A 57671-nucleotide genomic window follows, 5' to 3' on the forward strand; every position below is an offset into this window, starting at 1 on the left:
TGAAAATCAAGCAGTGAGTTTATTAATGTCATAAGCTGTTGTGCATTTTTATACATAACACTTATTTTTTTTCTCATACTTTCACTCGTTGCATCATTCAATAAAATCTGCAAAGGAGTAATAATGAGCGTTAGTGGTGTACGCAAATCATGACTAATATTGGTAAAAAACCTTAACTTGATCTCATTAATATGCATTTCTTTCTCATGATCCATCTGTATACGATGCTGCTCCAGTTTTATTTGGTGTTTTTCTTTTGTTTTACGAACAAAAAATATTAGTGCACCAATAATCAAAATAGCATATATAATAAAAGCCCAAATTGAAAAATAGAAAGGAGGCATTACATTAATAGATAATTCTGTCGGGACATTGCTCCAGACACCATCACTATTACGTGCTTTTATTAAAAGTTTGTAATTGCCTGTTGGAAGTGAAGATATTACTATTTTATTTTTTTGGGTTGGTATCCATTGTGTATTAAAACCTTTTATCTGATAAACATATTTCACCTTATCGGCATTCAGTAAATTTCCTGTAGTAAACTGTAAGGAAATAAGTTTATCATCATGCCTGAAATTTAACTCCGAAGTTAATTGCATTGAATGGTCGAGCAGCTTGCGACCATCGTAATAAGAGTCGACCTGAATAGTATTGTTGCCTACGGTCAATTCAGTAAAAATGACTTTTGATGTAGATTGATCTTTTTCATACATCTTATTTGGGTTCAAAACCGTATATCCTTCTACATTACCAAGGACAATATCATTATTTTGTAATTTGCAAAAAGCGCGGTCATTAAAATAATTATTGGCAAGGCCATCTTTGACGGAATAATTTTTACTTGAAAAAGTAAAATCTCCATTTGAGGTTGGCCTCACGGTAAGTATTGAAAGTCCGTTGCTTGTTGGTACCCAAATATTATTGAAATTATCTTCTGTTATGCCTTTAATTAAGTTGTCGCACAAACCACTCTCTTTGTTAAAAAAATAAAGGGTATCCTTTTTTTGATTCCAAATAGTCAGTCCATCGTTATTACCTAACCATAACAAACCGCGTTTATCTTTATAGACATTTGAAATTTGAACCTGAGGGAAATCTTGATTTCCTCTCTTATTGCCATGATATGAAATCTTTTTGTAATTGGTAATATCAATTACTAATAATCCACTTACAGTTCCAAAATACATTTTGTCACCACCATCATAAAACATATCCAGCGCATAGACAATATCATCAAATGGATTAATCACAGAATTAAAACTATCCGAGTCTTGTGGTAATACCTGGATTTTTCCACCCAGTGGTCCTATCCATATATTTCCGTAGCGGTCTTCTTTTAAATTCCAAATACTATTATAGGTTAATTTGCTGTTCTTTGTTGTATACTGGGTCATTTTGCCATTTTCATAACAAAAAAGTCCTTTTTGATAGGTACCAATCCAAACACGATTCTTCCTGTCTTCCAAAATTGATATTATGGCAATGTCCGGAACCGGGAGTTTTCTGACCGCTTCTGATTTTTTATCTTTTATATATAATCCGTTTCCATCTGTTCCTAACCATATATTCCCCTGATGATCTTCCATTATAGACATTATATCGGAACATTGGTGATGTCTGAAATTGATAAAATTCCGAAAACTTTCATGACAATAGGATAATCCCTTTTTAGTATATCCAACCCAAATAGTCTCGTTGTTGTCTTTGTAAAGACACTTTACAGTATTCGATGACAGACCTGTCTCGACCCATGGATCAGATACGAGATTTTCAAACCGATCTTTTCCTTTGTCATAAATAAACAATCCTTTGTGGTCTGTTCCTACCCAGATCTGTCCCGGTTGGTTTTCGATAATACTGGTGATATGATTGGCCTGAGTTCTTAATCCCGAAGCCAATTCAAATCGCTTCCAGGGTTCAGCTGCATTCTTTTTGTAAAAGACCTGTTCGCTTTTATCCGAACAAATCCACAAACCTTTATTGCTGTCTGTATAAATTATATTGAGAGCGCTAATAGCATTTTGTTTAATATTGTCCGGTAATTCTATAAATGTCACAACCCCTGATTTTTTGTTCACCTTAAAACAAACCCCTGAATCATACCGAATTGCGTACAGGAATTCACCGCTATCTGCAATAGAAAGTTCACCTTCTAAAGTTGTTTTTAATTGGAATACATCCGTTTTCTTTTTCCTGAAATCGTGAAAAAATATTTTCTTTTTGTTTATCACCCATAGATTACGGTTTTTATCGACAAAAACTTTAGGATTAAAATCTGTCTCTATACCCAGATTAAGCAACAATAATTTTGGGTCTGAAAAGGAATCTTTATCTCTTTTATAAACCATATAAGAATATCCAAAGTCTATCCAGATATTACCGAGACCATCTTCCTGTAATTCAAGTATATCGTTTGATGACAATGCATTAGATACACCTGAATGCATTTTGTAAACCTTAAATTCATATCCGTCATATCTGTTTAATCCAGACTCAGTACCAATCCAAAGAAAACCGTAACTATCTCTTAAAAAAGATTTTACATTATTATTAGAAAGACCTTGCGTTGTTTCTAAATGATGAAAAACATAGGACTGCTGCCCTATAATATTTTGGAAAGAAACGATCCAAAATAGTACGAGTAGAGGTATGCAGATTTGTCTTATATTTTTTTTCATATTAAAATGGTCAAAGAGGAAATACAGTAAACGGCTAATTTTTAGGTTAATTAGTGTACATTTATTAAATCAATAAAACTCCTTTTAAAATAAAAAATATTTTATAAGGAGTGCTTTATCTAGATTTATTTAATGGAATTCGATTCATAAGAAAGCTCTTCTTTTATAATTTTATCAAAGGTAAACTCCCATATTTCTTTTTGTTTAGATTTCTTTTGACTAGTCGCTAACATTCAAATATAGCAAAAGTTTTATTCAATCTATCTCAAGCTTATTCCCAGAGGTAACAGGTAGTCTCTTTTACTTGCTGGCTGGTTTATTTTCCTTCCAGAACCACAACAGAAAAAGGCGGAATTGTTACTTCTAATTTATCTGCTTTTATTGAAAATTTATTAAAAATAACCGGAACTATTTTGTTTGGATCCTCAAAAGTATTGTAGTCCTGAACCTTTGATGAAGACAATACGTATCCTTTAATATCTTTGATCCCCAGTTCTTTTAAATCTATTCTAATTTTATTTTCATTTTTTAAATCAATATTCACAATTGAAATATGAGTTAAATTGGCTTTATCTTTTGAGGCTGAAATAGAAACAGCCGGTAATTCTTTTTTATCAAAAATGTATTTTGGCGACTCTATTTTTAAAGGAATTAGTTGAGCATCCTGATGTACATTATACATTTTCATTACGTGATAAGTGGGAGTAAGCAGCATTTTTTCTTTATTAGTCAGGATAACAGCCTGTAAAACATTGACTATTTGAGCCAAATTTGCTCCTCTTACCCTATCAGCATGATTATTAAATGTATTCAATGTTACGCCTGCAATCATCGCATCCCGCATTGTATTTTGCTGATATAAAATACCTCCGTCGTTCCCTCCGTCGCTATCAAACCATCCTCCCCACTCGTCTACTATCAAAGCAATTTTCTTTTCCGGATCGTATTTGTCCATGATAGCGGAATGCTTTTGAACCAGTTCTTCCATTTTAAGAGCTGAATGCATTGTTTCAAAATACTGACTTTCATCAAATTTGATCGATGATCCTTTCTTTTCCCAATTTATAACCGAATACCAGTGTAAAGCAACCGCTTCTATTAATCCCTTTGGAATATCGCGCATTAAAACTTCTGTCCAGTGATAATCCTCTCCATTAGCACCAGAGGCTATCCTGAATGGCTTGGCGGCACCATTTGCATCGGGCATAAAAGTGGCAAATTGTCGATATAAATTAGAATAATATTCTGCTGTCATGTTTCCGCCACATCCCCACATTTCATTACCTACTCCCCAAAAAGTAACTTTCCACGGTTTTTCTCTGTTGTTTTTCTTTCTTAAATCAGACATCGGAGTACCTGATTCGTAATTTACATACTGAATCCATTCTTCTAATTCACGAGGAGAACCGCTCCCCACGTTTCCGGCCAAATAAGGCTCTGCCCCAAGAACTTCGCACATATCCAAAAAATCATGGGTACCAAAACTATTGTCTTCAACAGTTCCTCCCCACCAACGATTTACAATACTTGGTCGGTCTTTTTTGGGTCCAATTCCGTCTTTCCAGTGATAGGTATCGGCAAAACATCCACCAGGCCAGCGAAGATTAGGTACTTTTAGCTCTTTTAATGCCTTAATTATATCATTACGAACTCCTTTTGTATTTGAGATATTACTGTTTTCTCCAACAAAAAGACCACCATATACACATCTTCCCAGATGCTCTGCAAAATGACCGTAAATATGTTTATTAATAATGGTTTTATTTTCTGTTTTCTCAATTGTAATTTCCGTAACCTTGTTTTGCGAATTAACATTTTGAAAAATTACAGCAATACAGGTTAGTAAAAAGAGTTTCTTCATTTTTTAGGTTGTTTTTTAATAGGATAGAATTATTATTTTAAAATGCAGATTTAATCTCTATCTCGGGTATGCTTACTTATTTTGAACTGCGCTTAAACAGTATTATAAAAGAAGTAGATTTACAGAAAAGCGTTATTTAGTAATCTTGATAAACTAATATTAAAATGAAAGTCGATCATTTTTTAATAGATTATTTTATTTCAAAGATTAAAAAAACATCCCTCTATCTGTTTACCGTGTATAAAAATTGTATTTGCAAACCTCATTAAAAATTTCATTACTTCATGGTATTCTTTTGTATCAAAGAACTATCTCTTTTGTTGCAATTACCTATTTAAAAGAGTTGTATTAGATATCAGCTGCAAAAATCAGGGCTATTTATTGGAATATTTCCTACTCTTCAAATGTTCTTTTTTTAAAGATAAAATCTTCAATAAAAAAATATGAAGAAACTAATTAAAAAAGCCTCTAAAAATGCAAAAACATTTTTAGAGGCTTTGAACTTTTCTGCTTGACTTCACCGATATGCAGATTAAATATTAAAGGCGAAAATCGAAAAACAATTTATTTTATATAATTTGGAGAAACACATTTATGCCAATAATCTACAATATTTTTTATCAGGTTTTTCATTTCTGTAAAATCGGAAGGCTTTATAAAAAAACCCTGTACAGATTTTGAATAAGCTTCAACAACATGCTGCTGTTCGGCACCAGTACTAAAAAATAAATATGGAATCGATTTCATTCTCAAATCTTCGTTTTCGTGAACTTTTGAACGTAGCTCTATTCCGTTTAATTTTGGCATATTAATGTCTGAGAAAATAATAAAGGGCTCAACCGCCGTTGCAGTTAAATAATCAAGTGCCAATTCTCCATCACCAAAAAAAATGATTTCGTTCTTATAATTAAGTTCCTTAAATACCAACCCCAGAATTTCCTGGTCATCCTGGTCATCTTCTATAATAATTATTGGTCCGCCTTTATTCATAAATTCATTTATATTTATTTGTGAGAAAGGTACTTAATTTAACTATACATTCATCTTGGAATAAAAAGAATAACTATTTAATTAAAATAGCCGTTAAGGTGCATCGTTTATTACATTTTATTTTACGGTACTTACTTTATCCTATAAATAATGGAAATAAGTAAGTGTTAAATCACTTAATTTCGCTATATTCGTTTATAATCCTAAAATTATTTTAGGTATCTGTTCTAATAATTACTAAAATATAGGTGCTTTTCCAGCAAATTATTGCCATTATTTTTCTAAATATAACTTCGCTTTATATGAATATCCAAGAAAAAAATGACAAAAAGGAAACAGTCCTTTTCTCAGATCAAATAGCTTTTCATGAAAAAGAAAACGATCAAAACACTTCCTTTGAAAATAACAAAAATCTAACAGTAGAAATCCAAAATCTTAAGGAACTGCTAAAAGCAAAAGAACAGCAGCTAAACAATCATGTTAATGCTATTGATACATCAAATGCATCAATAGAGTTTGATCTTGACGGTAAGATTCTTAGTGTAAATAAAAAATTTCTGGAAATTATGGGTTACAATGAAGTCGACCTGTTAGGAAAACATCATCGTCTTTTAGTTGATCCTGCATATTCACAATCCAATGCCTATCAATTGTTCTGGAGCAACCTAAAAAAAGGGATTTATCAAAAAGATGAATTCATCAGGGTGGCCAAAGACGGAAAGTTAATATGGCTTTTAGGAAGTTACAATCCCATCCTGGATATTTTGGGTAAGCCTTATAAAATTTTAAAATTAGCTACAGACATTACTCTTTCGAAAAACCAATTTTTACAGCTGGCGGTACAGGCACAGGAAAAGGAAAAACGCGCCTCTGAATTGGCTGTCGCTAATAAAGAACTTGCTTTTCAGAATGAAGAAAAAGAAAAACGTGCCGCTGAACTGGTAATTGCCAATAAAGAATTAAAATTTCAAAACGAACAAAAAGAACAAAGAGCAAAGGAATTAATTGTAGCCAATAAAGAACTTGCCGTACAAAGCAAAGAAAAAGAAAAACGTGCCGCTGAATTGATCATTGCAAATAAAAAACTGGCTGCAGAAAATATTCTGAAGGAAAAAAGAAAGGTTGAAAAGCAACAGCGTGCAGCCGAATTGATTGTAAAAAACAGAGAACTTGCTTATCAGGAAAAACGAAGCAAAGAACTAACCCTTGCATACGATGAGCTTAAAAAAGCCCAGGAAGAACTGGAATCCTTCTCTTATTCTGTTTCTCATGATCTTCGGGCTCCTATACGTGCCATTAATGGTTATACCCAAATTTTAATAGAAGACCATATTGATTTAATTGATGAAGATGGGAAAAACATGTTTAATGCCATAATTAAAAACTCCAATAAAATGGGAGTACTAATAGATGACTTACTGGCATTTAGTAAATTAGGACGTAAACAGGTATCTTCTACCAATATAAATATGACAGCATTAGTAAACGGAGTTATTAGCGACATAGCGATAGAAAAAGACGAAAACAATCCAATATTTGAACTTGATGAACTTGCTCCTTCAAATGGTGATCCCTCACTTATTAAACAGGTATGGGTAAACTTAATTTCAAATGCAATAAAATATTCAAAACATAAACCTGAAACCCGTATTAAAATAACTTCAACATCAAAAAACAATAAAATTATCTATAGCATACAGGATTGGGGCGCTGGCTTTGATATGGAATATTACGATAAATTGTTTGGTGTTTTTCAACGCCTTCATTCACAGGAAGAATTTTCCGGAACGGGAATTGGCCTGGCAATTGTACAAAAAATAGTAAACCGTCACCACGGAACTGTTTGGGCCGAATCAAAACTAGACGCAGGCGCTAAATTTTATTTTAGCCTGCCTGATATTAAAAATTAAAAAATATAAAAATGAATTACGACGATATTGAAATTTTATTTGCTGAAGACAGCATGGAAGATGCTTTGTTAACAATACGCGCATTAAATAAAAGTGGTTTTACAAACAAACTACTGCATGTGAAGGATGGAGCTGAAGCGCTCGATTTTTTATACTGCAGAAATATTTATTCGGAAAGGAATCCAAAAGCATATCCAAAACTTCTTCTTTTAGACTTAAAAATGCCAAAAATGTCAGGAATGCAGGTATTGGAAAAAGTAAAAAGTGATGATAATCTTAAATCAATTCCGGTGGTTATACTAACCTCATCACAGGAAGATCCTGATATAGCAAAATGCTACAGCCTTGGTGCCAACAGTTATATAGTAAAGCCTGTTGACAGCAATAATTTTTTTAATGCCATAAAAGAAATGGGAATGTACTGGATGATTCTTAGCCAGCCTGCAACATAAATTTAAAGCAAACGATTTAATCTAAAATTATGATTCCATATCACATAAAAGAAGATATTAAAATATTGATATTAGAGGATAATACCGCTGATGCGGATTTACTTGTACGTCATTTAACAAAATCAGGATTATCGTTTGTTTCAAAAATCGTTGAATCAAGAATATCATTTGAAGATTCCCTTGAAAACTTTTTACCCGATATTATATTATCAGACTATTCTCTTCCGTCATTTGATGCTGTTTCTGCCTTTAAAATTATAAAAGACAAAAACCTCAATATTCCTTTTATAATAATTTCCGGCACCATTGGAGAAGAAAATGCTGTAATGCTGATAAAAGAAGGTGTAACAGATTATGTCTCTAAAAATAATTTTTCATCCTTACTGCAAAAGATAAGCCGTGCGCTTAAAGAAGCTGAGGAATTAATTGAAAAAGAAGACCTGCTGCAGAAACTAAAAATTCAGACTGCTGCATTACTATTGGTCAATCAGGAATTGGAATTTCAAAATGCTGAGAAAGAAAAAAGGGCTATTGAACTGCTCAATGCAAATAAGGAACTGCTTGCTTTCAATTTTATTTCAAGTCATGACCTTCAGGAACCGCTTCGAAAAATTCAGATTTTCATTTCAATATTGATGGAAAAAGAAATGAATAACATTACAGACGACGGAAAAAACAATTTGAAACGCATGCATGTCGCGGCAACCAGAATGAGACAGCTTATTGAGGATTTGATGGACTTTTCAAGAGTCAGCACTACCGATCATCATTATGAAATGAGCGATTTACAGGATATTATTGAAGATGTAAAATCAGAGCTTACGGATATAATTCAGCAAAAAAAGGCGGTTTTTAATATAAACGGATTAATGCCGGTAAACGTAATAACTTTTCAATTTCGCCAGCTTATTTATAATTTAATGAGCAACTCGCTAAAATTCTCAATACCAGATATTCCACCTCAAATTACCATACAATCCAGTATTCTGAAAAATGAAGATTTCAGACTTCTTAATCTGCCGCACAGCCCGCAGATATGCGATTACTGGCACCTGAATTTTCGGGATAATGGAATTGGTTTTGAAGCCGAATACAACGAAAATATTTTTGTTATATTTCAAAGGCTTCATCATAGCGAGGATTATTTAGGAACAGGAATTGGTTTGGCTATCGTCAAAAAAATTGTAGAGAATCATAACGGAATTATATTTGCTGATGGAAATTTAAACAAAGGGGTTAGTTTTAATATCTATATCCCGGTCGCTGAAAGTTTTGATCAAAGTTCTGGAGCATTAAAACACACTCAAAAAGAATTGCATTACACTTTATGATATATTAAATATAATAGAACATTTAAGGATTATTTTTTCAAGGCTTTATTTATCACATATTTAAATCTTAAATAAAGCAAAACAGAGGATGTTAACAAGCCTAAACTTAAACCATACCAAATTCCCTGAATTCCAATATTGAAATAAATACCCAGAATGTAACACGACGGTAAACCAATTATCCAATAAGCAATAAAAGTGATAAAAGTTGGAATATTGACATCGCCCATTCCTCTCAAAGTTCCTAATCCTACGACCTGAGTACCATCAAACAGCTGAAATATTCCGGCAATTAACAATAATTGTGCAGCTATTGCTACCACATTTACATCACTTGTGATTAAAAAAGGCAAATATTGATTGAAAAGCGTAAAAATAACGGCAAAGAAAAGCATGAATATAATCACCAAATGATAAGAAGCATGCGCAAATTTCTGAAGCCTCATATAGTTTTGATTTCCGAAACTATTTCCAATTTTAATGGTTGCTGCAGAGGCAATTCCTCCCGCCATCATGTAAGTCATTGCTGCAAGTGTTATAGCAGTTTGATGAGCAGCCTGCTCTGTTGCGCCTAATTGACCTGCAATTAAAGCTGCAGCTGCAAACGCTCCTATTTCAAATACATATTGCATGGCAACCGGCAATCCAATTTTTACTACCGCAAGGATTTTGGAAAAATTGATATACTTTGCAGAAAAATGCAGCATGTACTCTTTAAAATTATGTGATTTGAATACGTACCACGCCATTACCACCATCATTAAAACCCTATCGACTAAAGTTGCAACTCCTACTCCTTTAACTCCCATTGGTTCAATACCCAACATTCCTTTTACCAGAATAACTGCGATAACAACGTTAATCAAATTTCCCCAAATAGTAATGTTCATGGCTTGTTTCGTAAAACCAAGTCCTTCTGCAAATTGCTTAAATGTCTGAAAAATCATTAAAGGAAAAATCGATAAACTTAAAATAAGTAAATAAGGTTTTGCTGTTTCTACAACATTCGGATCCTGATTGGCATGCTGCATGGCAAACATGGAGCCAAAATAGACAACGATAAAAAGCAAGATTGCAGCAATTATATTAAGCCACAAACTGTTGGAAAGAAGTTTAGCACATTCCTTAAAGTTCGATTTCCCGTTTTCCTGTGCAATTAAAGGCGTTAACCCATAGGCAATTCCTAAGCCAATAACTAAAATCACCATAAAAACAGAATGCACCAACGAAACTGCTGCCAGCGATATGGTTCCTGCATAATGGCCTATAATAATGGTATCTACGGTTTGTACCAAAGTATGCCCCAATTGTGAAATAACAACAGGTCCTGCCAACGCAATGGTACTTTGATAATATATTTTATTTGATTTGTATTTTTTCAACATAATAATTCACTATTCCAGGCAAAAGCAAAATTTCATTTTATTAATTATTACTGCAAATCTACAACTCAATTAGGTCATTTAAACTCCTGCGAATGTTAATTTCATTTATTGAAATTCTAAATAAAAAAATGAGCAGTAATTTGCTACAGCTCATTTAATAATGTGATTTGTATTTTATTCTAGTCAATATCATATTCAAATAGCATCAATCTTCTGATGATCAGATTCATGGAAGGCGAATTTTGGGAAAAATCATAAAATTAAAAGCACAACTTAAATTTAAGAGGCTGTTTCAAAGTAGGGAAACAGTCTCTTTTCTTGTTTTATATAAAATTCAAAACATAATAAACGGAAATGCCGAACACCGTTTTACAAAGTAGGCAGATTTTAATTTAAAATAAAGAAATGGAGAATCAACTTAAATCAATAGTAATGCTATGCGCAGCTGTGCTTTTGGTTTCTTGCAACAACGCAACAAAAACGAAAGAATCAAATTTAATTTCTAATCCGGCAGAAGATATAAAACCTGTAATTTCTCATGTAATGACCAAAGAAGAGCAAACCAGACTTACGCCTGATGCTATTTTACAGGAATTTATAGAAGGAAATAAACGTTTTCAAAGTGGTACAACAACTGTGCGTGATCACAGTAAACAAGCAAGAAAATCGGCACCAGGTCAGTACCCAAAAGCAGTTATTTTAAGTTGTGTAGACAGTCGTGTTCCTGTTGAAGATGTTTTTGACCAAGGGTTAGGAGATATTTTTGTTGGACGTGTAGCAGGAAATTTCGTAAACGAAGATTTATTAGGCAGCATGGAATTTGCCTGTAAAGTTTCGGGTGCAAAATTGGTTTTAGTAATGGGACACCAGCATTGTGGAGCCATAAAAGGCGCAATTGATGATGTAAAATTGGGTAACATTACAGCTATGCTTTCAAAAATAAAACCGGCTGTAGCAATAAGTCAGGATTTTAATGGTGAAAAAACGTCTAAAAATGATAAATTTGTAAAACACGTTTCAGAAAACAATGTGATTTATACTATCGATCAAATTCGTAAAAAGAGTCCTATTCTTAAAGAAATGGAAGATAAAGGTGAAATTAAAATTGTTGGCGTGTTTTATAATTTAACAGACGGAACACTTGAATTTTTAAAATAATGAACATTAAGAATTATTTATGGACCATCCTTTTCGTTGGTGGTTTACAATCGGCAATTGGCCAAAACAATCGCATACATACCGATAACAATATTGGATGGTATAATTTTTTCGGAACATTTAAAATATCCGAAAAATTTGGAATACATACCGAATACCAATGGCGTAGAAATGAATTTATTACAGAATGGCAGCAAAGTTTATTGCGCGTTGGAATAAATTATAACTTAAACTCAAGAGTATTATTTCGAGTTGGGTATGGCTGGATAGAAACTTATCCGTATGGCGAAATCCCGATAAATGGAATGGGCAGGGATTTTACCGAACACCGAATTTTTGAGATGATACAGCTTGGTCATAAAGAAGGAATTGTTGATTTTTCGCATCGATTTATGCTGGAACAAAGATTCGTAGGCCGTTACAGTTCATTAGCAGAAACAACCGAAGACGAATTTCCGTTATTAAACAGAATCAGATATATGATAAGAGTTCAGGTTCCTTTAAAAGGGAAAGAAATAAAGGACAAAACACCTTATTTGGCTTTCTACGATGAAATTTTTATTGGTTTTGGAAAAAATGTAAATGTCAATGTGTTTGACCAAAACAGAATCGGAATTTTATTAGGTTACCGATTTAATAAAAATGTACGAATTGAGGGAGGTTATCTTAATCAAACCGTACAATTGGGTAGACAAATAAACGGACAAAACGTTTTTCAAAACAACAATGGATTTATATTGAATACCAATTTAAATTTTGACCTGACCAAAACAAATAAAACTGTTGAGTAGAACTTATTAAAAATCCCATAAAAAAGCTGAAAAGTATTCCTTTTCAGCTTTTTTATTTTCTATATCTTTAAGAATTACTTCTGAATCGAAATATTCATCTGTTTTTTTCATAATTATCGAAAAAACACTATCAAATAACGATATATCATAAACATATTTAACTAACTTCACATAAAAGTACTAAAAATCAATACTTTAAAAATACGGCAGACTTTTTGGCAATAAAACTTAAGTTTATGAACCAAAAAAGTAATTGATCAATAGCTGTATATCTACACGTTCAATTGTATCACACCATTTTAAATTAAATACTGTTAATTATGCAAAACGACATTTATCAAATTAAAAGGCTGTTAACTTCTAAAAACAAGACTTTTTCTTATTACAGTCTTGCCGAAATGGAAAACCAGGGATTTAATATTAAAAAAATGCCATTTTCTATTCGGATTCTTTTAGAAAATGTACTACGAAATTATGATGATTTTGCCATCACAAAAGAAAACATCGAAACCCTGCTGAACTGGAAACCAGAAGCTTCTGATAAAGATATTCCCTTTAAACCTGCGCGTGTACTTATGCAGGATTTTACGGGAGTTCCGGCTGTTGTAGATATTGCCTCTCTAAGGGCTGAAGCACAGCGCAGAGGGAAAAATCCCGATATGATAAATCCATTGATTCCTGTAGACCTGGTTATCGATCATTCTGTACAGGTTGATTATTTTGGAACGGAATATTCCTATTTAAGTAATATGGAAGAAGAATACAAGCGTAATTCTGAACGTTATGAATTCTTAAAATGGGCCCAGCAGTCCTTTAGTAATTTTAGTGTTGTTCCTCCGGGTATGGGAATCTGCCATCAGGTTAATTTAGAATATTTATCTAAAGGTGTGATTGAAAGAAACGGAGAAATTTTTCCGGATACATTGGTTGGAACCGACAGTCATACGCCCATGGTAAACGGAATAGGTGTAATCGCATGGGGTGTTGGAGGTATCGAAGCCGAGGCCGCTATTTTAGGACAGCCTATTTATTTTATTATGCCGGAGGTGATCGGACTTAAGCTTACGGGGAAAATTCCGCTTGGTTCAACAGCCACAGATATGGTACTTACTATTGCAGAGCTACTTCGAAAATATGGTGTTGTCGGTAAATTTGTAGAAGTATTTGGTCCAGGACTTGACAGTTTAAGTGTTCCTGATCGCGCTACTATTGGTAACATGTCTCCTGAATTTGGCTGTACTGTTACCTACTTTCCTATTGATGAAAAAACATTGGAATATATGCGCCTAAGCAACCGTTCTGAAGATCAGATTGATTTGGTCGAAGAATATTGTAAAGCTAATTTATTGTGGAGAACAGGCGATGAATCTATAACCTACACCGACATTCTTGAACTTGATTTATCTACTATAGAACCCACTATTGCGGGACCAAAAAGACCTCAGGATAAAATTTTGCTTAAGAATTTACAGCCTTCTCTTGTAGATATGCTCGACAAAAGCTTTGGAAGAAAAAGTCTTCCCCAAAAACAAGTTGTTCGTTGGTCGGGCGAAGGAGGTTCGCAGCCAATACAGGGAGATGCCGTAATTTCCGAGAATGCAAAAATTGAAGAAAAAGTGGAAGATGGTATAAAAAGCGTTGCCGTAACTTTAGGCAATGAACAATTTATGCTCTCTGATGGCGCAGTTGCTATTGCTGCTATTACATCATGTACCAACACTTCCAATCCTTATGTAATGATTGGTGCGGGACTTGTTGCCAAAAAAGCCAGAGAAAGAGGGCTTAGCGTAAAGCCGTGGGTAAAAACTTCACTTGCACCGGGCTCAAAAGTAGTAACCGACTATCTCGCCAAAGCAGATTTATTGGGAGATCTTGAAGCTTTAAAATTTCACGTTGTGGGCTACGGATGTACTTCCTGCATTGGTAATTCCGGTCCTTTGCCTGCTCATATTGCCAAAGCTATTGAAGATCATGACCTTGTTTTGGCATCTGTTTTATCTGGTAATCGAAATTTTGAGGCGAGAATTCATCCTCAGATTAAAATGAATTTTTTAATGTCGCCCATGCTTGTGGTCGTTTTTGCACTTGCCGGTAAAGTAGATATTGACTTAATGAATGAACCTGTAAGTTTTGATCCAAATCAGCTGCCTGTTTACCTCAAAGATATCTGGCCAACAGATGATGAAATCAATCAGGTTTTAAGCGATGTTTTATCTCCTAAACAATTTGCTAAAAGTTATGAAACTATTTTTGACGGAAACGAAACATGGCAAAAATTAAAAATACCGGAACAAAAAATATATGCCTGGGATGATCAGTCTACTTACATTAAGGAAGCTCCATTTTTTAAAAATCTTACTGAATTCCCAAAAGAATTACAAGATATTGAAAATGCCCGTACTTTACTGGTTCTTGGAGACAGTATTACCACAGACCACATTTCTCCTGCAGGTTCTTTTAATGAAAATTCTGCCGCCGGGAAATATTTATTAGGCAGAAATGTTGAAAAAGCTGATTTCAATTCATATGGTTCACGTCGTGGCCATGATGAAGTTATGGTTAGAGGAACCTTTGCCAATGTGCGTATTAAAAATGCTTTGGCAGATAAAGAAGGCGGGTATACTAAATATCTTCCAACAGGTGAAGAAATGAGTGTTTATGATGCCTCGATACAATATAAAGCCGCTAATACTCCGTTAATTATCCTTGCAGGAAAAGAATACGGCAGCGGATCATCAAGAGACTGGGCCGCAAAAGGAACTTTTTTATTGGGGGTAAAAGCTGTACTTGCTGAAAGCTACGAACGTATTCACCGAAGTAATTTGGTTGGTATGGGTGTATTGCCTTTACAATATAAAGATGGAGAAAATGCTTCAAGTCTTGGACTTACCGGAACTGAAACTTTTTCTATATCCGGAATCGCACAGGATATAAAACCTTTAAAAGAGCTACAAGTAGCTGCTGTGAAGGAAAATGGGGAAGTTATCCATTTTAATGTTATTGCCAGACTGGATTCAAAAATTGAAATTGAATATTACAGAAACGATGGAATATTACAATATGTCTTAAGACAATTTCTTCAAACAGCAGAATAGATTTATATTTTCGAATTGAAATTAGTATAAGTAATTAAAAATAAAAGGCTGCAATAAATTGCAGCCTTTGTTATATAAACAACTAATGTAGTTTGTCCTTAAATTCTAAAATATATAATCTGTACTTAAAAAATTAGAATCATGATCTCTTATAATAGAATTAAATAATTTTTTATTTGCATCTGTAGATTTAGTCGCCACTAGGGAACGTATTGAAAAAGATCGCAAAGCATCAGAAATGGATAAAGTTCCTTCGGCACTGTCTTTTCTTCCTGTAAAAGGAAATACATCTGGTCCACGTTGTGAAAGACAATTAATATTAACGCGGCTTACCAAATTAACAAACGGATCAATAAGGCTTGAAACTTCTTTTGGGTCTTCGCTAAAAATACTAACCTGCATACCATGCGAAGCATTAATCTGATAGTCTATTGGTTCGTCTATAGAATCAAAAGGTACAACCGGAATTATAGGTCCAAATTGCTCTTCATGATACAATTTCATTTTATCATTTACAGGATATACAACAGCAGGAAAAACTAATGAATGATTAGAATAACCGCCATTCTCATTTATGATTTTTGCTCCGTTTGCCAGAGCATCGTCTAAACAAGTTTTAAGATAAGCCGGTTTGTCAAATTCAGGAAGTGGTGTTATTTTAACGTCTTTTTCCCACGGAAGTCCCGGTTTAAGAGCTGCTACAGCATCGCTTAATTTTTTAACAAACTCATCTGCTATTTCTTTTTGTACAAAAATTAGTTTTAATGCCGTACAACGTTGTCCGTTAAATGATAACGATCCTAAAAGGCATTCACTTACTGCCACGTCAATATCGGCGTGTTTGGTTACAATTGCTGCATTTTTGGCGTCAAGACTTAAAATAGATCTTAGTCTGTTTGCTTTTGGATGCAATTTCTTTAAACCATTTGCAACATTACTCGAACCAATAAAAGCCAATACATTGACTTTACCACTCTCCATTAACGGAGAAATGATTTCAGCTCCTCTTCCGTAAAGCGTATTTACCGTTCCCGGAGGAAATGCTTCTTTAAAAGCATTAAGCAAAGGATAATGTGCTAAAACTCCATGTTTAGGTAATTTAAACAAAATAGTATTTCCCATTATAAGAGCGGGAATCAAAGTGGTGAAAATTTCATTAAGAGGATAATTAAATGGTCCCATACTTAGAACAACTCCCAATGAAGATCTGCGAATTTGAGCCAGAACGCCTTCCGCTTCTTCAAATCTTGATGATTGTCTGTCCAGATCTTTTAGTGCATCGATAGTAGCATTTATATATTCTACTGTTCTGTCAAATTCCTTTGTTGAATCCGGAAGGCTTTTTCCGATTTCCCACATCAATAATTTAATAACTAACTCACGTTGTTGGATCATTAGGTATACAAATTTCTGCATACATTTAATTCTGTCTTCAACACTCATAGTTGGCCAGACTCCTTGTCCGTTATCATAAGCCGCAACTGCTGCATCCAGAGAAACTAAAGCTTCTTTGGCAGAAGTATGCGGAATTGTTCCTACCAACTTGCGCTTAAGTCCATCGGGACCAGGAATAAAAACCGGTGAAAAAACTTCGGTAACTTCACCATTCCAAGGAACTAATTTCCCGTCTAATAAATATTCACGCTGATGAATTTCAGAAATCTGATATTCCTGAGGAATTAAGTTTTCCTCCACAAACAGACTGTCAATAGCAGTCTGGGACGCTTTTAAATTTTCCATATTCAATAAATTATTTTGTAATCAGGCTTTTCAATAAAAATGTACTACTAATTTAAGATATTTAATTCTTTAACAATCATAAGATCAGGATTATTAAACAAGCATTCTAACTTTATTTATTCGACAATTTTGATTCGAGTTCTTTTATCTTATTTTCTAGGTTTTTAATGTATTCTCTTTGTGGCAGTAAAGCTTCTTCTATCTCTTCTGTTGTATAACGAGGTGTTATATGCTGTGGACAATTCCAGTCGTATGCCTGAATTTCAAAAATCATCATTCTTTCTGGTTTAAATTTGTAATCTGCTGGTTTCAAAAGATTATATAATTCTTCATTTTCTTTTAAATCAACAATTTTTGCGTGTGCATAAATCTTTAGCCTTGCTCTTTGTGGATATGATAGCAGTATTAAAGCTACATTTTCATTTTTAGAAATATTACCTGTCGAAATATATTGTCTGTTTCCTACAAAATCTACAATGCCAATGGTTTTATTATCTATCACCTTAATAAATCCTGCCGGCCCGCCACGGTGTTGGATGTATGGATATTCATTTTCACCAAAACTAGCCATATAAAAACTATCCCTATCACCAATAAAATTAATTTCGTTATCTGTAAGTCCATCAACAACCGACATTTTTTCCATACGGTCATAAGTACTTCTGCTTCCAACTTCTTCCTGTATTTTTTTTATGGCATCTGTAAATGCTAATTGTGAGTAGTTCATGTTTTGATGATTTTAGTTTTTCTAACTATTGTAAAAAGTATAATTTTAAGGATCATCAACGCTATTATTTTGAATGTAAAAATGTCCTTTAAATTACTATATAAATTTAATTGATTTCTTTATATAACTTTTCTTTTACGATCAGTAATATCTATGATCCAATGAATATCTTCCTGCCTCCATAAAAAAACGAACCCTAGCGAGGAAGAAAAATACCCAAAATAGCTTCCTTTCTATTTCTGGCAATGGGCAAACTGATTTCATTCAGATATAAAGTATTACCATCTATATGGGTAATATATTTTGTATTGACGATATAGGATTTATGAATTTGTAAAAAATCCTCCTGAGGCAACTGGTCCAAAATACTCTTTAAAGTATGGTGTACAATTATTCGTTTGTGGTTTTCAAGATGTATTTCGACATAATTCTGCATACTCTTGACATATAAAATTTGGGTGGGTACTACTTTTAAAAAAACACCATTTTCTTTGAAGAACAAAGGCTTAACTGTGTTTTCCTGATGAAACATTAAATCATACATCTTTTTTGCCTTAAAAACAGAGGCTTTAAAATCTTCAAAAAAGATAGGTTTGAGTAAATAATCTACTGCATTTACCTTGTATCCTTTCAAAGCATATTCGGAGTAAGCAGTTGTAAAAACAATCATCGAGGGCTTATCTGTTATCATTTTTGCAAATTCTAGTCCGTTTAAAAACGGCATTTGTATATCCAGAAAGATCAGGTCAATAGTTTCACTTTTTAATTTTTCCATTGCCTGATGTGCGTTTGAAAACGAACCTCTGTTTTCCAAAAAATCAAATTCTTTGATGAATTCACTTAATCCTTCGCGGGCAATTCGCTCGTCATCTATTACTATACATGTCATTACGTATTCAGATTTATTTGGAGTTCTGCTCTGTATTTATTTTCTTCCCTCTTAATTACCAGACTATAATTACCCGGATAAGAAAGATCCAGTCTCTTCTTGACATATTTTAGTCCGACACCTTTTGTTTTTTTGTTGTCTGATGCCGAATTGGCCGTGTTTTCTATTTTCAAAAACAGGTTATTTTCATTTTCCAAGTAGATGTGTAAGTGTATGTAATTGGTTTTATCAGCAAAATCGGAAACATGTTTAAAGGCATTTTCAATGAAAGTCGATAAGAGAAAAGGGATGATCATTAAATGATTTTCTGCAATATTACATTGAAAGGAAATCTCCAAATCTTCGCCGGACCTGTCTTTTTCTAATTCGAAATAATGCTTCAAAAAAGAAATTTCATCATCTAGCTTTATCCATTTGTTTTGTGATTCGTAAACATAATACTGCAGTATTTTACTGTATCTGGAAAGCAGTTCGAGAGCTTCCTCTTTATCTTTTCTAATTAAAAATTGCAGATTGTTTAAGATATTAAAGGTAAAATGCGGGCTTAATTGCGTCCGTAAGTTATCAATTTCGTTTTCTAAAACACTATTTTTCAACTCCTGATGGCGTTTTTCAGATTCGACGTTCTGCTTGAATAACTCTATTGAATAGCTTCCACCGGAGATCAGAATACTTACCATCAACATTCCGAAAAATAAAGACAGCATGTCATTGGGCATTACCAGCCTCTCAGAGGGAATTGCTCCGACAATTAAACAGCCTTCAAATGTCAAAATTACAGCTGTTATTACACTGGCAAAAAAAGCATATAGAATGAATTTTATGGAACTTTCACTATTCAAATACCTTTTTGCCAGCCTGTTTATCACACACAGCACATGTATTCTCAAGGTTAATGTGATGGATAGTGAAAACAAAACACCGCCCAAAAATGACAAGTCATCGGACAATTGCAATAAAGTCATCAGGAACATAAAAATCCAAAAAACGTAATCTGCTTTTTTTACAGTAAACATGGCTTGTTTTATTTTTTTACAAAAATACCTTTTTCTAATCGGCAATAGAAAACCGTTGGTCAACAAAAAACAACCACTTGTCAAAAGCAAAAAAGAGCATTGAAGTAAAAATATAGTTTTGTCCCGAAATTTTTAGAAACAAATCCATATCATGAAAACAACATTAATTTTAGCGGCATTACTTTTTTTACTTATGAATGTAAAATCAAGGGCACAAGTATCTTTTAAAACCGAATATTTTGGTACATCCAACTATAAAAATAACGATGGTGAAAAAGTTGGCAATAGTAAAGGCTCGGCTATGGTTTATAGCGGAATTGCCAATATTCCTCTTGCTGTAAAAATAAATAAAGACAGCCTTGCATCAACATGGGTTGTTAATTTATCCGGCGATCATGCTTCGCTTGACAACAAAAATTTTACTCAGGATTTGGTTTTATCCCATATTACCAACCTTCAGTTGTCAGTTGTTAACATTCGCCAATTGAGTCCAAAATGGTCTGTTATTGCTTTTGCCGGTGCGGGAATCTATACCAGCGAAACCCAAATTTCTAAAGTGAATGCCAATAGTATACTGGGTAATGGCGGTGCTATTTTTGTAAAAAAAATTAACCCTAAACTGGATCTTGGTGCAGGACTTGCCCTGACAAACACTCTTGGATACCCAATGCTTTTTCCTGCTCTATATGTAAATTACAATTCAGAAGGAAAATATACTTTTAAGTTTTCAATGCTAAATGGAATTCAGGCATCAGCCGGATACAATTTTAATAAAACATTTGATTTACATCTCATTGCCGAAATGAATGGTCAGATGGCTTTGCTTAAAAAAGACGGCAAAAATGTGATTTTTACACACCAATATGCTGTTGCAGGATTAAGGCCTGAAATCAAAATAAATAAGAATATCTCCTTCCCTATTACACTTGGTGTCAATGCTGTACGATTTGCCTATTTTCAGGATCGAAACCTCAAAAGCTTTTTTAAAGATAAAGAAAGTTCCTATTTTGATTTTTCACCGTATGCAGCAGCTCAAATTAATTATAAATTTTAAAAATATAAAGGATATCAATAAACAGAAAAAGCTCCTGCCTCACAGCAAGAGCTTTACTTGGATACAGATTATTAATTCATTAGTTATTAAAGTGTGGTGAGCACACCGCCATCTACTCGGGTAATTGCCCCGTTGGTTGCAGAAGCTAAAGGACTACAGAGATATACTGCCATGTTTGCGATTTCAGAAGGAGCAATAAAACGCTGTAGAAGCGAGGTTGGATTAGTATTTTGTATAATAAGGTCTTTCATTTGCTCCTCTGACAATTGCTGTGCCTGGGCAATCTGCGACACTGCCTCTGCAACACCATCGGAATAAGTTGGTCCTCCTAAAATTGAATTAACAGTAACCTGAGTATTTTTGGTTAGTTTAGAAAGGCCGTTGCTAATGGAAAGCAAAGCGGTTTTGGTCATTCCGTAATGGATCATGTTTTCCGGAATATTAACTCCGGATTCACTACTGATAAACAGGACTCTGCCCCAGCCTCTTTCCAGCATTTTGGGAAATAAAGCTCTTGAGAGCCTAATGCTGCTCATGACATTAATTTCGAAAATAGATAACCACTGCTCATCTGTAATTTCCGTAAAAGCTTTTAGTTCAAAAACTCCAACATTGTTAATCAGGATATCTACCTGTGGCAAAGCACTTATTAAAGCATTGACCTGCTCTACATTTGAAAAATCAGCTGCTATACCCGACACTTCTGCCTGAGGTATTTCCTGTCTGAGTTTTTGAAGGGCGTCCTCTATTTTAGCCTGATTTCGACCGTTTATAATAACGGTGGCTCCTTCAGTAAGAAGCTGGCGGGCAATGGCATAACCGATACCTTGAGTTGAACCGCTGATAAAAGCAGTCTTTGACTGTAATTGTAAATTCATTTTATATTTATTATTGTATTGATTACTACAAAAATGTATAAAAAAAACAGCTTAGCTCAATATACTAAGCTGCATTTCTATTTGTACTTTAAGAATTGCATTGTCGGGATACATGCGTCTTGTTACATTAAACCCGTTCCAGAAGGTAATTAAGTAACGTCCCAGAATCTCAGCGCTGGTTTTGTTTTTCATGGTTCCGTCCCTTTGGGCATTTTCAATAACATCAATATACATCTGTTCCACTTCTTTTAAAACCCTAACCGCTTCTTCCTCGAGCGACTGATCAACAAAAGTCATTTCCGTAACAGTATTTGCAATCAGGCAGCCCTGCAAATGAGTCTGTTTGTCTGCATGTGCCAGTGAGCGGTAAAAATCTTTGATCACTTCAAGTGGTGTTGTGCTTGTATCAACTATGGCCTTAAATTCGGCAAAAGCTTCTCTGCGTTGTTGAATAGCCCTGGAAAACAATTCCTTTTTGCCTCCTTTGAAAGTGTTATAAAAACTACCGCTTCCGATCTGCATGGCTTTTAACAAATCTTCAAGTGAAGTGGCTGTGTACCCTTTCTCCCAAAAAATGTGCTGTGCCTTTTCCAGCAACTCTTTCTCCTTAAAAATCGTAGGTCTTCCTCTCATTTTATTATTTTGTATTGATCAATACAAAAATAAAATCTTTCTTTTAAAAAAGAAGTTTTTCAGTATTATTTTTTCATAAACTTCCAAAATACTGTCTAACCGGTAAGGAAAGAATTATAATAAAAAAAGGCTGTCTTTAAAAGACAGCCTTTCGTTGCAAAATATTTAATTTATTAGCATATAAATATTATTGAGCATCCCAAGACGCACTGCCATAATAAATAGAGCTTGTTACAGGGGCTTTCCAATATTCCTGACTGCCGCCACGGAAGGTATGAAGACTTACTGCATTAACATTTCGCTTAGAATCGTTAGTTACCCAACGAATTGTTTGATTCAATATTTCTGTACCATTTACATAATATTTGACATATCCATTTGTATTTGATCCAGTATTTAACTTAACAGATATCTGACAGTTATACGTCACTCCTTCTTGTATGTAGTACTTTTTTCCAAAATCATTCCCATATTGTCCGGGCTGATCTTTATAGTAAACATAAGGCTGGAGATAAGCTCCGCTTCCTTTCGAAGTATTTGATCCATTCGGACAATACCACATAAATCTGGCACTACCGCCATTGCCATCCCATCCTGGGTCGCCTCCGGTATTCTGGTCACCAATTAGTATTCCATATCCGCATTTACCGCCTCTGCTCCAATAAAATCCGGAATTAAATTTCATAGTAAACCAAACGGTGTAAACGCCTTCTGACCAGACGCCATACGAGGTACACAAACCACCTGGACATGTTAGTGTATTTGTTTTCAATGTGATTGTTCTGGCTCCGGCACTGCCTAACGCAGCAACAAGTGAGGTGGCATCTTTGTTGGTACTTTCCGGTGTGTCTTTGTTTTTACTTTGTATCACATCTTTGTTAACGCTTTGTGGTACATCTAAATTTTCTTCCTTTTCACAGGAATTAAATACTAATGCTGTAATAAATAGCATACTTGTCAATTTTAAGATTTTTTTCATTTTTTTTAAAGGTTAAAGGGTTAGTAAATAAATAGGTAGTAATTATATCGTTCCTGAAATTGTGCTGAACTTGCTATTGCATTTATATTTTTTCTGATTATTCTAAATCACATACAGGTATGTGATGCTATTAATAATAACATCACAAAGTTGATAAATAATAGCTATCACAAGGAGTAGTAAAGTACGTTTTTACGTACACAAAAATCCAGCTTAAGAATTTTGTGTATATTTTTTTAGATAAAAAAACACTTTATTTGAGTGCTTATTTATATCCACGACTTTAATTTTATAAGATCAGCATTAAAAGATATAACATTAAAAAGCAGTGGTATTTTGATATTTGTAAGTAAATACAGAAATCTAATACTACAATTATGAATATCAAATTTAAAAAAGGACAGGAAGTTAAACAGGAATTTGGAGGTCCTGTAATGAAGGTAATAGGCTTTGAGCCAGAGCTAATTGAAAATATTATTACACAATGGGAAGACGAGGAAGGAACTATCATAACAGCAAAATTTATGGATTCTGTTCTGGTACCTGCCAATGAAAACACAAATTGAATTGCTCATTAGGATTTCAATTAGAATAAAACCACAGCATAAAAGTGTTGATTTAAAACACATTATATAAAGACGTGACAACAACTCCTCAAATGACATTGTTGTCTCAATTAAAATTTCCCTAAGCAGAATCTCCAGAACATTCTGCATTTCCACCACCGTTTTTTCGAAGTACCCTTTTTTGATTGTAGCTTTTTGAATATACAAATGAGCTAGAAGTAACTACATATTTTTCTTAAATAGAAATTATGAAACTTTTGAGGAAAATTATATAAGAAAAAAAATGTCCGAAAATATTTATTTGCAAGTAGTAAAACTTGTACAAAAATAAACTACATAATTTACAACGTTCTTATCAGATGTTATTACACTGTATTAATGATCCCAAATAAATTAATCTACCATCATAATAATTAGTCTCTTATGAAAAGATATACGCTCTTTATAATGTTAATTTCCTCTATATGCCTTGCTCAGAATACCCCTCCACCACCGGGATTGCCAGATCCACCGGCAGTCTCCATAAATAGCATAGATATTATTTTATTAGTCACAGCAATTTATCTTGGCTTCTATTTCATTTTTAGAGACAAAATAAAAAGATGAATTAAAATAAAAATGTATCATCCCATGGAAAACACCATTAATTAATCTATAAAAATTGTGGCCAATGAAAAGAAAAATATACTTACTATCAATTGTGATTTCGGTTCAGAGTTTTGCTCAAATATATGTAGGTGCAAGCACACCTGTTTATGTAAAAAACCAAGTGCTTTATGTTGGTCAAAATATAAATTTGGCAGCTAACTCCAATCTTTATTTGAGAAATAATTCTCAATTCGTACAAGGATCCTCAGGATTATCTACCAATACCGGAACTGGAATTTTATCGGTTTATCAGGAGGGAACTTCTGATAATTTTGACTACAATTACTGGTGTTCACCCGTTGGAAATAATATTGCGTCTTCTGTTAATAATAATTTCGGAATCACTTTATTATATCGACCTTCTACATCGATCGCTTCTACAAATGCTGCGATACTGCCCATTGGGAGTTATAATGGAACAGCCAATCCGTTAGCAATAGCCTCACATTGGATTTATAAATTAACAAATGCCAATAACTACTCGCAATGGGTTCAGGTGGGAAGTGCTACAACAATTGCGCCAGGCGAAGGATTTACGATGAAAGGAACCAGCGGTTCAGATAATACAGATCCTGAAGGAACCGGTATTGTAAACAATCCTGGTACAGGCGCGCAAAGATATGATTTTAGAGGAAAACCTAATGATGGAAATATCGCCGTTACAGTTGGTACCAACAATGCAACCCTGACCGGAAATCCTTATCCATCAGCTTTACATCTAAATGCTTTTCTGTTAGACCCAACAAATAATGCTTCAACTGGTATTGCGTATTTTTGGCAACAGGACAAAAATGTAAATTCTCATTTTCTCTCTGCATATCGAGGAGGATATGCCGCATATTCGCCGGTTAGTTTAGGTTCGAATGGAATTTATACTGCAGCAACATTTAGATCCTATAATAGTGACGGGACATTAAACAATAATCCACCAAGCGGCACAAGTCCTGTTGTACAAAGAAAATATCTCCCAATTGGTCAGGGTTTTTTAATAAATGGAGCTAGTAATGGGACAGTAACTTTTAGAAATTCGCATCGTATTTTTTATAAAGAAGGAAGCGGTTTATCACAATTTGAAAAAATTCCAAAAAAAACAACTTCTAAAACACAAGACGAATCTGAAAAAGAAGAAGCTGTACCTCTTTCTTATTTTAAGATTAACACAGTTATAAATAATGAGTTCACCAGACAACTTGCTTTAGCATTCACACCTCAAGCTACAGATGGAATTGACAGGGGAATCGATGCTAAAAATTTAGACGAAAGCCTTCCTAACGATGTTTCTTTTTGGATAGAAAACAGCAATTATGTAATACAGGGAACTAGTTTTGATGCATCAAAAAAAATTCCGCTCTCTGTGAAAGCAACTACAAAAACAACCTTTAAATTTTATATTCCTGAAATTGTTGATTTTGATAACTCACAGCAAATTTATATTTATGACTCGCTTGATATGTCTTATCATGATATTAAAAACGGGACATACGAAGTTACTGTAGATCCCGGAACTTATGCGGAACGTTTTAAAATAAGTTTTACCAACCAGACACTTGGCACAAATCAAGAAAGTAAGACTAATTTTTATATCACTCAGGACAACAAAAATCAAGTTTTAAAAGCACTGAATCCAAATAATATAGCAATACAATCCTTTGTTCTATATGATGTGCTGGGCAAAGCGGTACTTTCAAAATACCATATCGGAATTGAGCAGAGCTACACTTTTTCAACTTCCGGGCTTAGTTCTGGTATTTATATTGCAACATTCCTTACTACTGATAATATAAAAATTACCCAAAAAGTTATTATCTCCTATTCCGGAAAATAGTAATCGACTTAACTATAATCTAACAGCCTGCTCAACATTTAAAATCTTTCATTAATTAATATTAGAAATTTATGGTAACTACACGTACTTCACAAAATACTAAAATTATATTATTGCTGTTTTTCTACTTCTTAACTTTTATTGGGAATGCACAAGTTGGTATTGGTACTACCAATCCAAATACCAGTTCCGTTTTAGATATATCTTCTACTACACATGGTATGCTGGCTCCAAGGATGACTACTGCACAAAGAAACGCTATCGTAACACCTGCAGATGCATTATTGGTTTATGATACTGATGTAAAATCGTTTTATTATTATAATGCAACTACGGCAGCGTGGACAATTCTTAGCGGCGGTACACCTTCGAGAGCAAATTTCAAACGTATTAAAGCCGGAGACAACCTGGCTGTTGTTCTCGCACCTGAACTCGCGGCAGGTGGAGGTGCTAAATATGTTTTAACCGCAAACACTTTGTATGAAATTAATGGTCAGGTTGTATTTAATTTGCCTATAGACTTAAATAACGCTTATCTGGATGGTCTGGATGCAAATGAAGATATAATTGTAAAAACATCAGGTGTTCTTTTTGACGGCACAACAGGCGGCAGTATTCGAAACCTAACCATAACAACACCAGGCGCTACAGTTTTTAATTTGAATGCGGCAGCATCAACTTCTACCTTTTTACTTAGGGATACGGTTATTGCCAATTCAAATAATATTGGTCTCATTTCTGGTTATGGACTCGTTTTTTTAAGCATCGTTAATTTTTCAGGAAATACAAATGGTATTACTTACAATAATATTGGTCAATTACTATTGAGCAATCAGGCTTGGTTTAGTAATAATGGAGGTACCTATGAAAAATTTACCGGCACATTTAATCTGATAGAAAAACAGGGAGGTTTCTCCAATGTAGCTAGTGGAGCTTTCGGTTTAGATGTTTCTACGCCGGGTCTTACAATCAGCGGGGATGCTGTTTTAGAGTCTGTTGTTTTTACAGGTCCTACTCCGGCAAATTATGTCAGACCATATCCGGCATCTTCAACAACATACACAGGCTATAACTTTAATAACAGCTGGACGGTTAGGGCTGCGGGAATTCCCACCGAGGCAGATGCCAATGCGGTAGGTGATTTTGCAATAGATTATGCGGTTAATAATGTGGGTATCAATGTGCCTTTGAACAACTCTACACCGAGTAATATTGTAAAAGTAGGAATAAGTTCAGGCACCGCTCCTACTACAATATATTCAAATTTGTTTAGATTTACGACTGATGCAACTTCTGCCGGTTACAACAGATTAGTTTACGCCGGAAAAAAGAAAAGAATTTTTCAAATTACTGGTACTATTTCCATTCAGGTACCCGGAGCCGGGATTTTTTTAGCATACGTTACTAAAAATGGCACTCCTTTAACACAATACAAAAATTATGGAAGAAGCACTATTAGTGGTGATATTATAAACCTTTCCTTGCAGGCCACGGCAGAATTAAATACTGGTGATTATATAGAAGTGGCTGTACAGCGTAATTCCGGAGCGACAGGTACAGTCTCTGTGCCAACTTTAGCAATAACGGTAAAATAAGTAAATCATCTCACATATTATATTTTTTTTTATTGGGAAGTTCTGGTTATTCTTTGCAGGAACTTCCCAATAAAATTAAATCAGATACTTTCATCCAGATTCATGTATTCCTAATTAATTCAATAGCAGTATTCCGCCGTTATTGTGGATTTTTATCTCGACTTCACTGTTCTTTCTAAGTTTAATTGTTTCTACTTTTCCATTTAGGCTTTCATCATCAGAATAATATTTTAATGCTGTTCCAGAAGCAATCATTGGCAGTTTTAGTTTAAGCTTTATTGTTTCTTTTTGAGCATTTACGCCTGCTACGTACCATTTGTTTCCTTTTCGGCGTGCAAAAACGACGTATTTACCCGGATATCCGTCTAGAAAACGAACTTCATCCCAGGTTGTTGGAACTTCTTTCATAAAATTAATTGCCCAATCCGGAGCATCATTTAAATTATTAGGCGCCAAGGCAAAATGCTGAACACCACTCTGAAAAAGAACTGCTGTAGCTAAAGCAAACACATCAGAAGTAATTCGTTTTGAACCTTTATTGGGAATATTATCACTATTATAAAATTTATTCAGAGCACTTCCGCCAAAATCCATACTGCCAACTGTATTTCTAATAAAAGTATGTGTTGCGGCATTCTTAGCTTCATTGTCACAGCTTGCTTGTCCAAAATGCAGATTTTCACTCGCTAAAACAGCCTCACTTGCCGCATAATTTGGATACATTCTCTCCCAGCCTCTTGGTAATGTACATCCGTGAAAAATAACCATTAAGCCAAAATCATTCGCATCTGTCAGGATATCTTCATACAGTTTCATGGTGACTTGCTTGTCTCCGCCAAAAAAGTCAACTTTAATTCCTTTAACACCAATACTTTTCATCCATGCCATTTCCTGACGGCGAATAGTTGCATTGTCCATTTTTCCTCTTGGTCCCTGAGGCGCATCATTCCAATACCCATTTGAGTTGTACCATAAATACAAACCCACGTTTTTTGTACGTGCGTATTCCGCTAATTCGGCAATTTTATCTTTTCCAATTTGTGTATCCCAAAGTGCATCAACCAAAATGGTTTCATAGCCTAAAGCAGCACTAAAATCGATGTATTGTTTTTGAACCGGAAAAGTGGTGTTGTTATCCATTTTCATAATCCAGCTCCACGTACCTTTTGTATATTGATATTCTTTTGAGGCTTTATATTTTGGCTTCACCAAATCAAACGGAATCGTGGTTTCTACTAATGGATTCAGCGTTTCGCCAATGGTAATCGTTCTCCAAGGCGTTTCGCCCGGAAGCGGTATTCCCGGAGCAGTTGTCCCGTTACCGTTATTTTCTCCTTCCATAGGAAAACCAATCGTGTACAATCCTTTTTCGCGGCCAATTAATCTGCTGCCGCAATAATTTCCGTCAACGCCTGTCTCAGATATTAAAACCCAGCCGTTATTATTTACTTTAAAAAGACACGGAAATGTATAACCTTCGCCCATACCATTTTTTCCCATTACATCATCCAAACTATAAGTTGTTTCATAACTTGGTGCACTTCTGGCATACCCTGTCATGGGTTTACTTTGCGGACAAAGAAATGTTGTCGTTCCCTGAGGCAGCAGAAAACCAGAAGCTTCTTCCTCGACTACACAAGAGATAATATCTTTTTGTGGATGTATTTTATATTTGAAAGCGACATTGTTATTGCTAACCCTGAAAATTATATCAATCGCAAGTTTATTTTCTTTTGTGAAAGAGAATACGGCTTCGTTTGCTTCATAATGTACCTCACGCTGCTTAATATTAGGAAGTTCGTATTTTTCATCTATTTTATTTTGATTGGGTTCCGATTTTAAACTTAATCCTGTTGTAAAATCACCAACATTTGTTTTTAAGCCAAGTGGAGAATTTTCTAAGAATATTTTATCATTATAAGTGATACTATACAACGGCATTCCGTTTGAGATCAACACAGAAACTTTAAGTTTTCCGTCGGGACTTTTTACAACTGATTGTGCACTTAATTTTAAAAAACTAAACAGACATAAACATAAAAAATACTTAAAATTCATAACGCACTTTTAATTAATTACTTTATTTTTATTGATAACAGAATAAGTAGTTTATTGAATTGACACTTTATTCATTTTTAAATCTTTAGCGTCTGAACTCGTTCCGTAAAACACTTCATATTCTCCAGCAGTAACCTTCATTCCAATGCTTTTTGCATCATAAAATTCAAATGACGAAGCCGGTAAATCGATCGTTGCATTTTGACTTTCGCCGGCTTTTAATGTAATTCGTTTAAAAGCTTTTAGTGTTTTCAAAGGCCCATCTGTATCGTTAACTTTTCGAACATAAACCTGAACAATTTCTGTTCCTTCACGTTTGCTAGTATTTTTTATCGAAAAATTTAATTGTGTATTTTCGGTAGGTTTTATATTTGTTTTACTAAGATTTGCTTTTCCAATTTGGAATTTAGAATAGCTTAAGCCAAAACCAAACGGAAACAAAACATCTGTCGTATATCTGTAAGTGCGTCCTTTCATCGAATAATCTTCAAAATCGCCTAAGATTTCTGAATTTTTATAAAAGGAAACCGGTAGTTTTCCAGCCGGATTATAATCTCCAAAAAGAACATCGGCCACAGCCTGACCACCGGATTCTCCCGGATACCAAGCTTGTAAAATAGCGTCACAACTTGCTGTTTCAGGCGTTAAAGCAATTGCAGAACCCGAGCAGTTTACAAAAACTACTTTTTTGCCCGCCGCTTTCAATTCCTGCAAACATTTTCTCTGCACGGCAGGAAGTTCAATATTAGTTCTGTCACCGCCTTTAAAACCGGGATAAGAAACCGGCATTTCTTCGCCTTCCAATAAAGTCGAAAGTCCGCCTACAAAAATTACGGTATCTATGCCTTTTAATTTTTGAATTAAAGCCGCAAAATTGATATCATGTTCTTTTCCAAAATCAAATTCAAGGTTCGCCTGCCAATTGTTGGATTGCGCATACAAAATTTCAATTTTGTATTTTTTTCCTGCTTCGACTGCAAATTTAATTTTGCCCGGAAGCGTTCTCCAATTCGTATATTTTGCCAAAGATTTATCATTCACCAATAATTCAAAAGCTCCTGTTGCTCCGGTTTTAAAAACAAGACTGTCATTTTCTTTAGCTGTAAATTCGGTTTCATATTTTGCAGAGAATCCTTCTAATTTAACGCCCGATGCAAATTCATGCTGACCCGCAGTTGTCATTTTGATCGGATTTACAATTTGCTGTGCTATAACGCTGTTGCCTTCTCTGTTTGGATTGTTCCAATAGGTGGCTTTCATTCCTTTTTTTCCTTCAAACGAAAGCTGGTCAAAATAACTTTGGTTTACTTTGTCTTCGACTAAATCGCAGGCTTTGTCATAAACCATTTTATTTTCGGCAATTTTTGATTGTATACCGCTTTTAATTGTGATCGTTTTTACCGGAGTTCCATTGTAATTTCCCCATAACATCGGTTCGTTATCCGCATTCGGACCAATAACGGCTACTTTGTTTATAGTTTTATTTAAAGGGAGAATATTGTTTTTATTCTGCAAAAGCGTCATTGATTTTTGTGCCATTTCGAGCGCTAATTGCTGGTGTTCTTTGCTATTCAGTACAGAAGCCGGAATTTGAGCCCACGGCACGATGGCGTCATCATCCATTTCGCCCAAATCAAAACGTCCCGTCAAAACACGAAGCAGACTTTTATCAATATCGGCTTCTTTTATTAAGTCTTTCTCAACCGCTTCCGGCAGGTTTTTAAACGGATATTTCTGCCAGACACATTCTACATCTGTACCTGCGAGAACTGCTTTTGACGCCGCATGCGTTGCATCTGACGATACTTTATGTGTGGTGTAAAAATCTGTAACGGCTCCGCAATCTGAAACTACAAGGTATTTAAAACCCCATTCATCGCGCAAAATACGCTGCAGTAAACGAGTGTTGCTGCAACACGGTTCATCATCCAATCGCTGATACGCGCACATAACCTGACGCACATCGGCATCCTGTACCAATGCTTTAAAGGCTGGCAAATAGGTTTCGTATAATTCGCGTGGATCTATATTATTGAGATTCAGTTCGTGTCGGCTCCATTCCGGTCCTGAATGCACGGCAAAATGTTTGGCGCAGGCCAAAAGTTTTCGGTATTTAGCATCTGCCGGACCTTGTAATCCTTTCACCACTGAAATTCCCATTCTTGAGGTTAAATACGGATCTTCACCATACGTTTCCTGCCCACGTCCCCAACGCGGATCCCTGAAAATATTGACGTTTGGTGTCCAAACCGAAAGACTTAAAAATCGTTTGTTTTCATTGCCGCCCTGAATCCATTGGTTGTATTTTGCACGGGCTTCATCAGAAACTGCATTAAAAACATTATACACCAACTGATCGTCAAATGAAGCCGCCATACCAATAGGCTCAGGAAAAACAGTAACATTATCGTTATTTGCGTAACCGTGCAGTGCTTCACTCCACCAATTGAATTTTTTAATCCCGAGTCTCGGTATCGGATCACTTTGATCGCACATTAACGCCGCTTTTTCTTCAAGGGTTAATCTTGAAATTAAATCTTTTGCACGTTCTGTTGAGCTCAAAGACGCATCCTTAAAACGATATTGCTGAGCGTTTGCGCTAAAAATTGAAACTAAACTTATGATAAACAGATAACTAATTTTCATGATTTTCTGAATTATGTGATGAATATTTTACGACGCTAAATCGACTAATTATTCTTTGAAATTTGATCTTCAATATGGAAATAATCAAAATCAACAAAGCCTCCCACATTTTTTGTTGCATAATTGAACAACCCAAATCGATACCCCATAAAATGCGGAAGTGTGTAAGGAAGTTTTATTTTTTTTCCAATACTGATCCATTTTTTACCGTCTAAACTGTAATAGAATTGACCTTCATCTGCCTTATCTTTAAAATTGCATTCAGCCTTGAAATAAACTTTATTTTGGGTTAAAGGAATACTTTCTATTTCTGTTGAAATATCTTTCAGCGTTTCAATCATTACGATTTCCTTAGCATCTTTTTCGGCTTTTACACCAATCAATCCGTACTCTTTTTGTAATAAAGAAAGCCCTGCAAAGTCGCCTTCTTTCATTTTAGAAACCTCAACCAGAATTGTTCCTGAACTTTGAGGACCAAAAGTTCTTTGCGTTAAAGTGTTTTTTGCCTGAACGAAACTGCTGTCGATTCTTGCGGTTTTCAGTCTTAAAAAACCTTTTCTTTCTTTTACCGACCAAAGCGAATGATCCGGATTATGATTCCATTGCCAGACCAAAGGCAAATCGGGATCATTTTTTTTTCGGTTAAAATCATCGGAGTTTACAATTCCTGGAATCAAACCTTTGCTTGTTGGTAAATCGAGATTTTCTGGCACTTTATTATTTTCGCCTAAAATTGGCCAGTCCTTTTCCCATTGAACAGGAACCAAATAAGGAATTCTCCCCACACCACCAAAATCCCTGAACAGATAAGAGAACCATTTTCCATCTGGTGTATCGATAAGTCCGCCTTGCGCAACACCTAAATCCTGTAATCCCACTTTTCCTTCCCACGGACCCGAAATTTTATCTGCTCTGTGTATAATTACCGTTCTCATTCCGTCTTTTGGCCAGACGATATTAAACAGATAATATTTTCCTTTGATTTTAAAAAGCTGTGAACCTTCAGATTGCAGCATAATATTGTTTCCCGCAGGTGCACTGGCATTTTCTATCAGGACTTTTTTTGTTTCTTCTTTTACAGCTGATAAATCTGAATTTAACTCGACAATCTGCAGTTTTCCTGCTCCCCAAACCATATAAACCTTTCCATCATCATCAAAAAAAATAGAATGATCGTGATAGGAATTATTTAAAACGGTTCGTTTCCACGGTCCTTTTTCTATATCTTTTGTCGAAAAAATATAGGTTTTACCCGTCGTTCCAGAAAAAGTGCTGACATAATAAATACCATTATGATAATTGAGACTGCTCGCCCACGAACCTCTTCCGTAATCATTTTTTCCATTATCAAGATTTAGTTTATCGTTATCATCTTCTAATGTTTGATAGGCGTAATTGATTATTTTCCAATTGACTAAATCAGTAGATTTCATAATGGGAACACCGGGATTCATGTGCATTGTCGTACTGCTCATGTAATAAATATCGTTTACACGAATGATGGACATATCAGGAACATCGGCAAAAATGATCGGATTCTGCGCTTTATTTTGTCCATAATTACACAGACTAAAAAGCAGAACAAGACTAAAAAAAGCATTTCTAATTTTCATCCTGGTTTATTTTTTTAATCCTTTAAAATTCTGAATTGATGAAACTTGGGACTATTGTTTCCATCATTAGATTTTATTTTGATGTTTACAATTTCAATCTTTTCAATATTTAATCGAATTGTCTTATTTGCTGAAGAAATAATGCGCGCGGGTTTTTCGTTGATAAGAATCGTGATTTTATCTGTTTTAGAATCGTCTGTACAACTTATATCCAGATATTTTCCGGACTTATTTTTATTTAATAACTGATAGGAAATATACGATCGCGTATTTCTCCAGGCCTTTGTATCATCATAACCCGAATCACTTTTTTCGCCTTTATATCCATGATCCACTTCTGACTGCTGTTCACCGCAATTAATTTTATCAATAGTTTTAGTTTCCAAAGCCAAAGCTTCAATTTCCTGTTGTTTCAAAAGAGCATGCTTTTCTTTATACTGTTCTTTGGTATAATTTTGAAAATACATTTGATAACGCGCGTCATGAATTTCGAAAAAAGGCTGTAATTCTAACGAATCTAAACGAAAATGCAGGTTTCCTAATTCCTTCAGTTTTGCGATATAAGCTGATTTTTCACCTATCATTTCATACGCCTGATCTAACGGATAATATTTACCTGAAGCTACATGTCCCATTCTGCTGTCGTCTGCAAATAACCCGTCTAAATCTTTGTTTGATGTTTTGGCAGCCAATACAATAGGTCCGTTTACAAAAGCACTCCAATTTGAGCCGTCCGGCAAATTTTCTAAATGTGTCGAAGTTTTGAATGTAACGGAAATTTGATCTCCAGATTTCCATTTTCTGTTGAGAACTACATAATTAGAAGGCTTTGCTTCTATTTTTTGAATTTTTCCATTAATTGAAATTTCAAAATTTTCTGCCCATTCCGGACAACGGATATTCATAGAAAATGTCTCACTTTTCTTTAGTTTTAAAACAAGATCTGTGCTATTCTGATAGGGGAATTTTGTGCTTTGTTCGATGTAAATATTCTTTTCTTTCCAGTCTAAAACAGACGGAATAAAAAGATTTACAAAAACATCATTTTCTGTATGGCTGTAAATTAATTCCCCATATTTAGAATGATTTTCAAGTCCCGAACCTACACAACACCACATGCTTGTTTCCGGTTGAGAATATACGCGATAATGATTGGGTCTGATGGGAGTAAAATAAACAAAACCCCCTTTTTCAGGATGCTGGCTCGAAAGAATATGATTGTAAAGCGTGCGCTCATAAAAATCAAGGTAACTTACCTTGTTTTTGTCCAAAAATAAGGCTTTGCTCAAACGCTCCATGTTATAAGAATTACACGTTTCAGGCCCCTGATTTGATTTTAACATACCGCTAAAATCTTCGGTTGGATTAAAATGTTCGGCAAAACTGTTTCCGCCAAAAGCTACGCTGCGTTTTTGAGTAACATTTTCCCAGAAAAATTGCGCGGCATCTGTCCATTCTTCATTTTCGGAAAGTACACCGATTTTCTCAAAACCAATCACTTTTGGTATTTGCGTATTGGCATGCAATCCTGTTAATTTATCTTGTTTTTTTTCTAATGGATTTAGTATTGCTAAGTGCGAAACTTTTTCGGCAGTTTCCAGATATTTTTTGTCCTTTGTAATGATATACAAATCGGCAAAAGATTCGTTTATTCCGCCGTGTTCGGTCTTTAATATATTTTGAATCTGCTCATCAGAAAGCGGACGAATTAATTCGATAAACCAATCGCCCAGTTTTATTAAAACCTCTTTTGCTTTTTCATTTCCGGTGTAACGATACGTATCGGTTAAACCGGCAAAAAGCTTGTGAATATTGTACAGCGGCACCCAAGTATTGTTTAACCCGAAATTGCTTCCGTCAATGTCTCCGTTATGAATTCGGTCCCAAAAAACTTTCCCCTGTGGAATTCCTCCCACATAGCCATTGCCGTTTTTTTGCTGACATTTCTCCAATTCTGAAATCATATAATCCAATCGGTTTTTAACTTCAGTATTTCCGGTCGAAGCATACATCATCGCCAAGGCAGAAAGATAATGTCCGGCAATGTGCCCGTCAAGTCCTATGCTTTCCCAATTGCCATATCGTTCTGCTTTTACGGGTATTCCCGAAGCAATAAGATAAGGTGCCAAAAGCCGATCAGGATTGAGTTCTAAAATATACTTAAGATCTACATCCTGAGCATTTTTAAAAGGCCCATCTTTTAGCCTTACCTCTTTTAAATCAAACAATTGCATTTGAGCTTCTGCCACATGGGACAGTAACAGTGTACAAAAACAAAATATAAAGCTGTATTTCATTCTAATTTTTTTTTAATCTTTTAGATATTTTTCCTTTTTCTTAATCAGATTGACCCTATTTATTTTTTAAAACAAGAAGTAAGACTAAAGAATACTATTCTTAAAACTAGAAAATGAACTAGTTCTATCGGTTGTTTACTAAAAGTGTAAAAATAACACTTTTTAAAACGTGAAAAATAATTCTTCAATAAAAAAGCTATATTTTTATCATTTATGTTTTTAAATCAAATATTTTTAAGAAAACAACTCGAAATCAAAAGAAATCATTTACATATTACATTTTAATTCAAATACCAGGCAAATAAATTTTGCTTCCTGCGCAGATATTGAAAATTCGAAAACCTACGATAATTTAATATCGCAGGGTAAATATTCTTGAAGTCCAGCTTTAAAGTCACCATTGTTTTAGGAGACTTTGCAACTCTTTTCTTATCCTGTTATCCTGAATTCTAATCTTATTTTTTTACAAATTTTCTGCTTATTTTAGATTTATCGCTTGTTCCATTAATAAAATAAACTCCTGCAGGCAGTGATTCTATTTTTATTCTGGTATTGCCGTTTTTCAAAGTTCCTGAATTCACTAAAGTGCCCTGAACATTAAAAATTTTATAATCAAAATCAGAAGTCATCTTATCAACAAAAATTTCCTCCAACGCAGGATTTGGATATAATGTGAAACTAACTTCATTTAATTCATTTTGAACCGTGCCTAATGTGGCAAACTCCAGCGGAAGTACGGTTGCATTATATCCGCTTTTTTCACTTAAGTAAAAATTAAATGATGAAATTAAAGGTTCGCTCCCTGCCGTTACAGGATAAAATGCAGTAACATTATTTACTGTCTTCAATGTATAACTTCCTGCCGGAGCTTTCACACCAATGTAAACCGGATTCATTTGATCAACAGTTAAGGCCTTTGGTGTTGAAACATTTCCGGTACCACTGAAAACAAATGTACCTGAACCACTCAGTAAAACAGGGGTATTTGCCGGAATTACACCTTCAATTTTATTACAAATTATTTTAGCAGATGAAGGCTCTAGCGTGTAAGCTATTACACCTTGAGGTATATTGGCTTCATACGGAAGAACCAAAACATCATTACCTGCAATAGTTTTGGTAAAAGATGCTGCTAAAGCTGAAAAACCGAAAGGAACATTAAAATCTCCTCCCTGATCCATAAGATTTAGATTGTTACACGTTGTTCCTGATATTACATTGTTAGTAGTGTTATTACCAGCTACATAAAAAATACTGTTTTTATTTACTGATTTTGCATGCCAATCCTGAGTGGAACTGATACCGGTGGCGTTTCTAAAATCTAATGATACATAGTTTGGACTTTGCAGTGCGTCCATCAAAAGGCTGTCATCATCTGAATATATTCCTGCAAATTCGGCTGTTTTTTCATCAGCAATATTAAAATATACATCACCCAAATTTAAAGTAAGTACTGAACTGTAATTTGAATTTCGCAAACCAATAATTCCTGTACATCCATCTGTAAGAACGGATTTAGAAATATCAAATGTCAAATCAAATTCGACCCCGGTAGGGAAATTAAATTTTCCATAATTTTTAGATTTTACTTCGCCATTGTCATTGATATAATACAAAGTCGTATTATCTGTATTGGCTTGATTTGCAGTGGTAAAACTTTTAACATGTAGTATAAATTTATTGTAACGGTTGTCTAATTTCAAATATCCATTTGAACCGTCCATATTTGTACTTATCAGAGGATTTGCGTTTGCAAATGTCACCGTTTTGCCGCTCATCTGATAAGTTGTTCCGAATGCTGCATTTGTAACAGACTGATTTTCAACTTTAGCGTAATGAACTTCTTTACTGGTCATTTGTGAAGGCACTCTTTCCTTACTCTTTTCAAATGTCAAAGTAATAAAACTAGAAGGATCAATACTTATTACCGGACGAAATGTTTCAGCAAAACTTATCGCAGTATTTTGTATATCAATACTTTGACTGGTAATTGTTTTAGTCCCTTTTACAGAGTAAAATGGCAAATCTACAGTAAGATTATAGGTGTTTTGTGATGGATTAATTATAGTAAGAACAATTTTATCACCTGCATCATTTATGTATGAAGAACCTTTCAACTGTGCAGTGGCGTCACTCCACGTTGACTCTACACGTGTTGTACCTGTAGTGAATTTTGCATATTGCGAAAGTATATGCCCTCTTTTAGTAATTTCTCCTGATACTGTTCCGTTTGTTCCATCACCCATAAGTGCGTAATATCGCTTAGCGGAATAATGAATCCAGGCATTGACATTTCCTAGCAAGGCATCATTCACACTGTTTGCAAAACTAAAAGCATCAATTCCCCAATTAAAATCACGAACTGTACCTCCGGAATTCCAGTTAATGAGATATTCTGTCATCCATATCTCTTTGTTAAAATTCTGAAATTGTTTGTATTTGGACTGAATACCACCATACTGATGAACTCCGTAGACTTCAAAGTTATTCATGACATCAGCATCGAGAAAAGCATTTGAAAAAGCATCTGAATAACCAACACTTTCCGGTGCAATAACTTTACAATTAATAAGATGTCCGTAATTTTTAACAAATGCAGCTATTTGTACAGGTGTCCATATACAGCCCTGGTAAGTCGCTCTTTCATCAGGCTCGTTTTGAATTGAAATATAATCGAGTTCTACTCCATTATCACGAAGATAGGTTACATAACGATTAAGATACAAAGCATAATCTTCATAATGTTCTTCTTTCAGGTAGCCAACTTGCTGAACTCCATTTTCGTCTGTGTAAACCGCAACTTCACTGTTGTTTGTTTTCCATTCTGCCGGCATTGTCCAGGGACTTGCAAAAATCTTTAATCCCAAATCATTTTTGGCTAATTTGGCAGTTGCAAGCGTTGAGGCCCAGTTACTCTCTCCCGGAATGTAAAGACGCATAATGTTAAAACCGGCCTCACTGTTTGTTCCCCACATTTTTTTGATTTCGTCAACAGACATGTAATTATAACCAAACTGGGGACTGCATACAAAACCTCCAAAACCAGTAACTTTTTGGTACGTCTTATTTTTATCAATTTGTACTTTCGCATTTTGTGCACTTAACTGAGCAGATGACAAAAATAAAACTGCAAAAAATATTGAACTTAATTTGTATAATTTTTTCATATTCTACTAAAATTTAATCAGTTAAAAATTTAGAATTTAATATTACTTTCAGGAGGACCGAGATAAGACGGCTTTAATCCTCCGGTATTGATGACAATTTTCTGCAGCACAATTCCGGGATCTAAAACACGGAAGCGTAAAATATGTTTTCCGGGTTTCGAAATGGTATGTTTCGTGTTCGAATGAATCAGGTGTTCGGCTTGCCATTTTCCTAATTCGCCACGGTAATGTCCGTTAAAATTTATTGTTTGTGGTTTTGCTTCATCAAAAGAAACTTCATAACGAAGCCCTTTGTTGCTGTTAAAGTTGAGTGTTGGAGACAAAAGCAATTCTACATTAAATTCTCCTGTTGAAGCAAAATCAATTTCATACTCTACAAAAATATTGTCGTTCTGAGTTGGATATTTATTTTGTGGAAATGTCGTAATCCCACTTTTTGTTTTTCCAAAATCAGGAATTACTTCCCAATGAATCGTGTTCGAATTATTTACTTTAGAAAAATGTTCTGCTTCGATCGAAACATATCCATCCTTTTCTTCAAATACATTTGAAACTATCTGCTCTTTTTCTGAAACATAGCTAATTTCAGGCAAAATGTTTTTAGGAGTATCATGCCAGGCCTTATATCCAATTCGCATCTGATCCATAATATGCGTCCATTTTCCTCCTGAAATTTCATTGTTGTATTTATTTTGAAGTACAGAATCTCTTTCAAAATTCCTTTTTACCTGATCTGCAAAAGCATTGGCTAAACTATTTTTTTCCGAAGCCAGTTTTCTGTTATTCGCCTGTGCAAAATACATTTCATAAAGATTGCTGCAGGCATCTATTGGGTATAAAACCAATTGAAAATAAGCATCCTGATATTCTTTTGGAATCTCATTGTAAATTCGATACGCATCAAGCGCCAGATTTTTATACTCATTTACAACCGTTTCAAATTCATTGTAATTTTCCAGACTGTAGGTTTTGCTGTCGAGCATTTCGGGCGTTACTCTTCTGTTGAATTTTGGATAGGTATTTAATAATCTTGCGATTTCTTTGGCATGTTTTGTTCCGAATTGATCGGCAGCCCATTTCTCTGTAAATTCAAAAAGATTCTGTGAATTGAACTTTTTAGGATTCCACGCCATATCTAAAAAGAAACTGATCGGAAATTCCATTGGTTTTAAATCTCCAACATTGACAATCCAGACTTTATCAACGCCATGTTCGTAGCTAAGGTTCATCTGTTCCCAAACTCTTTGTATCGGACTTATATTAATCCATTTCGAATTTCTCGGACCTCCCACATAATCAAAATGATAATATATTCCGTAACCGCCTTTGTGCAAAGGTTTTGTCAGGTCTGGAAGCTTGCGCACATTTCCCCAATTGTCATCGCAGAAAAGTAAAATTACATCATCGGGAACACGCATTCCCTGATCATAATAATCCTGAACTTCCTTATACAAAGCCCAAACCTGAGGTGTTTTTTCAGGCTTTTTTTGGGTTACGTCAGCAATAATTTTGCGTTGTTCTTTTACGATATTTTCCAACAAAGTTATATTGGTTCCTTCGCTCATGGCCTCGTCGCCGTCTCCGCGCATTCCAACGGTTACCAATTTTTCCCAGTTTTTACTGCGCTCTATTCCGCTTTTCCAGAATTCATCGAGAACCGTTTTGTTTTTAGCATAATCCCAAACATTTGGCTGGTTATTTTTTTTAATATATCGATGCCAGTCGGTTTGTGCCAAAGCCATTGGTTCGTGGTGCGATGTCCCGATGACTATTCCCATTTCGTTGGCTAGTGGTCCGCTGGCAGGATCATCATCGTAAAATGCATTTCCCCACATGGCAGGCCAGATGTAATTGGCTTTTAACCGAAGTAATAATTCAAAAACTTTCTCATAAAACTTACTGTTAAATCCGCCAAATGTAGCTTTCGACCAACCGCTTAGCGCAGGTGCTTCGTCATTGATAAAAATTCCTCTGTATTTTACGGCAGGTTCTCCATCGGTATAAGTTCCTTTTACAAAATACAGATTGTCTTTTTTCTCAACAGGAACATCAGCCCAGTAATACCAAGGCGAAACGCCAATTTGTTTGGATAATTCGTAAATGCCGTAAATCGTTCCGCGTTTGTCACTTCCGGCAATTACGATGGCTTCTTCTACTCCGCTAAAAGGATTTTTAATGTTTTGAATACTAAATTTTTCATTTTTGCCTTTGAGCTGTTTTCCGTCGATTTTATTTGCTTTCACTAAATCATCAATAACAGAATTGGTTCCGATTGTTCCGATAATAATCAACGGCGATGCTATATTTGGTTTCTGATTTAAAATTGATGGTTTTTCTCCCGTAACTTTTTCAAAATCAGTTTGTAAATTAGTGATTGCACGCAAAATACCTGCATCTGTTCCGTTACTAACTAGAAAGGACAAGGTTGAAGATTTCTCTTTCAGGACAATAACATTGTCCCCTTTTTGAGTTGTAATAAACGATTGCGCTTTTAAAAAAGTACAACTAAAAACGATAAGAAATGTGAGGATATATTTTGAAAATGTATTCATGAACTTTATTTATTATGCAATTCAATTACTATTTTAAAATCTTTATTTCTGCTGAAACAATAATGGCGTAAACATAAATAAATCATGTCTCCAGACCGGCCATGTATGTCCGCCCGGATATTCGCTGTATTTATATTTGATTCCGAGCTGGTCGAACTTTTTCATCATTATTTTGCAATTTTCATAAGCGATATCTTCTTTGCCGCCCATAGAAATCCAAAATTCTTTGATGTTCACATTAATTGTCCCAACATTATTTTTCATAAACTCGTATTGCGGATCAGCTAAAGTGGTATTATTCGCCCACCACCCTGAACTAAAAATGCCTATATAAGAAAACAAGTCAGAATTTTTAATGCCGGCGTAAAGTGTTTGCAAACCTCCCATTGATAATCCTGCCAAAGCTCTGTTTTTAGCGTCTTTCGCTACTTTAAAATTATTTTCTACAAAAGGAATTGCTCCGGTTTTCAATTCATTTTCAAAAGCTTTTAGTGCATTTTCATTAAAACCTGCTACGCCGCCTGTATTTCCCATATTGCCGTCGAGCATTGCGATAATCATTGGTTTTGCTTTATTTTCGGCAATTAAATTGTCTAAAATTAAGTTTGCTTTCCCTTGCGTTGCCCAGCCTGTTTGATCCTCGCCTCCACCATGAAGGAGATATAAAACCGGATATTTTTCTGTCGAATTCTCGTAACCCGGCGGTGTATACACATACATTTCGCGCCATGAATTGGTTGCTTTTGAAAAATATTTTTTGATTCTGATATCGCCATGCGGAACGTCTTTTAAAGCGTAAAAATCTCCTTCTTTATTTGGAATTTCGATACCGCTTGCCATTCGCCCCATTCCGTAAAATGTCTGACTTGACGGATCTGCAATGGCGACGCTATCAATAAGCAGTGAATAATAATTAAATCCTTTGTTGATCACATCAGTAGTTACTGTCCAAAATCCGTCTGAATCTCTTGTCAGATAGTATTTTTTGCCCAAATCGATTTGTACTTTTGAAGCTTCGGGAGCGTTGACTTTAAAAAGCACTTTGTTATCCGGTAATATTTGAGGATATTTTGCATTGCGAATATTGGTTTGCGCAGGATTTCCTAAGATGGTGTAAGCTGCAAAATTGGACTGATCGACAGGCTTAAATAAAAACTGTGAAAACATATACAAACCATTTTTCCAGACTTTAAAATCATGAACTCCGGGCTCGATATAATAAATGTGCGGCACATCATTTTTATACAAATAATCATGCGTTCGCTTACTATTTTCGATAAGCCAGTCGTTATCTCCGCAGGAAATCCAGAGTAGTTTTAATTTCTTTTTTGCCTCTTCTGGATTGGGAAGTAATTCTTGGGGTGCTTTAGTATTTGGAGCTGCAGAAAATGCGCCAACCCAGGCAAATTTATCTAAATTACCCAATCCGAAATTTAAAGATTGTCCGCCTCCCATTGATAATCCGGCGATGGCGCGGTGATCTCTGTCTTTCAGAACCGGGTATTTTTTTTCGATAAACGGAATCAGGTCGTTTAATAAATCTTTTTCAAACGTAGCAAAAGCCTGTACTTTGTCGGGCGCCATTATATTTCCGGTCGCACTGTCGTCTTTCATTGCCCTGCCGTTTGGCATGACCACAATCATGGGTTCAATTTTTCCTTCTGCAAAAAGATTGTCTAATATAATTTGCGGATTTCCTCCGTTGAGCCATTCTTTTTCATCGCCGCCTATTCCGTGTAAAAGATACAAAACCGGATATTTATTCTTTTTATTAAATCCCGGAGGTGTGTAAACTGTTGCTTTTCTTGTAGAACCAACCGTTTTAGATTCATAAGAGATCGTTTCTATTTTTCCCGCCGGAATATTGGTATTTAACTGATCAAAACCAAGGGGAGCCTGCACTATAAAAGGCGATTTTCCATCAGCCAATTTATATCCCAATAATGAAAGCATTTCATCAGCATAACGTCTTCCTAAGTCTCTGTAACCTACAGCATTAAAATGTAAAAAGTCAGGTTCTGCCGTACATCCTTTAGATGAAATAACATACGAATTGGGAATCGTTTTTGGTAATGTCGCAATAATTTTATTCATGCTTCCACATTTACCGTTCTGGTCTTCGTTTACGGTTTCCCCCGAAAGCAAAGGCACTTTTTTCGGATCCAGATTCAGGTCTTTTATCAAATTATCGTAGACGATTTTTACTTTTTTCGGCCAAAGTGTATCGCCGGTATTAGATTCTCCCTGATGTAATAAAACACCTTTAATAACTCCTTTTTTCTGTGCTATTTTTGCCAGTTCGACCAATCTTGCGTACGGATTTTCGTCGTATTCTTTTAGAATACCTTTCATCCAGTCTGGCGCTGTTGCTACATATTCTGCTGTTTTATCTTTGTCAAAAAGTTCAATTTTGCATCCTCCAACGGCTACATTGATTACGCCCACTTTTATATTTTTAGGCAGATTGGCTACCAGATTTCTTCCAAAATAATCAACTGGCGTGAGTCCGGTACTGCAACGGCACAATGGCGGTATGGCGGTGTACCAATTTCCTTTTTCACGTTTCAGTTCAGGACAATTGACTGCCTGTAAAACCTGAAATCGATCGTCGACACCCAATTTGTCCTGCGGTTCTATTTTGGCATATCCTTCCATATTTGACTGGCCAAAACTCAGATAAATATGAAAGTTAGAATCTTGAGAATACCCTTTTTGTGCTATTGAAAAAAGAACTATAAATGCGAAAAACCTAAGTATTGATTTCATTGTTGATTTGTTTTTATTATCAAAAAATCATTTTAATCGAATTCAAAATATGCAAACTGTTATTTAAATAAATTGAGATCTACTGTTTCTCCCATCTTAACATAACCCGCTTCGTTTGGATGTAAAAAATCACCGTCGTGCAGGTTGGATAAAATCGTTTTTGAACCTTCTTCTGAAACCATTGCTTTATCAAAATCAATTACGTCATCAAAGGCTTTACTGTTTCGTATCCAAGCATTTACAATATCACGGGCTTCTTGTTTGTGAGGAGCATCATAAAATGATTTGGCAAATGGCAGAATGGTACAGCCGTAGACTTTAATTCCTTTTGCATGCGCTTTGTTAATCATCACTTTATAAGCTTCAATAAGTTCCTGTGCTTTTATTGGTGCATCTTCCGGATTTTTAATTCCTCCAATATCGTTGATGCCTTCCAGGATTACGAGCCATTTTGTGCCTTTTTGAGATAATACATCTCTGTCAAAACGATTTAAAGCCGTTGGGCCTAATCCGCCTTTAACGACACAATTTCCTCCAATTCCTAAATTCAAAACGCCTATTTTTTCTGTTTTTTTATTGGCAGATAATCGTGCCGATAAAATATCTGTCCATCGATTTTGTTTGTTGGTTCCTGAGCCTCGGCCGTCTGTAATGGAATTTCCCAAACAAACGATATTCGCAGTACTTTTATCAGCCACAACATCCAATCCCATAATCGTGTACCAGTGATCTGTTTTTATAGCGCCATCAAAAGCTGCATTTTGAATTTGATCTCCTTCCAGAATATAAGAAGTGGTTCGCGAACCGGGATGTCCTGATGTTTTTTGCGATGTATTCCCGTAATGAATCGTAATTGCTAAAAGTTGTCCGGGCTGTAATTCAAAATCAAAAGCATCTGAAAAAACTTCTTGTTCAGGGTTTATCGTGATGTCTGGTTTCCCGTTAAAACGAAGCTCTTTTTGGGTTTTAGCATCAACAATCGGTGCATCGATAACATTGGCCACACTAACCGATTTTAAAACCGTTTGTTGATCGCTAAAAATATTAGAGAAACGCAATCTCATACGTTTTCCTCCAATAGAAACCCTTATAATTTGTCGAAGTGTATTTTCTGAAAGTCCCGGAGCTGGCGGCATATTGTTGGGTTCAACCAGCATTTGCGCGCAGGCCCAGGTTCCGACCCAATTCTCCGTTTTTGATTTGCCCTGAGCCATTACAGATGACTGATTGGGCTGACAACTCAAAATCAAAAAGAAGAACTGCAAAAACAACAATCCTTTAAAATGTTCCTTTTTCATATTTCATTTTTATTGTGGCTGAGCATCATTTGCAACCGTTGCGTACAATCCTACCAACGCTCCTGTAAAACCTCCGGCCACATTGGTTGAAAGAATATCGCCTGAAACGCTTTCACCTAAATTTTTAAAATCAGTCCCGTTTAGCGCATAACTAAATTCGTAACTGTCTCCGGTTGCTTTTACCTGAAGACGTATGTTCTTTTTGATTTCGATTTTGGCGCTTGCCATTATTTTAGATTGTCCTTTTTCTGTTCTTTCTAATAAAATATAGGTGTCTTTTCCTTTTTTTGTGATGCCGAAAACATAATTAAAACGCTCGTTTTGAAGGCATGTAATTCCGGCAAGATCTTTTTCAGATTCCGGTTTATAATCGATTGTCGTGGCAAACGAGAACGTGTTGTGCATTTGTCTGTAAAAAAGTGTCGACGTAGGTTTCAATTCTTTAATATTTACTTCGAAAGGATTAATCTGAAGTCCTTTTTTGGTTACGGAAATAAAATTTTCACGCGGACCTCGAAGTCCGATCCAGCGGTAATCTAATTTATCAGAAGTAAAATTTTCGGTAAACGTAAAATTACCATTCGGGAAAAATCCGTCTTTGCCGGTTTTGTTTTCGGTAACGCCTTTTGGCATTTTAATTTTTGGTTCTAAAGGCACTAATCCGTTTTCAAAAACCGGAAAAGTTCCTGACCAGTCAACCGGAAGCATAAAAGTTTCACGCCCTGTATTTACTCTGTCTTTATCATTCGGGCGAACGCCTAAAAATACACCATAATATTTATTATCTGGTCCGAGTACTAAATCGGCATGTCCTGCCCAGTCTACTTTGTCTTTTCTGTCCTGAGGAAAATATCTTTGGGTAAGAATCGGGTTGTTTGATGCGGGTTTAAAAGGTCCTTTCGGGCTGTCACTGATAAAAATAACTTCGCTATGATTTCCGCCTGTACCGCCTTCGGCACACATTAAATAATAATGACCGTCTTTTTTATACAAATGTGGCGCTTCTATCCAGATTGGTTTTTTCGAAAGATCTACTCCGCCATCTACAATAATTTTATCCGTTCCCTTGATAACCTGATCTTTTTCGAGATCATATTCCCAAACTTTAATAACACGATGACCTTCATATAATTGCTTTCCTTTATCGGGAGCGTCATTATGAACGATGTAACCTTTTCCGTTATCATCAAAAAAGATACAAGGATCAATTCCGTCAAAACCTAATTTTATCGGGCTTCCCCAACCTTTCATAGGATCTTTTGTTTTTACTATAATATTGCCCAAACCTCCCGAAAATGCTGTTACAATCATATAAAAAGTGTCATTATGAGGATTATATGTTATTCCCGGTGCATATACGCCCTGGCTTATACCTGTGTCATGGGGATTAAATTCGGAGACTTTATTTAGTACGCCTCCAAGGTCTGTCCAATTTACTAAATCTTTAGAATGAAAAATTGGTACTCCTGGAAACATAGCAAATGAAGAACACACCATAAAATAATCATCGCCTTTTCTGGTAATTGCCGGATCCGGATAACATCCCTGTAAAACGGGAGAATAAAACTCATCTGGCTTTAATGGATTATTTTTATAAATATTATCATTTCCCTGATACACAACATTCGAAAAAACAGGCGGTTTAACAGTCTGTTTTCCGGTAATTGTATCTTTAACTGCAACTCCTTTAAAAGAAAAGAGAAATGATAATGCTAGTGAGAGAATTAATAGTTGTTGTTTCATTTTTGTTTTTTCTTATTTTTTTAATGTGGATAAAGTGGGTTTATTGGAACGCGGATGACGCGGATTTAAACAGATTGTCGCTGATTTTTTTATTGAAAATCTGATAAATCTGCTTAATAAAACAAAGAAATCCGTTTAAATCCGCGTCATCCGCGTTCCATTTTTATTTCATTTTTATTTCATTTTCAAATCAATATCCCTTATATCCTTGCTGCGTTTTACAAGGTAAAAGCCGAGGAAATTATCCCTCGGCTAAACTTAACTAACTTATAAATTTATTTACTTCAAAATATTTATTAATTGTATCCCGGATTCTGGTACGTTTTTTTATCTGCATCAGACATTTCCATACCGTCTATTTGTCCTTGTGGAATAGGACGCAAATAATGATGCGGCTCTATTGTTCTGGTAATAACCTCTGGTGTATGCTGACCGTAATTTGATCCGCCAATTGAATATTTACCCGCAATTTCATTCCATTTTTGAGTTCTTACTAAATCGTACCAACGGTATCCTTCGCCATAATATTCGCGGGAACGCTCTGCCAAAATGTAATTAATATCAATTACGGCAGGAGTTGTGCTTGTTAATAAGGCGCTATTGTCGGCCGTTTTTGCTACTTTACCATTATTGTCCCAGCGCCATTTTCCTGCACGGGCTCTGATTACATTGATAAGATCTCTGGCAGACATGCCGCCAGCTGCTCCTTTTACTGCTGCTTCTGCCGCTACAAAATAGAGTTCTGAAAATTTAGCAACCGGATAAGGTCTTGTACTTCCGGCATTTGGCTGTCCTAATCCTCCTGCATTATCTGTACGGTATGGACCTAATTTCCATAATCCCGGATATACGATTCTGCTTATTCCCATTGGAGAAATTACATAATCAGATCTGCCCGGCAAAACTCCTGCACCAACACCATTATCTCCCGCTCCTGTAGGATATGTAATTGCCGTTGCAGGTTCATCATTTAAGAAAGTTACAATAGGATCGCCTGGTTTTACCGGTAATCCGTTAGCATTATATAATGTTGCTACATCGGTTAATCCGGTTCCAAGTAAGTTCCAGTTTCCACGATATACGGCTGCAAATGTTCCGTCGTATCTTGAATCGTTTGTTTTATCTGCAAAAGTTTTGGTAAAGACTTCTATAGGCGGTACCATTCTCACCCACGGACGTCCTAAAAACTGATCTGCAGCTCTTTGTACAGTCGAAACTGCAGCTCCTGATGCATTTTTACTTCTTATCGAAGTGTAATTAAATGTTCCCATCCAGCCTGCAAAATTATCCGGCGCGCCACCGCTTCCGTATGTAAGACTTGCTCCATTGTAATATTCGCTTTCTTCTGTATGATCTGCATAAAGCATTATTTCTTTGTTGCGATCATTAGAACCTAAGTTTACATCATAATAATAAGGCAATAATCCATAAGTTCCCGGGTTATTAATTCCGTCTAATGCGATGTTGTAAGCTTCCTGAAAATACCATTGTGCATTATGACCATCAGGATCCGTTCTTGGTGTATCTGGATAGGTTGGAATATTGTTTGGATTTTCCAGCCACCATGCATATGTCAGATATGCTTTTGCCAACATTAAACGAGCCAGCGTTTTAGTTGCTGTACCGGTTAACCTTGGCGCATCAGGTAATTCATTTACAGCTGCTACTAAGTCCGGAAAAATAGCTTTGGTATAAACCTCACTTACTGTATTTCGTTTTGAAGATCTTGATGGCTTACTATTAAATTTCAGTTCGCCAGCTCCTAAATCTAAAGGCACGCCTCCAAAATTTTGTACTAATAAAAAATAATCAAAAGCTCTAAAGAATTTAGATTCTGCAATTAAGCTATTTGCAATACCTACTGCAGCAGCATTTTCAATAATACCACTTGCTGTATTAATATCATTGTAAGAGTTATTCCATACCACATCGGCTCTGCTTGAAGCAGGATTTATAACCCCAACTCCGGATAAATCATGATCTTTGAAATTTCCGTCGGCTTGCTGTCCATATGTATTTTCATCTGTTCCTGTTTGCACAGAATTATAATAATAAGCCTGCCCGTATATCCATCGTAAATGGGCATAATGTGAAGTCAATCCCTGTACAACTCCCTGTTCCGTTTTAAAGTAGCCAGGCTCATAAAAATCATGTGGTTTTTCTTCTAAAATATCAGAGCAGCCCGCAAAGGAGAACAAAGCTACTGATCCTATAAGTAATCTTTTAAAAATATATCGTTTCATAGTTGTTCTTGATTAAAATGTGAAATTAAGTCCGAATAAAAAGTTTCTGGTTGAAGGTGTATTGGTTCCAATAACCGTAAATCTACGTTGGTAAGTACCTGTTACGGCCTGATTTTCATCTCCAAAAGAATTTGTTTCAGGATCCATTCCTGATTTTCTATTGTAAGGAGAGAAAAGTACAAACGGATTTTGCGCTGTAAAATAAAGTCTCAGCTTCTGAATACCTAAACTTCTCATAAATTCCTGATCTAGAGTATATCCAAGAGTTAATGCTCTGATTTTTACGTAAGATGCATCAAAATATCCCATCGTAGAAATGTATTTTGGGTTATCACCACTTCTAATCCCTCTTGGATTTGGATATTCAGCATCTCTGTTATCCGGTGTCCAGTAATCTACATCAACATTACTTCTTCTTCCGTTAAGCAGATTAAGGTAACTGTTTCCTCCGTAAAGTGTACTGATTAAAACACCACCGCTTTTAAAAGCTCCTACGGCAGAAAAATCAAAACCTTTATACGTTAAGTTCGTATTAAAACCTCCCTGAAAGTCCGGGTCTGTTTCTATAATTTGTCTGTCGCTTGTGTTAATGGCGCGCGTTGGTGAACCATCCGGATTAAAATCTCCTGTATATTTTACTTTGATAGATCCTACTACTGTTCCTTGTTGGTTTATACCCGTTGGTCCCGGCTCTAATATCGACATGTATGGGTCACCTTCCTGCCAGATTCCTACTTTTTCATAATCGTAAATAGAGTTGATATTATAACCTACAAACCAGGAATTTGCCTCATCTCTTTGCGCTCCCGACGCAAGTTTAACCAACTTGTTTTCGTTGGCATAGAAATTAACACCAACAGTCCAGCTCAATCCTTTTGGATTATCAAGAATAACTCCGTTTAAGGCAATTTCATATCCTTTATTTTCAGTTTCACCTACGTTTGCCACATAACTGCTCACACCAGATGTTGCCGGAAGATTTACGCGTTGCAGCAAATCTTTTGTATTTGTTTTATAATATTCGATGGTACCTGATAAACGATTATTGAGGAAAGCGAAATCCAGTCCGTAATTCCATGTTGTCGAATATTCCCATCCTAAATCCGGATTAGGTAGTGTTGTAACATATACACCTGTAGAATTTGTATTTCCAAAATTATAAGGTCTTGTACTTAAAGCCCCCAAAGTTTGATATGGATCTACTGCCTGATTAGAAGTTTCACCGTATCCTACACGTAATTTTACCAGATTAACCCATGAAAGATTTTTCATAAAAGATTCATTAGAAGCTGTCCATCCTGCAGAAACCGCCGGATACGTAACCCATTTATTTCCTTTTGATAAACGTGACGAACCGTCTGAACGAATTGTTCCCGAAATAAAATATTTATTGTCATAAGAATACATCGCCCTTGCCATGTACGAACTTAAACCCCATTGTGTATAATCCTGATCTGCAGGGTTTATAACCGCTTCTTCTTCACTCTGACCCAAGTTGTAAAACTGAAATGCATCAGAAGTAATTCCGTTTCTGGCGATTCTTGAAGTATTTCCTGTAAATTGCTCGTTTGAATATAATCCCACAAAATTTACGGTATGCTTTTCAGCAAAAGTTTTGTCGTAAGAAATCAAATTTTCAATAAGCCATTGTGTTGATAAAGTGTTGCTTATCCATGCATTTGAAATCGTGGTTGGATTTACATCAAAAACACCTTGTCCTTCATAGTAACCGCCATTTGATAAGCGTAAATTCAATCCTGTATTCATACGGTATTTTAAACCCTCAACTCCCGGTATTTTTACTTCAGCAAAAATATTATTGTACGAACTAAATGCTCTTGTCTGGTTCACATAAGAATCGCCAAGATTATTAATGGATTCTCTGGTATAAACCCAGTTTTCATCGCCACCCATTCTCACCGTTCTTTTTAAAGATCCGTCCGGATTATATGGATTTGCTAAAGGAGAGGTTCCTAAAACAGTACCTGTACCAATGTTATCTCCGTTGGTAACAGAGTAATTGCTATTGGTATTAAATCCCATACGAAAAGAGCTTCCTAATTGCTGATCTAAACCTGCTCTTAAGCTAAAACGCTCGTATTTTTGACCCGGTAAAACTGATTCTTCTTTATAATATCCTAAACCTGCATTATAAGCTCCGTTCTCACTACCTCCTGAAACACTTACATCATGACTAATCATTTCGCCAGCTCCGTAAAGTGAATCCTGCCAGTCTGTATTGGTGCTTCTTGATTCATCAATACCGTCTGTATATAAAGTTGAATAATCACGAAGTGCTCCAAATTTAGCAGCATCCATCATATCGTATTTCCCAAAAACCTGCTTGATACCGCTAAATCCATTGTAATTAAAAGTAGCTTTCTGATTTTTACGCCCCTTATTACTTGTAATTAATATAACCCCGTTTGCTCCACGTGAACCGTAAATAGCGGTTGCAGAAGCATCTTTTAAAACATCTACAGATTTTATATCAACAGGATTTATATCGCCGATTGAACCTGCAAAGGGAACTCCGTCTAAAACAATTAAAGGATCATTACTCCCCGTTAAAGATCTGGTTCCGCGTATGCGTATCTGCATTGCTGCTCCCGGTTTGGTCGAAGTCTGAGTTAAGTCAACACCGGCGAGCCTTCCTTGTAAAGCCTGCGTTACGTTGGCAGCAGCAACTTGATTTAATTCACCGCCTCCAATAGAAGCTACAGATCCCGTTACAGCTTCTTTCCTTTGCGTTCCGTACCCGATAACAACTACTTCTTTTAATTGAGCAGAATCTTCTTCAAGACTTACATTAATTTTGCTTTGTCCGTTTACAGCTACTTCTTTGTTTCTTAAACCTATAAAACTGAAAACAAGAATACCATTGGATGGGACATCGATAGTATAAGTACCGTCAAAACCAGTACTTACACCAGTTTTAGTTCCTTTTAAATTTACATTAGCCCCCGGAATTGGACCATTTGCATCTGATACGGTTCCGGTAACTTTTGTCTGCGCACTCGAATGGAGTGAAAACGCAAACATTAAGATCAAAAAACAAAAACATTTTAGATGCTTTGCTTTACTTGTAACAAAAGAGTTAGTCATAAAAATTGATTTAGATAGTTAAAATTTGATTGGTTTAGTTAATAAGTGTACTTATAACAAATATAAAGAAAAGCAATTAATACACAATCGGTTGTTTGTTATTTTTTTAAATAATCTATAAAAAAACATACTTTAAAAAACATTCTAAGTAATTTTAAGACTAAAACAGTGTGTAATGTTCATTATTAGAATTATTTTTGCTGCTAATTTTAACAATATTGCTACATAATTTCCATTTAGTTAAAAAAAACATAAAAAATATAAAAAGTAAAAATGAGTCTATATTTACTTAAAGATAACTGTTTTTTAAAGTAAAAATATTGTTAAAAAATAAAAACAAAGGAGTGTAGATTGGTGTAATTACTCTTAATCACTAATTATTTAGCTTCAAAAAGAAATCAAAACAACAAAAAAGGCAATCGGTTGTTATAAAATTAAAAAAAGCTCCTTTCGAATTAAATTCAAAAGGAGCTTTTCTAAAAATTGAAATTCAGTAAAATCAGTAAAAATTGACGTACTAAACTGGCAGTAAGAATATTATAATTTCATTTTTTTAGCATCTTCAATAAATTGGTTCAATCCAATATCGGTTAACGGATGTTTAAGTAATCCTTTAATAGCAGAAAGCGGACCCGTCATAACATCCGATCCTACTTTTGCACAATTTACAATATGCATTGTATGTCTGATCGAAGCCGAGAGAATCTGAGTTTTGTATTCATAATTATCATAAATTTCTCGTATCTCTTCAATCAAATGCATTCCGTCTGTTGAAATATCATCGAGCCTTCCTAAAAACGGAGAAACATAGGTAGCGCCTGCTTTTGCTGCCAGTAACGCCTGCCCTGCAGAAAACACTAAGGTAACATTGGTTTTAATTCCTTTTGATGAAAAATACTTGCATGCTTTTACGCCATCGCCAATCATTGGTAACTTAACCACAATTTGCGGATGAAGTTTGGCAAGTTCCTCACCTTCTCTTACCATTCCGTCAAAATCTGTCGAAACAACTTCTGCAGAAACATCTCCATCTACAATATTGCAAATGTCGAGGTAATGTTTCAAAATATTATCTTTTCCTGTAATTCCTTCTTTCGCCATCAACGAAGGATTTGTCGTTACACCGTCCAGAACGCCCATTTCCTGCGCTTCTTTGATGTCTTGTAAATTGGCTGTGTCAATAAAAAATTTCATTTTTTTTGTGGTTTTAATTTGGTTAGTATTTAGTTTGTCATCCTGACGAAGGAAGGATCTCCGCTTACAGCATCGACAAAGATTGACATATTTGATTGTAGAGCTACTTGCGGAGATTCCTCGTTTCCTCGGAATGACAAAACTACCTCTAACAGCTAATATTTGTTGCGCACATCTTTGTCAAAGTTTAAAACTTTGACAAAGATTACACACACAGAATGTTTATCAAAATAGTTATTTCAGTTTTTAACCTTCTATAACTATCATATTAATTATATATATTGATTGATAATGTTTTCAAACAATTCTTGTTTACCGCTTTGCAATGACAATTCACCATTTTGGTTGGCAATTTCATACAAATCTTTAAGGTTTAATTTTCCATCAGCAAAATCTTTTCCTTTTCCAGAATCAAAAGAGCTATATCTTTCTTTTCTTAATTTTTCATAAGGAGAAGAAGTAATAATTTTATCTGCAGTCAATAATGCTCTTGCAAAAGTATCTGCACCACCAATGTGCGCAAGGAAAACATCTTCAAGATCAGTAGAATTTCTTCTGATTTTGGCATCGAAGTTTACACCACCACCTTGCAATCCGCCAGCTTTTAAGAAAACAAGCATTGCTTCTGTAGTTTCCTGAATGTTGTTCGGGAATTGATCTGTATCCCAGCCATTTTGATAATCACCTCTGTTAGCATCGATACTTCCTAACATTCCTGCTTTTGCAGCCACTTCCAATTCATGTTGAAAAGTATGTTGTGCCAAAGTTGCGTGGTTTACTTCTATATTGATTTTGAAATCTTTATCTAAACCATATTCTTTCAAAAATCCAATTGCTGTAGCCGAATCAAAATCGTATTGGTGTTTTGATGGTTCCATTGGTTTTGGCTCGATAAAGAAAGTTCCTTTAAAACCTTGTGATCTTGCATAATCTCTTGACATCGTTAAAAACTGTGCCATGTGATCTAATTCTCTTCCCATATCCGTATTCAAAAGAGACATATAACCTTCTCTTCCTCCCCAGAATACGTAGTTTTCTCCGTCTAAAGCAATTGTTGCGTCAAGCGCTAATTTTACTTGTCCGCCTGCTCTTGCAACCACATTAAAATCTGGATTTGTAGCCGCTCCGTTCATAAATCTTGGGTTTGAGAAACAGTTTGAAGTTCCCCAAAGCAATTTAATTCCCGATTCTGCTTTTTTCTGTTTTAAGTATTCCGTAATCGTTGCCAAACGTTTTTCAGATTCTGCAAAAGTTGGTCCTTCAGCAATCAAATCATAATCGTGAAAACAGAAATAATCAAATCCCATTTTACTGATAAATTCAAACGCAGCATCCGCTTTATCTTTTGCCGCCTGAATTGGATCTGATGATTGATCCCACGCAAATTTCTGCGTTCCCGGTCCAAAAGGATCGCTTCCTTGTCCGCAGAACGTGTGCCAGTACGCAATCGCAAATCTAAAGTGCTCACGCATTGTTTTTCCCGCCACAACCTGTTCCGGATTGTAATATTTAAATGCTAACGGATTATCGGATTCCTTGCCTTCAAATTTTATCTGGCCTATGCCTTTGTAATATTCTTTATTGCCTAAAACTACCATTTCTTTATTTTTTATGTGTTAATATTAATTCTAATTCCTGTTTCCATTTTGCGTAAGCTTTTGCATACGGTTCTGCATTTTTTAGAGGTAAAAAGGTCATTACGTGATCGTTGGTCGTAATACTTGAACCAAATTTATTGTAATCACCATCTTTTAAACCCACTGCTCTCGCCGCTCCTACTGCGCCGGTTGTATTGTAAATTTCAATTTCGTGCCCGATTAAAGTTGCTACAGTATTCGAAAAAATCTCCGAACGGAACAAATTATCATTTCCGGCTCTGATTACATTTATCGTCGCATTATCATCCTTTAAACATTCCATTCCGTACACGAATGAAAAAGCAATTCCTTCAAGAGAAGCTCTGAACAAATGTGCGCTATTGTGAATATTCAAGTTGAGATTTAAAAAGTGTGTTCCGATGTTTTTATTGTTGAACATACGCTCTGCGCCATTTCCAAACGGAATCACGACAACGCCATCAGAACCTACATCAATTTTAGACGCTTTACGGTTCATCGATTCGTAGGTTTCGTCGCCCATATTATTACGCAGCCAACGATATTGAATTCCGGCTCCGTTTATGTTTAAAAGTTTTCCAACTCTTGGTGTTTTTTCTTCGTAATTAACATGCACAAAGTTGTTTACGCGTGTGCTTTTTCCCGAAGACATTTCGCTAACAGCATAAAAAACGCCCGAAGTTCCTCCCGTTGCAGCGACTTCACCCGGATTCAAAACATTCAAAGCCAAAGCATTATTAGGCTGATCTCCCGCTCTGTAAACCACCGGAATCCCAACAGGAAGCCCCGCTTCTTTCGCGCCTTTTTCGTTTAAAATTCCCTGATTTGTAAAATTCTCTACAATATTTGGCGTCAAAGATTGATCGATTCCGTAATAGTCCAAAAGCCAGTTTGCTACTTTGTTTTCTTTATAATCCCAAAGCATTCCTTCAGACAAACCATTTTTTGTAGTGGTAATTTCTCCTGTAAGTTTCAAAGCAATATAATCGCCCGGAAGCATGTATTTGTAAATCTTGCTATAGATTTCAGGTTCGTTTTCTTTGACCCATTTTAGTTTCGAAGCCGTAAAATTTCCCGGAGAATTCAATAAATGCTGCATGCATTTTTCTTCTCCAATTTCGGCGAAAGCCTCATTACCAATTTCAACCGCACGGCTGTCGCACCAAATA

At 35.3% G+C, this 57671-nt stretch carries 35 protein-coding genes (2 of these 35 only partly in view); 10 read left to right on the forward strand and 25 right to left on the reverse strand.

Annotated features, from left to right (window positions below; all coding sequences use genetic code 11):
- From RT99_RS00855 to RT99_RS00865, 3 genes are all read right to left on the reverse strand, one after another.
- Positions 1-2681, reverse strand: the 5' portion of a protein-coding gene (locus RT99_RS00855) for a two-component regulator propeller domain-containing protein (RefSeq protein ID WP_042562810.1). Its footprint begins 1342 nt before the window's first position; only the first 2681 of its 4023 coding nucleotides appear in the window; its start codon is at positions 2679-2681; its stop codon lies beyond the left edge, outside the window.
- A gap of 316 nt (positions 2682-2997) precedes the next feature.
- Positions 2998-4542 (reverse strand): alpha-N-arabinofuranosidase, encoded by a 1545-nt coding sequence (locus tag RT99_RS00860; protein ID WP_042562811.1) that lies wholly within the window; start codon positions 4540-4542, stop codon positions 2998-3000.
- A gap of 564 nt (positions 4543-5106) precedes the next feature.
- A complete protein-coding gene (locus RT99_RS00865; RefSeq protein ID WP_042562812.1) occupies positions 5107-5532 on the reverse strand; it encodes a response regulator in 426 nt (141 codons plus the stop codon).
- 302 nt (positions 5533-5834) lie between these two features.
- Between RT99_RS00865 and RT99_RS24905 the strand changes: the two genes are divergently transcribed.
- From RT99_RS24905 to RT99_RS24550, 3 genes are read left to right on the forward strand one after another with little or no spacing between them, the layout of a single operon-like run.
- Positions 5835-7442 carry an ATP-binding protein gene (locus tag RT99_RS24905; RefSeq protein ID WP_082036898.1) on the forward strand — a complete coding sequence of 536 codons (1608 nt, stop codon included), beginning with the start codon at positions 5835-5837 and terminating at the stop codon, positions 7440-7442.
- A gap of 11 nt (positions 7443-7453) precedes the next feature.
- Positions 7454-7894 carry a response regulator gene (locus RT99_RS00875; protein WP_042562813.1) on the forward strand — a complete coding sequence of 147 codons (441 nt, stop codon included), beginning with the start codon at positions 7454-7456 and terminating at the stop codon, positions 7892-7894.
- A gap of 29 nt (positions 7895-7923) precedes the next feature.
- The gene (locus RT99_RS24550) at positions 7924-9225 is read left to right on the forward strand and encodes a hybrid sensor histidine kinase/response regulator (RefSeq protein WP_052483486.1); all 1302 of its coding nucleotides are present in this window, start codon (positions 7924-7926) and stop codon (positions 9223-9225) included.
- Between the two features lie 29 nt (positions 9226-9254).
- Here the strand turns inward: RT99_RS24550 and RT99_RS00885 are convergent, their stop codons facing one another.
- The gene (locus tag RT99_RS00885) at positions 9255-10610 is read right to left on the reverse strand and encodes an MATE family efflux transporter (RefSeq protein ID WP_042562814.1); all 1356 of its coding nucleotides are present in this window, start codon (positions 10608-10610) and stop codon (positions 9255-9257) included.
- 405 nt (positions 10611-11015) lie between these two features.
- Here RT99_RS00885 and RT99_RS00890 point away from each other — a divergent pair, with 405 nt between their 5' ends.
- The 3 genes from RT99_RS00890 to acnA all read left to right on the forward strand — a co-directional run bounded on the left by RT99_RS00890 (position 11016) and on the right by acnA (position 15654).
- On the forward strand, positions 11016-11768 hold the full coding sequence (locus tag RT99_RS00890; RefSeq protein ID WP_042562815.1) for a carbonic anhydrase family protein: 753 nt from the start codon (positions 11016-11018) through the stop codon (positions 11766-11768).
- Positions 11768-12559 (forward strand): DUF2490 domain-containing protein, encoded by a 792-nt coding sequence (locus RT99_RS00895; RefSeq protein WP_042562816.1) that lies wholly within the window; start codon positions 11768-11770, stop codon positions 12557-12559. The genes RT99_RS00890 and RT99_RS00895 overlap by 1 nt, the downstream gene beginning before the upstream one ends.
- Before the next feature lie 320 nt (positions 12560-12879).
- A complete protein-coding gene (gene acnA, locus RT99_RS00900) occupies positions 12880-15654 on the forward strand; it encodes an aconitate hydratase AcnA (protein WP_042562817.1) in 2775 nt (924 codons plus the stop codon).
- Between the two features lie 105 nt (positions 15655-15759).
- Here acnA and RT99_RS00905 read toward each other — a convergent pair whose 3' ends face one another.
- From RT99_RS00905 to RT99_RS00920, 4 genes are all read right to left on the reverse strand, one after another.
- On the reverse strand, positions 15760-17394 hold the full coding sequence (locus RT99_RS00905) for an NADP-dependent glyceraldehyde-3-phosphate dehydrogenase (RefSeq protein WP_042562818.1): 1635 nt from the start codon (positions 17392-17394) through the stop codon (positions 15760-15762).
- 112 nt (positions 17395-17506) lie between these two features.
- Complete coding sequence (locus RT99_RS00910) at positions 17507-18121, reverse strand: pyridoxamine 5'-phosphate oxidase family protein (RefSeq protein WP_042562819.1); 615 nt, start codon at positions 18119-18121, stop codon at positions 17507-17509.
- 196 nt (positions 18122-18317) lie between these two features.
- Positions 18318-19010 (reverse strand): LytTR family DNA-binding domain-containing protein, encoded by a 693-nt coding sequence (locus RT99_RS00915; RefSeq protein ID WP_042562820.1) that lies wholly within the window; start codon positions 19008-19010, stop codon positions 18318-18320.
- A complete protein-coding gene (locus tag RT99_RS00920; RefSeq protein WP_042562821.1) occupies positions 19010-20026 on the reverse strand; it encodes a sensor histidine kinase in 1017 nt (338 codons plus the stop codon). Before RT99_RS00920 ends, RT99_RS00915 begins: the two co-directional genes overlap by 1 nt.
- A gap of 151 nt (positions 20027-20177) precedes the next feature.
- Between RT99_RS00920 and RT99_RS00925 the strand changes: the two genes are divergently transcribed.
- On the forward strand, positions 20178-21080 hold the full coding sequence (locus RT99_RS00925; RefSeq protein ID WP_042562822.1) for a DUF6268 family outer membrane beta-barrel protein: 903 nt from the start codon (positions 20178-20180) through the stop codon (positions 21078-21080).
- Between the two features lie 86 nt (positions 21081-21166).
- Here the strand turns inward: RT99_RS00925 and RT99_RS00930 are convergent, their stop codons facing one another.
- From RT99_RS00930 to RT99_RS00940, 3 genes are all read right to left on the reverse strand, one after another.
- Positions 21167-21958 carry an SDR family NAD(P)-dependent oxidoreductase gene (locus tag RT99_RS00930; RefSeq protein WP_042562823.1) on the reverse strand — a complete coding sequence of 264 codons (792 nt, stop codon included), beginning with the start codon at positions 21956-21958 and terminating at the stop codon, positions 21167-21169.
- 51 nt (positions 21959-22009) lie between these two features.
- Complete coding sequence (locus tag RT99_RS00935; protein WP_042562824.1) at positions 22010-22591, reverse strand: TetR/AcrR family transcriptional regulator; 582 nt, start codon at positions 22589-22591, stop codon at positions 22010-22012.
- Positions 22592-22778: 187 nt separating this feature from the next.
- A complete protein-coding gene (locus RT99_RS00940) occupies positions 22779-23570 on the reverse strand; it encodes a polysaccharide lyase (protein WP_042562825.1) in 792 nt (263 codons plus the stop codon).
- Between the two features lie 377 nt (positions 23571-23947).
- Here RT99_RS00940 and RT99_RS00945 point away from each other — a divergent pair, with 377 nt between their 5' ends.
- The 3 genes from RT99_RS00945 to RT99_RS00955 all read left to right on the forward strand — a co-directional run bounded on the left by RT99_RS00945 (position 23948) and on the right by RT99_RS00955 (position 28204).
- A complete protein-coding gene (locus tag RT99_RS00945; RefSeq protein ID WP_242607156.1) occupies positions 23948-24136 on the forward strand; it encodes a hypothetical protein in 189 nt (62 codons plus the stop codon).
- Positions 24137-24806: 670 nt separating this feature from the next.
- The gene (locus RT99_RS00950; RefSeq protein ID WP_042562826.1) at positions 24807-26609 is read left to right on the forward strand and encodes a T9SS type A sorting domain-containing protein; all 1803 of its coding nucleotides are present in this window, start codon (positions 24807-24809) and stop codon (positions 26607-26609) included.
- A 71-nt stretch (positions 26610-26680) separates the two neighbouring features.
- Positions 26681-28204, forward strand: a complete 1524-nt coding sequence (locus RT99_RS00955; protein ID WP_042562827.1) for a hypothetical protein — start codon at positions 26681-26683, stop codon at positions 28202-28204.
- A gap of 114 nt (positions 28205-28318) precedes the next feature.
- Here the strand turns inward: RT99_RS00955 and RT99_RS00960 are convergent, their stop codons facing one another.
- The 14 genes from RT99_RS00960 to RT99_RS01025 form a co-directional block, all read right to left on the reverse strand.
- Positions 28319-30262, reverse strand: coding sequence for a glycoside hydrolase family 97 protein (locus tag RT99_RS00960; protein WP_042562828.1), 1944 nt, complete (start codon positions 30260-30262; stop codon positions 28319-28321).
- Between the two features lie 51 nt (positions 30263-30313).
- The gene (xyl3A, locus tag RT99_RS00965; protein WP_042562829.1) at positions 30314-32908 is read right to left on the reverse strand and encodes a xylan 1,4-beta-xylosidase; all 2595 of its coding nucleotides are present in this window, start codon (positions 32906-32908) and stop codon (positions 30314-30316) included.
- A 44-nt stretch (positions 32909-32952) separates the two neighbouring features.
- Positions 32953-34521 (reverse strand): glycoside hydrolase 43 family protein, encoded by a 1569-nt coding sequence (locus tag RT99_RS00970; protein ID WP_042562830.1) that lies wholly within the window; start codon positions 34519-34521, stop codon positions 32953-32955.
- 14 nt (positions 34522-34535) lie between these two features.
- A complete protein-coding gene (locus tag RT99_RS00975; RefSeq protein WP_042562831.1) occupies positions 34536-36818 on the reverse strand; it encodes a glycoside hydrolase family 127 protein in 2283 nt (760 codons plus the stop codon).
- Between the two features lie 455 nt (positions 36819-37273).
- Positions 37274-39985 carry a T9SS type A sorting domain-containing protein gene (locus tag RT99_RS00980; RefSeq protein ID WP_042562832.1) on the reverse strand — a complete coding sequence of 904 codons (2712 nt, stop codon included), beginning with the start codon at positions 39983-39985 and terminating at the stop codon, positions 37274-37276.
- 29 nt (positions 39986-40014) lie between these two features.
- Positions 40015-42537 carry a glycosyl hydrolase 115 family protein gene (locus RT99_RS00985; protein WP_042562833.1) on the reverse strand — a complete coding sequence of 841 codons (2523 nt, stop codon included), beginning with the start codon at positions 42535-42537 and terminating at the stop codon, positions 40015-40017.
- A 42-nt stretch (positions 42538-42579) separates the two neighbouring features.
- Entirely contained in the window at positions 42580-45303 is a 2724-nt protein-coding gene (locus tag RT99_RS00990) for an alpha/beta hydrolase-fold protein (RefSeq protein WP_082036899.1), read from the reverse strand.
- A 59-nt stretch (positions 45304-45362) separates the two neighbouring features.
- Complete coding sequence (locus RT99_RS00995; protein WP_042562834.1) at positions 45363-46601, reverse strand: SGNH/GDSL hydrolase family protein; 1239 nt, start codon at positions 46599-46601, stop codon at positions 45363-45365.
- A gap of 9 nt (positions 46602-46610) precedes the next feature.
- Entirely contained in the window at positions 46611-48344 is a 1734-nt protein-coding gene (locus RT99_RS01000; RefSeq protein ID WP_042562835.1) for a glycoside hydrolase family 43 protein, read from the reverse strand.
- Between the two features lie 296 nt (positions 48345-48640).
- Positions 48641-50587 (reverse strand): RagB/SusD family nutrient uptake outer membrane protein, encoded by a 1947-nt coding sequence (locus tag RT99_RS01005; RefSeq protein WP_042562836.1) that lies wholly within the window; start codon positions 50585-50587, stop codon positions 48641-48643.
- Between the two features lie 12 nt (positions 50588-50599).
- Positions 50600-53692 carry a TonB-dependent receptor gene (locus RT99_RS01010; RefSeq protein ID WP_042562837.1) on the reverse strand — a complete coding sequence of 1031 codons (3093 nt, stop codon included), beginning with the start codon at positions 53690-53692 and terminating at the stop codon, positions 50600-50602.
- Positions 53693-54229: 537 nt separating this feature from the next.
- Positions 54230-54886, reverse strand: a complete 657-nt coding sequence (gene fsa, locus RT99_RS01015; protein ID WP_042562838.1) for a fructose-6-phosphate aldolase — start codon at positions 54884-54886, stop codon at positions 54230-54232.
- Positions 54887-55158: 272 nt separating this feature from the next.
- On the reverse strand, positions 55159-56484 hold the full coding sequence (gene xylA / locus RT99_RS01020) for a xylose isomerase (protein WP_042562839.1): 1326 nt from the start codon (positions 56482-56484) through the stop codon (positions 55159-55161).
- 4 nt (positions 56485-56488) lie between these two features.
- Positions 56489-57671, reverse strand: the 3' portion of a protein-coding gene (locus RT99_RS01025) for a xylulokinase (RefSeq protein ID WP_042562840.1). The gene runs 302 nt beyond the window's last position; only the last 1183 of its 1485 coding nucleotides appear in the window; the start codon falls outside the window, past its right edge; its stop codon occupies positions 56489-56491.

The sequence above is a fragment of the Flavobacterium sp. MEB061 genome, from assembly GCF_000834715.1.
In the GTDB taxonomy this organism is placed as follows: Bacteria; Bacteroidota; Bacteroidia; order Flavobacteriales; family Flavobacteriaceae; genus Flavobacterium; species Flavobacterium pectinovorum.

Coding starts and splice junctions, on each gene's coding strand:
- RT99_RS00860 (WP_042562811.1), bottom strand. CDS start 4,542: ATGAAGAAACTCTTTTTACTAACCTGTATTGCTGTAATTTTTCAAAAT.
- RT99_RS00865 (WP_042562812.1), bottom strand. CDS start 5,532: ATGAATAAAGGCGGACCAATAATTATTATAGAAGATGACCAGGATGAC.
- RT99_RS24905 (WP_082036898.1), top strand. CDS start 5,835: ATGAATATCCAAGAAAAAAATGACAAAAAGGAAACAGTCCTTTTCTCA.
- RT99_RS00875 (WP_042562813.1), top strand. CDS start 7,454: ATGAATTACGACGATATTGAAATTTTATTTGCTGAAGACAGCATGGAA.
- RT99_RS24550 (WP_052483486.1), top strand. CDS start 7,924: ATGATTCCATATCACATAAAAGAAGATATTAAAATATTGATATTAGAG.
- RT99_RS00885 (WP_042562814.1), bottom strand. CDS start 10,610: ATGTTGAAAAAATACAAATCAAATAAAATATATTATCAAAGTACCATT.
- RT99_RS00890 (WP_042562815.1), top strand. CDS start 11,016: ATGGAGAATCAACTTAAATCAATAGTAATGCTATGCGCAGCTGTGCTT.
- RT99_RS00895 (WP_042562816.1), top strand. CDS start 11,768: ATGAACATTAAGAATTATTTATGGACCATCCTTTTCGTTGGTGGTTTA.
- acnA (WP_042562817.1), top strand. CDS start 12,880: ATGCAAAACGACATTTATCAAATTAAAAGGCTGTTAACTTCTAAAAAC.
- RT99_RS00905 (WP_042562818.1), bottom strand. CDS start 17,394: ATGGAAAATTTAAAAGCGTCCCAGACTGCTATTGACAGTCTGTTTGTG.
- RT99_RS00910 (WP_042562819.1), bottom strand. CDS start 18,121: ATGAACTACTCACAATTAGCATTTACAGATGCCATAAAAAAAATACAG.
- RT99_RS00915 (WP_042562820.1), bottom strand. CDS start 19,010: ATGACATGTATAGTAATAGATGACGAGCGAATTGCCCGCGAAGGATTA.
- RT99_RS00920 (WP_042562821.1), bottom strand. CDS start 20,026: ATGTTTACTGTAAAAAAAGCAGATTACGTTTTTTGGATTTTTATGTTC.
- RT99_RS00925 (WP_042562822.1), top strand. CDS start 20,178: ATGAAAACAACATTAATTTTAGCGGCATTACTTTTTTTACTTATGAAT.
- RT99_RS00930 (WP_042562823.1), bottom strand. CDS start 21,958: ATGAATTTACAATTACAGTCAAAGACTGCTTTTATCAGCGGTTCAACT.
- RT99_RS00935 (WP_042562824.1), bottom strand. CDS start 22,591: ATGAGAGGAAGACCTACGATTTTTAAGGAGAAAGAGTTGCTGGAAAAG.
- RT99_RS00940 (WP_042562825.1), bottom strand. CDS start 23,570: ATGAAAAAAATCTTAAAATTGACAAGTATGCTATTTATTACAGCATTA.
- RT99_RS00945 (WP_242607156.1), top strand. CDS start 23,948: ATGAATATCAAATTTAAAAAAGGACAGGAAGTTAAACAGGAATTTGGA.
- RT99_RS00950 (WP_042562826.1), top strand. CDS start 24,807: ATGAAAAGAAAAATATACTTACTATCAATTGTGATTTCGGTTCAGAGT.
- RT99_RS00955 (WP_042562827.1), top strand. CDS start 26,681: ATGGTAACTACACGTACTTCACAAAATACTAAAATTATATTATTGCTG.
- RT99_RS00960 (WP_042562828.1), bottom strand. CDS start 30,262: ATGAATTTTAAGTATTTTTTATGTTTATGTCTGTTTAGTTTTTTAAAA.
- xyl3A (WP_042562829.1), bottom strand. CDS start 32,908: ATGAAAATTAGTTATCTGTTTATCATAAGTTTAGTTTCAATTTTTAGC.
- RT99_RS00970 (WP_042562830.1), bottom strand. CDS start 34,521: ATGAAAATTAGAAATGCTTTTTTTAGTCTTGTTCTGCTTTTTAGTCTG.
- RT99_RS00975 (WP_042562831.1), bottom strand. CDS start 36,818: ATGAAATACAGCTTTATATTTTGTTTTTGTACACTGTTACTGTCCCAT.
- RT99_RS00980 (WP_042562832.1), bottom strand. CDS start 39,985: ATGAAAAAATTATACAAATTAAGTTCAATATTTTTTGCAGTTTTATTT.
- RT99_RS00985 (WP_042562833.1), bottom strand. CDS start 42,537: ATGAATACATTTTCAAAATATATCCTCACATTTCTTATCGTTTTTAGT.
- RT99_RS00990 (WP_082036899.1), bottom strand. CDS start 45,303: ATGAAATCAATACTTAGGTTTTTCGCATTTATAGTTCTTTTTTCAATA.
- RT99_RS00995 (WP_042562834.1), bottom strand. CDS start 46,601: ATGAAAAAGGAACATTTTAAAGGATTGTTGTTTTTGCAGTTCTTCTTT.
- RT99_RS01000 (WP_042562835.1), bottom strand. CDS start 48,344: ATGAAACAACAACTATTAATTCTCTCACTAGCATTATCATTTCTCTTT.
- RT99_RS01005 (WP_042562836.1), bottom strand. CDS start 50,587: ATGAAACGATATATTTTTAAAAGATTACTTATAGGATCAGTAGCTTTG.
- RT99_RS01010 (WP_042562837.1), bottom strand. CDS start 53,692: ATGACTAACTCTTTTGTTACAAGTAAAGCAAAGCATCTAAAATGTTTT.
- fsa (WP_042562838.1), bottom strand. CDS start 54,886: ATGAAATTTTTTATTGACACAGCCAATTTACAAGACATCAAAGAAGCG.
- xylA (WP_042562839.1), bottom strand. CDS start 56,484: ATGGTAGTTTTAGGCAATAAAGAATATTACAAAGGCATAGGCCAGATA.